This is a genomic window from Mycolicibacterium arseniciresistens (genome assembly GCF_030519285.1).
Taxonomy (GTDB): Bacteria; Actinomycetota; Actinomycetes; order Mycobacteriales; family Mycobacteriaceae; genus Mycobacterium; species Mycobacterium arseniciresistens.
This window is the reverse complement of the sequence record NZ_JAUMSQ010000007.1, coordinates 55,334-108,490: the sequence shown is the minus strand read 5'-3', so window position 1 is coordinate 108,490 and position 53,157 is coordinate 55,334. Positions and strand designations below refer to the sequence as shown.

The following is a 53,157-nucleotide window of genomic DNA, read 5'->3' as shown; positions in this document are numbered from 1 at the left end:
CGCAGGCTCCACACCGGCAACGCCACGCTGATCGACTCCCATTAGGTCGCAGTAATACGGAGCGCGATAGTAGGTAATGTGCAAGTGTGGTCGGGGCCGATGACGACGAAGCTGGCGGTTCTCGTGCGCGCCGTCCTGCTCGGCGCGTGCGGCGAGGGCCGAAACGGAGTGGCAACTATTCAGCCTCTTCTCCATTTGCGAGCACATCAGCAAGCAGTCCCATACACAGATGAGGAACACGCGAGTGCGAAAGTTGGGAATGATCGTTGCCGCCGCGACGGCACTATTGATGGTGGGGGTTGCAGTACCGGCGACGGCCTCGGCCGCCAACAAATGCCCGCATATGTTTGGGATGCCACAACGGCTGGTAGACGCGGGAGGAGCAGTTGTCCAGGAGTGGACGGTGACCGATCTGCGTCAGAGTTCCGATCCCGCGCCCGGTTACCCCCTAGCAGGACGCCTGTGGGAAGCGACGGCTTCGGTGCAAGCGGTATCCGGGTCGGTTACACCAATCATCCCGAACATCCGCGCGATATCTGCGTCTCGCACCGATTACCCAGTGCTGTGGCAACTTTCGAGTCCCGCAGGCATTTCGGGCGCGACCCTCGCTCCGGGCCAGACGTCGACGGGCAAGGTGTTTTTCGACGTTACCGGCGATGACCCGATGGCGGTCGTCTACACGACCGGCGGCCCCAAGCCGGCGATGATGTGGTGCTGCAACGGTGACATGATGATGCCGATGGACGACATGATGGGCATGGACATGCCGATGTCGATGGACATGGGCGACTGCCCGCACTGCGCGAACATGCAGTCGTAATAGGCACCACGATCACCTGCGCCGCCGGCACGGCGAACTCGTCGACGATGATTGATAATCCCAAACACGAGACTTCACAAGCAGGTCCAGGGCGAAGTCAATACGTCTACGTCAACTGCTGGTTCACCTCGAGGCCGATCAGCGCTATCACAATCAACGGGATTAGGATTCGCCCTGAAACGCGCATATTCACCCAGTCGCCGGTGAATCGGCCGACCGCCGCCCAGATGACGATTGCGAGGGCGCCGAGCAACCGCGGCGGGCCTGTCGGGTTGTACCGCATCGCCCCGCGTAGCTGTCCGTGGAGGGTCAGATACACCGATCGGGTCCCGCCGCATAGCGGATCCATCACTCCGACGTAGTGCAGCGGCCGGGGTGCATATCGTTGAGCTGCTCCGACGGCGCCGCGACTGGGCCGGTCGGCACCTGGCGTCCGGCCGTATCCAGCACGATCGCACGTTCGCCGATAGTGACCGGCTCATTGAACAGCAGCGTGATCAGCTGCGGCGACGAGGCGACCGCGGTTTGGGCCGCCGGTTCGGTGAACAGCAGCGTCGGGTGCGCCGACGCCAGTCCCGCTGCCGGGCCCATCAACATCGCAACGACGACGAATCCGGTTGTCAGCCAGCGAATCACACGGTTCACAACATGTAAGCAACCCGGTCATCGATGGGCACCATCGCGCACTCTCCTCACAGGTATTTGCATAGTACTGTCGAGGTGCGTAGGAGCTATGACGATCTGAACAGAGGTCACCAAAGGGGTGCGGCGCTCGGGGGTCTTTACCGATTCTTCATCGAAAGTGGAGCCGACCCTTAGACCTGGGTCCCACGCTGGTAACGCACGACTGAGGTGACTGCAAGCAGCGCATGAGGTGGCTGCGGTCCCGCGATAGGCGGAAGATCTGTCCGCCGTGAGGATGACGACAGAAGGAGATCGCGTGCACACGAAGCGTTTCGTTGTTATCGCTGCGGCTGCTGTGGCTGCCACGCTGACCATTGCCGCGTGTAGCGGCAGCTCGGAAAATGATCACGATATGGCGTCCATGACGACCTCGACCGCGGCGCCGTCCCCGTCGGCACCGGCCGGTGGCGACGCACAGGGCCAAGCGCACAACGACGCCGACGTGACATTCGCGCAGGGCATGATCCCGCACCACCAGCAGGCGATCGAGATGAGCGACATGCTGCTGGCCAAGCAGGGCATCGACCAACGTGTGGTGTCCTTGGCCGACGTGATCAAAGCCGCCCAGGGCCCGGAAATCCAGAAGATGCAGGGCTGGCTTACCGATTGGGGCGTGCAGACCACAACAAGCCCACCAACGGGCATGCCCAACATGCCGAACACGCCCGGCCATGACATGGGAGATATGGGCGGCAGCGGCATGATGTCGGAACAGGACATGGCCGCGCTGCAGAACGCCCAGGGCGTCGAGGCCAGCCGGCTCTTTCTCACACAGATGACCCAGCATCACAAGGGTGCGATCACGATGGCGCAGACCGAGGTGAAGAGCGGTCAGTTCCCGCCTGCGGTGGAGATGGCACGTTCGATCATCTCGTCACAGCAGCAGGAGATCGACGAGATGCAACAGATGTTGAGTTCGCTGTAGGTCGGCAGCGAAGGCGGACGTAAGCGGGCTTTTCCCTTCTCCCCGTGCCGGTATCGCGGCTCCTGCCGGCACGGGGGCTCTCGGTGCTTTCGAGGCGAATGGCTGGCGCTGCAACGCCGAACGATTCGCGGGCTCCCGCCTTCAGGCGAGCGTGACAGCGAGAACGACAACCGCCAAAAAGGTGTCTAGCACCGCGCAGAACAAAGCCATTGAGCTTGCGACCACCCGTTCGGTGCGGTGGTGGTTGATGTCCCAGGCGGTGTGCGCGAGCAGTCCGGCACCGACCAACAGTCCGGCCCATGTCGCGTCGACATGGACGGCGGCAATGGCGGCGGCGGCGAAAACAGCCAGTGCCGCAGCCTGCAGCGGTGCACCCCATAGGGGACGCAACGCACCTCGGATCAGGCCGTATCCCAATAGCACTCCGGAAACTCCGACCATTGCCCATGACGACCAAGACGGGCCAATGCCTGGAACAAGGAAGCCGATGGTGATCACGATGACGCTGACGAAGAACATCGGCCAGGCGGCCACGCGCCGTTGGAGGGCCGCCGCCCCGAGGTAGACGAAAGCCGATGCGGTGACGACCGGCGCGACGTCGGTGTGGTCGGCAGGACCGGACCCGAAGGCAACGAACGTGGCGAACATGATGGCAGCCACAATGGGCCAGATGTTGGCGAACCAGGTGTGTGCCCATACGGGCTTTGTGATTGCGGGCATATCCATACCCTCAGGGGGTATCTGGGGTGGCGTCAATGCCATAGATCCCACAGATTAGGACATGGTGGATTGGGCTTGCGCGATCACTCGTGATGAACAGGGCACCGATCGTCTCGCCCCGACGATCGGTGCTCGATCAACGTCATCGCGAACGGTGTCACTAGCTTTCGCGGGTGACAGCGTTAGAGACGCCGTCCCGGCGTCGAAAAACTCATTCCCAAACACGCATGGGTCGGAGTCCTACCCACCCGTCAATCCGATACAGATAGGCCAGCCGCCGAATCCGACGGCCCAGGTGTGCGCTTGCCGGGCGCTGAGGGCGTCGGCAGCAAGATGGTGAACGTCGTCCCAGCCCCGGCACCGTCGCTGCTGGCGCTGATCTGGCCGCCGTGGGCCTCGACGAGCGCCTTGGCGATCGCCAGGCCCAATCCGGAGCCGCCGCGGTCGCGGGTGCGTGCCGCCTCGGCCCGGTAGAACCGCTCGAATACGTGCGGCAGATGGTCGCCGGCAATGCCCTCGCCCGTATCGGTGACGTGCAACACGAGATTGCGGCCAAGCGGTTCGGCGTGCACGTCGACGCGGCCGTGTGGCGGTGTGTGCCGCAACGCGTTGTCGAGCAGGTTCGACAACACCTGGGCCAGGCGTTGCGCGTCGCCCCAGACCGGCGGCAAGCCGGGCGCCACACGCATTGACAACGACACCTGTTTGGCGCGGTAGCGTTCGGTGACGGCAGCGACTGTCTTGGCGATCAGGTCGGTGACGTCGATGTCGGCGAATGCCATTGACGCCGAACTCTCTTCGGCCTGCGCCAATGCGGTGACGTCTTCGGCGAAACGTACCAGGCGCCGGGTCTGGTCGCGCAACATCGCGATGGTCTCCGGGCTGAGTGTCCGGACTCCATCTTCGACGGCTTCCAGGTAGGCCTCGAGCACCGATACCGGCGTGCGGATCTCGTGGGCAAGGTCGCCGAACAGTCGGCGGCGGGTCGCATCTACCGCCCCAAGCCGGGCGGCCATCTGGTTAAACGCCTGCGCCAGCGAGTCGAAGTCATCGCCCAATTTCGGTGGGGAGACCCGGATGTCGTAACGCCCCTGTGCTACTGCGGAGGCGGCCGATGCCACCTCGCCGACGGAGCGCTGCAGTCGGCGGCTGACATATAGACTGACTGCGAAAGCCGTGAGTGCCGCGACCGCGACCGCGCCGCCCACCGATATCGCGGTGGCGTATGTGTACGCCTCTTCAGCGTGGAATTGCTCGGCGGACCCGGCTGAAACGCCGGCCCGGTGCAGGTGTTCTCGAAACAGCGGCGGCCCGACGATGGCGGCGACGATCCAGGTGGTGAGCGCACCGGCTAGCAAGACCAGGGTTTGAGCGATCAGCAGCCGCATGCCGATACCGGGCCGGCCTCTGGTCAGGGGGCGCTTCACTGGCTCGTGCCCATGCGGTATCCGACGCCGCGCACGGTGATGACGTAGCGCGGGGCGACGGGATCGTCGCCGAGTTTGCGCCGCAGATGCCCGACGTGCACATCGACGAGGTGGTCGTTGCCGATCCACGGCTCACCGCGAACGGTCTCGAGCAGCTGACGGCGGCTCAGTACCACGCCTGGCCTGGCAGAGAGGGCTGTGAGGATGTCGAATTCGGTGCGGGTCAACAGGATTGGTTCGTCGTCGAGGAACACTTCGCGGGCTGCGACGTCGATGCGCAGCGGCCCGAAGCATCGCGGCGGGGCCACGTCGTTGCCGCGTGCGACATCGGCGCCGGGTACGGCACGCGGACGGCGCAGCATCGCGCGGATGCGTGCGACCAGTTCGCGCGGGCTGAACGGTTTGGTGACGTAATCGTCGGCGCCGACGGTAAGCCCGACGATGGTGTCCATTTCGGTGTCGCGGGCGGTGAGCATCACCACGTAGGCATCGGAGAAGGTGCGCAACTGCCGGCACACCTCGAGCCCGTCCATACCCGGTAATCCCAGATCGAGTACCACGACGTCGGGGTCGAGCTCGCGGGCCAGCGTGACGGCATCGGGCCCGTTGCCGGCGATGCGGGTGGTGAACTGCTCGCGCGCCAGATAGCTGGCCACGACCTCGGCGAGCGCTGTTTCATCATCGACCACCAGGGCCCGATAACCGCGCGCTGCATCACCGGAGGGCGCTGACGTGTTGTCCATGTCGTTCATGGTGCCTGGTGACGGCGGGGACTCGGCGGCGCGCTGCGATCTTCAACGAATCTTCACACGACCCATATCGGTTCGCCGGGCTGCAGCGCTCATCGTGGTGTTCGAAGGAGACAGATATGAGTGTGGGATGGGCGCCCGCTGTCCTTGGAAGCGGCGTGGATTGGCGGTCATGGCTGCTGCTGATCATCGCGCTGCTGGTGTGTTGGGGGCTTGTTATCGCCGCGGCGGCGGCGTTGTTCGGCAATCATTTCGGTGGACGCAGCCACCGCAACAGCTCACCGCGGACGGGTCGACACAATGGGTGAGGTAGCTGGGCGGCAGTGGAGCCGGCGCAGCTTTCTTACCGCCACCGCCGCGGCGGGCATGACGTTGGCCGCATGTGGGCGCGGCAGCAGCGCCGTCGCGCCGCGCAATGCGATCACCGACGCCGAGGCGCGCCGCCCGCACAGCGGGCGCACGGTGTCGGCCACCTTGACCGCGGATCGCGCGCGCGTGGACTTGGGCGGCACGATCGCCGACACGGTGTCCTATAACGGCACAGTGCCCGGCCCGCTGGTGCGGGCTTCGGTGGGCGACGAGCTGGCCGTGACGGTCCGTAACCGGCTGGGCCGCACGACGTCGGTGCACTGGCACGGCATCGCGCTGCGTAACGACATGGACGGCGCATCACCGGCCACACCCAACATCAACGCCGGCGGCGACTTCACCTACCGGTTTTCGGTTCCGCATCCCGGTACCTATTGGGCCCATCCCCACACCGGTCTGGATGCCGATACCGGGCTGTATTTCCCGGTGATCGTCGACGATCCGGCCGATCCGGGCGACTACGACGCGGAGTGGGTAGTGATGCTGGACGACTGGACCGACGGCGTCGGGTCCAGCCCGGCTCAGATCTATGACGGTCTGCGCAACGCGTCGGCGCCTGGCCATGACATGCCGGGTATGCACGGCATGCCGGGGATGCCGGGGATGCCGGGCATGGGCAGTGTTCCGGGTGTCGGCGGGCTTGGCAGAAGCCAATTGCTCGGCGGGGACGCTGGCGATGTGAGCTACCCCTACTACATTGTCAACGGCCGTATTCCCGCGGTGCCCAGTACTTTTCGGGTCAAGCCAGGGCAGCGTGTACGGATCCGGCTGATCAACGCCGCATCAGATACGGCGTTTCGGGTCGCGTTGGCCGGCCACAAGCTGACGGTGACCCACACCGACGGGTTCCCCGTGGTGCCGACCGACGTCGACGCGCTGCTGATCGGGATGGGGGAGCGCTACGACGTGGTGATCACCGCCGGCGACGGGGTGTTCCCGTTGGTGGCGGCGGCCGAAGGCAAGACCGCATCGGCGCGCGCACTGTTGATCTGCGGTTCGGGTGCACCGCCGGCGGCCGACTACGCGCCACCAGAGCTGCAAGGGCGGGTCGGCACCGTCGCGACATTTGCGGCCGCACCCGGCGCGGCGCTACCTTCGGCGCCCGCCGACGTGGAGCTGCCGGCCCAGTTGGCCGGCTCGATGATGAAGTACGACTGGACGATCAACGGATCGCCGTTCGCCGGCAGTCGCCCGCTGGCGGTGCGTGAGGGCCAACGGGTGACGTTGTCGTTCAACAACATGTCGATGATGTGGCATCCCATGCATCTGCATGGCCACACCTTCGAGGTGCTCACCGGTGACGGGCGTCCCGGTGCCCGCAAGGACACGCTGATCGTGTTGCCCATGCGGCGGCTGGCCGTGACGTTTGTCGCCGACAACCCGGGGGAGTGGATGCTGCACTGCCACAACACCCATCATCAGGAGGCGGGCATGATGACCAGCCTCAATTGCACCAGCTGATCCGGCTGCTCGGCACGGCCGAAGTTCACCACTCGATGAGCCGGGTGACGTAGGGCGTCATACCGCTGGTGCGCACCGGGGAAATCTTGACCACCGAGCCGGTGTAGGGCGCTTCGATCATCTGCCCGTTACCTAGGTACATCGCCTCGTGCTGGCTGGCGGTGGGGCCGTAGAAGATCAGATCGCCACGGCGCATTTGCGACGACGGAATTTTGCGGCCGGAGTTGTATTGAGTTCCCGAGTAGTGCTCGAGCTTGATGCCGACGCCGGCGAAGGCGTAGAGGATCAGCCCCGAGCAGTCGAACCCGACGGTGTTGGCCCCTTGATCGATGCCGCGGGAGGGCCCGTTGGCGTTGCCGCCGCCCCATGAGTAGGGCACCCCAAGCTGAGACATGGCCCGGCGAATGACCAATTCGGTGGCCTGTTGGCCGTACACCCGCGGGATGCGCCCATTGGTGAAGCCGGGATCGGCTCGAGCGGCGGCTTGCGGCAGAATTCCCAACCTGGTGCACCGCGTTGACGATGGCAAGGGGGTCGCCTGCCACATTGGCGCTGGGCACCATCGGCAGCGTGGTGTCCCACTGGCTCGTGTGGGCTGGCGCCTGGGCCGCCAGCGGGCTTGGGGAATCCCACCGGTCCGGTGTGGCCGGCGCGTCCCCAGCGCGGGCGGTCGGGCTTGCCGCTTCGGGTGAGACGCGGGCGGCATCCAGGCGGGCCTGGGCGGCATCACGGTCAGCGACGAGCCGATCAACTTCAGCTTGTTGGGCGCCGAATTGACGTTGCGCATCGGTCAGTGCGGCCACCGCGGCTTCCTGACTGCGCGCAGCGTCGACAGCGGCTTGGTCGGCGCGCTGCTGCGCGGCGCGCGCCGCCGACGCACGATTGGCCTGTTCGGTGCGGGCGCGTTGCAACTCGCTCAACGCATTTCGGTAGCTCAGCGCCAGAGTCTGATCGGCACTCGCGGTCGAGATGATGTCCTCGGGGCTGGATGCTGACAGATACGCGCCCGGGGGCCCGTTGACGTAGGTGGCCGCCGCGAATTCATCGAAGCGCCGTTGGGCGGCGGCGATCGCCGCGGTGTAGTCGGTCAGCCGTTGCTCGCTGGCTTGCACCTCACGGCGTGCGGACTCGGCGGCGTCGCGTGCCTGCGCGACTTCGACAAGCGCCTTGTTAACGCCCTCCTGCTGAATCTGAATCTGTGCGCCGACGTCGGCCAACCGCTGATTGGCCTGAGCCAAATCGGCGATCAGTGCTGTGATCTCGGCTCTGCCCGGATGGGAGCCGGAGTTATGGGATGCATACGCGGGGGCGCCAATATGGCCGAGCAGGACCGTGGTCGCGGCCACCGCGACGATGATGCGGCTGACGTGTCGGCGTGCGGGCCTCATTGAAGATCTCCCTCAGCGGTGTGCGCGGGCGCGTCACCGTCGGCAGGTCGTGGATCAGAGCTCCCGTGGCGCAGTTACGGACCGAGCCAGTAAGTAGTTGTCCAGTACGTACTTGCACCGTACATCACAGCAGCCTCACGAGAAACACGAGCCACAATCTCATTGTGATAACGGTTTTGGCAGTGGACGCTAGCTCGGCGATCCGCAACCGCGTGTAACGCAGGCGCCGGGAACTACGGCTCTCGGTAACGTCCGATCGGTTAATTCATCTGTGGCGAAGCGGTGACAGTGTCTGTGGGGCAGAATGATTCAGCCTCAGGCGGCGCGGACAGAGTCTCAATCAACAGATCTTGCCGGCCATGCTTCAACGCTCATTGCAGGCGGGTGGTCAGGCGCCGACGTGGGCGCAACGCCGGAGCTGCGGCTTGCGGCGGCGTACGTACCAGGTACGTAGAATCCGATCATCGGACGACGTGTGGTGAAAGGGAGGGCTACGTGCGCCGCATCCTTCAAGGTCTGCTGGTAGCAACGGTCGCGGTAACGGCACCCTTGGCCGGCCCACCGCTTGCCGAATCGAGAGCAGCCGCAACAGCGAGCACGCAGAACAGCGTCGCGGCGGTACGTCCCGGCCCGGGAGAGGTTGTGGGCGTGGGGCATCCGGTGATGGTGGTGTTCGACCGACGGGTTGACAACCGTGCCTCAGCCGAGCGCATGATGAACGTCACCACAGCGCGACCCATGACCGGGCGTTTTACCTGGATCAACGACGCTGCCGTGGAATGGCGCCCGGACGAATTCTGGCCGGCTCACTCGACGGTCACCCTGAGCGTTGGTGGCATGAAGACCGAGTTCTCGACGGGGGCCGCCGTCGTTAGCGTAGCCGACATTTCGGCTCACACTTTTACGGTGAGCATCGACGACCAGGTGGTGCGCGAGATGCCCGCATCGATGGGAAAGTCCGGATTCGACACACCCGTCGGCACGTTCAACGTACTGGAGAAGCAACGCGAAGTGGTCTTCGATTCGCGCACCATCGGCATTCCGCTAGACGATCCTGAGGGCTATCTCATCAACGGCGAATACGCCGTGCGGGTGACCTGGGGCGGCGTGTATATCCATTCGGCGCCGTGGTCGGTGGGATCACAAGGCTCAGCCAATGTCAGCCACGGCTGCATCAACCTCAGTCCCGACAATGCTGCGTGGTATTTCGACACCGTCGGGGTCGGCGATCCAGTGATTGTGCGGGCGTAGCCGGACGCGGAGACCCACAGCCGTCGCGTCAAAGCTCGGACGGAGCTAACGATCGGGGTACGCTCCGCACTAACACTGCTGGAGGGTGAATCGGTGCGGGTGCGAGGTTTTGGGGAGCTGGAAGCCGTCGTCATCGATCGCGTCTGGAACCGCGATCCCGACTCGGTGACGGTGCGTGAGATCTTCGAGGAACTCTCCGCTGAGCGGCACATCGCCTACACCACCGTGATGTCGACGATGGATAACCTGCACCGCAAAGGGTGGCTCGAACGCGAACGCGACGGCCGGGCGTATCGCTATTGGGCCACCATGACCCGAGAAGAACACACCGCGCGGCTCATGCGCGACGCGCTCGACGGTGGCGGGCGTTCGGAATTGGTGCTCAGCTATTTCATCGAGCAGATCGGGCCCAAGGAATCCGAGCGGTTGCGAGAGGCCTTGCGGCGGCTGGCCAGACGGTCGACCAAGGCGAACAAGCGGTGAGTATCGCCGCCTATCTGGTGCTCTACAGCGTCGCTGTAGTCGCGGTCGGGCCCCCGCTGTTGCGCAGGCTTACCCGTGCTGGACATGCGCCACGATGCGGAGTGGCCGCCTGGCTGATCGCCATTGTCAGCGTGGTGCTCACCTGGATAACCGCATCCGTCCTCATACTGCTCGACACGGTCACCCACTCAGGCCAGCGTGACTCGTTCGTCGAGTCCTGTTTCCAACTGCTGTGCGACCTGGCCGCCGGTGAATTCGGCAGCGCACCACAACTCGTGCTGTTCGCGGGAGCCCTCGCCGTCGTGTCTGTCAGCGCCCTCACTGGCCTGCGGCTGGCGTGCGTCGTGCGGCGGCTGCGCACGAACGCTCACGGGCATGCCCAAGCAATTCGACTCGTGGGCCGCCCCACCTCCGAACGCGATGTATTCGTCGTCGACGCCGCCGAGCGCACCGCGTATTGCGTGGCCGGCAAACCATCGGCGATTGTCGTGACCAGTGCCGCCGTCGCAGCACTCGACGAACAGGAATTGGCCGCCGTGCTGGCCCATGAACGGGGCTCACCTCAGCGGTCATCACCCCAAAGTGGTGACAGCGCTGCGTGGCCTAGGGGTGGTCTTTCCCCGTCTGACCCTGATGACCGCCGGTGCCGCCGAGGTGTCACGGCTACTGGAAATGTGCGCCGACGACGCTGCTGTTCGTCGATACGGGCATCGGGCACTGTTGACCGGTCTGATGGCACTGGCGGGTGCGGCACCTGCTGGTGCACTCGGCGCCGCTGACGTCGCGGTGCTGAGCCGCGCGGAACGCCTTGCGCTGCCGCCCGGCCCCACGCACTCGGATCCGCGCCCAGGCCGCACTCACCAGTACTGCGCTCATCATTGGCTTCGCTCCGCTGGCGACTGTCGTCCTCGGCGTATCAGGTTTCCTGATGTGTGCCAGCTAGACCACCGACATACTCAGTCGGCGGTATCCGTCCAGACCGGTTGCCCCGCAATCGAATCTAACAGCAAGCTTTCATCAGCCCACGAGGGCGTCGCGCATGCCCGCCCCGGCGCGGCCAGATGCGGCGGCCGCCGCATCGAAATCACTACGCATGGCGCATCGTCGCGAAAACGGTTGTCGTTCTGTAAAGAATCGTTGAAGACTCGCCGCGGCACGCGTCAAACACTTCTACTGAACTACGTAGTAGCGCAGTATTAATTCGTGGACAAGTGCAGCGCTGCGCTCGGCAAGCAGGTGTTCGGCCCCCTTTCTGTCGACGTTGGGCGCCGTGAGGTCCTCCTTGCTGACGAACTGATCAGGCTGACCCGAACTCAATTCGACATCCTGGCTGCGCTTGCTCAACGGGGAAGCCGGGTGACCAGCCGCCAGGAACTACTCGACACCGTCTGGGGACCAAGCTGGGCGGGTTGCGCTGATGTGGTCGATATGCACATCGGTCACTGCGAAGGAAGTTGGGAGACGATCCTGCCCGGCCCCTGCTTGTGTTGAGCGTCCGGGGCATCGGCTACCGGTTATGCGAGTGACCTTCAGGAAGAACTGCCACAAGCGTGTTGCGACCGGACTTCGCGACAACTAAGCCTCGCGGATTGTCGGCGTGCGGCCCCACGCCAGATATGTCACTCGCAGCGGTGTGAGCTCGACCTGCAAGTCTGGCACCAGCTCAGCGAGTATTGTCCACGGTCGGTCGACGCCATTGAACGTTGTGACAAACCGCGCCATCAACCGACGGCTGCTGAGGTTTAACGGAAATGGCCTGCGCGGTACCACCTTTGCCCCCAGTACCGCAATGTGGCCACCGGGTTTGAGCTGACCAAGCATATTCTCCAGCGCGCGACGCGAACGGGTGATGTCGTGGACGAGGCAGAACAGCGCCGCGTCCGCTTCGACACCCGCACGGGCGTCCTCGACGGCACCCTGCATCAGGTCGATATTCGACCAACCACGTCGCTGCGCCCGCTCGCGCGCCAGCTCAAGCATGTCCGGGCTCAATTCGAAACCGATGATCCGCCCGCTCTGGCCGATCTGCTGTTCGATTCGGTCGAAGCTCAGGCCGGTTCCGCAGCCGACGTCGATCACGACATCCCCTGGCTGCAGATCGAGGTTGTCGATGGCGCGTGCGCGATGGCGCGGCAACCCCTCAACGCGACCGCCGATCGAGATGAATTGATCGTATGTTCGCGCTAGCCGGCGATACTTTTCGCGGGCACGATCTGGGTCAGGCGGCGGTGACTGCGCCACCGCTTGATCGTATGCCCGGTACTCGGGCCGCAAGCTCGCTTGCACAACGGCGGCTGCGAACCGCGGCGGGTTGGCACGCAATCATCGCGAGGCCGTCAGGCCGGAAAGTGTGAGCTTGACGAGCCGAAGGACCGCGGCTTTGGACGGTAGTGCGCTGGCGGCGGTAAGGGCGTGCAGGCAATAGGTGGCCAGTTCTGCCGGCGCAATGTCGCCGCGGAGCTCGCCAGCCTCAGCCGCTTCGGCTACGAGGTCGCGGACCATCGTGTGAAGGTGCTGCTGGGCTTTGGTGACGTGCGCGCCCCGGTGCAGCAGGGCAGCAATCTCGGTGTCGTGGTGGCGATTCGACTCGTAGGCGATCAGGGCGTAGGTCCGCAACACTGCTTCGAGGCGCTCGCGAGGTCCGTCGGCCTGGTCGCGGGCGTGTGCGAGCTGTTCGAGATGGCGCCCAACGTGACGTTCATGCCATGCCCGCAGGACGGCTTCGACGTCGGGGAAGTACTTGTACAACGTGGCACGTCCGATGCCGGCCTTCTCGGCGATCTGCGACATCGTGACCGACAACAGCCCGTGCTCGGCAATCAGTTCAGCCGTCGCGTCAATCGCTGCTTCCTGAACGGCTTGGCGGTGCGTCTCGATCGTGTCGGTCCAAATCTTCGGCACCGAGTCATTGTATACACCCTGACGGGATCGCTACACTATGACGGGTATAATACATACTGTCTTGAAAATCCACGGCTCCGATAGGACCCTGATGCTGACCGCCGAAGCCACCGTTGCGACGAGCCGCGCCAGCCGCTATCTGACCCAGCTGTGCCGGCATGCCGACCAGATGCGCCGGATCGGTCATCGGACATCTCGGAACGGGGACGAGCAGATGCCCGCTGTCCTGGAGCGCGTCGAATACTCCAGCACCGCGGGCACGGTGCGCTTCGCCGATGGGATGTTGCACGTACGGGCAAGCCGGGACACTCTCACGTTGCGGATCGAAGCCGCCGACGAAGACAGCTTGCGGCGGCTGCAGAACGGCATCGGTCGCCGGTTGCGCACGATCGGGCGACGGGACAAGTTGGCGCTGACGTGGGGCAGGCCGGACATGCAGCCGGACCGCACGAGATCGGCGCCCACGACAAGGACCCGACACCGCAACCGGCGAGGCGAAAGAGTCCGTGGCGTGGCCGGCTCGGCGCTATCGCCCTCATAGCCGCGGGCGCATTGATCGTTGCCCTGCATCTTGGCCTGGGCGGCGCCGCACTTGCCGCGTCCGCCTGGACCGGTTGGATCGGCAACGCCGTGCTTGTCGGCATTGTCGGCGCCGCCGTCGTTGTGGGCGCCCATGTCATCGCCGGGCGTTTCGCATACCGCAGCGGCAAGGCCGTTCACGCTCGCTGGAAGCTGCGGCGTCCATCACCACGTACCTCGGCCGAGGACACGAACGGGGAGCACACATGAGTGCGCTCGATGTGCCCGGCGCTCAGCTCTACTACGAGACCCGCGGCAACGGCCCGCTATTCGTCATAGTCCCCGGGGCCAGCGGGGTGTCCGACAGCTTCCGAAAGGTGGCCACCCACCTTGCAGACCACTACACCGTCATGCTGTATGACCGGCGCGGATTCTCGCGAAGCCAGCTCGACGGTCCCCAGGATTATGCGAACCGCTTGCACACCGATGCCGACGACGTACGGCGACTCATCCAGCACCTCACCGATGCGCCGGCCACGGTATTCGGAGCCAGCTCAGGGGCAATCGTGGCCCTGGATGTTCTGACACGTCACCCGGCGGTCGTGAGCACCGTCGTGCCGTTCGAACCACCCGTGGTGCTGCAACTGAGCGACGGCCAGAAATGGGTGGAGTTCTTCCACGAGGTATATGGACCTGTACCGGCAGGCGGGCATCGAAGCCGCAACGGACAAGTTCAGAACGCACACCTTTCCCAAGGCTGACCGGACGGTCATGGCGCGCGCCCCCAGGCACGACGCAAACGCCTCCTACTGGTTTGAGCATGAGCTGCGCCAGTACCCACCGGTGCAGCTTGATCTCGATGCGCTGACCGTCATGCCGGGCGGATCGTGTTGGCCGTCGGGCGGGAAGCACGCGGCTATCCCGCGCACGAAGCGACGGTGGCGTTAGCGAGAAAGCTCGGGCGTGAAGTCGTCGAACTATCCGGCGGTCACGTCGGCTGCATCGCCCAACCCGCGCAGTTCGCAGCGGAGTTGATACAAGCGCTGTCCGGCACACCAAGCGGTTGAGGAAGCTCCTGGCGTACAAGAGAACTCACGTGCGCCGACTGACAACTAGTCGCGTGTCGGCACGACCTGTCCGGGCGGAGTGAAGGCGGCCAACAGGCTGGTGGTGATCAACGCCGCAACATCGGTGGATTTGAGGCGGCCCGCATTGACCTCGTCGGCGGCACCATGGACGGTGCTGTGAATGCAACGCGACCATCCACCCGACTATGGGCAGCAGTTGTCGCGCTTGCTCTTGCCGCGGTTTCGCGACTGTGCACCAAGGGCGCACATGAGAGCGCATTTGGCGATCGCATGAACGGCGGGGTGTCGTGCAAAGCGGACCAAGCGGCCCTGCGGTGGCTTCGAATCTGTCTGCATCCAGGACCTCCTCTGAGCCTAGACAGCACGATGCGCGGGCACGGTCAGGACCGCACGAGCCGCGCGATGGCGTCGCTGGCCTCTTTGAGCTTCACGCCAGCGTCATCGCCGCCGGCCTGTGCGGCGTCGGAGACACAGTGCTTGAGGTGATCATCGAGTAGGCCGAGGGCCACCGCTTGCAGTGCGCGGTTGATGGCACTGACTTGAGTGAGAATGTCGATGCAATACTGCTCGTCCTCGACCATCCGCTGCACACCGCGGACCTGCCCTTCGATGCGCCTGAGCCGATCCAGGTAGCGGTCCTTGCCGATGCTATAGCCGTGCTTTGTCGACGTGGCGGTCGCGTCAGATTTTGTCGTCAACCGCGTCATCCTTCCTAACGGTGGCCGGGGCGAGACAGCCGAGGGCAGTTCGCCGTCGTCGTCTCTCCGATGCACTGTATGAAGAATCATTGTTCCGCTGAGTCCGGTGGCGGCGTTATGCAATCGCGTATTTCGCTGGGTCTGCGTCGAACTTGGGGACGCAGCCAGCGCAACACAACCAGTAGGTTCGCCCGTTGTAATTGCGTACCAATCCCTTTGCTTCGGCCTTGGCTCTAACGACAAAGCGTCCCAGCATGACTGGGCACTCGGCCGTGTCGACGCCCGGGCTCGCCGCGTCGTGGTCGTGATCGTGGTCTGTCATAGCAATGGTCCTTTCAACATTCGTGATAGCTGGCCGTACGTCACTGTGGTGTGCACATGACAACCGCTTTCAGTGATACCCCTACTGGGTATTACCGCAGAGATGCTATACCCCCATGGGGTATATGTGCAATGGCCTGGAGGTGGCTTCGCGGGAGCGTCGGACGCGGCACAGAGCGGGGCAAGTAGGGGCCGGCTAGCGCCGGGTGGGGCCCACCCCTGCGTCGAGCGCCGCCAACAGATCCTGATGTACCCTAGGGGGGTATTGTACAGAGGCGTTGTTCCTTGCCCCGGCAGACATAGAGAGGGACGCCATGAGCACTGTCACACTCACCGTTACCGGAATGACCTGCGGACATTGCGCCGCCTCGGTGCGTGAAGAGGTCAGCAGCATCGATGGCGTTACGGGTGTCGACGTCGATGTGTCCAGCGGAAGGCTCACCATCGACAGCGTCCGCGAGCTGGACGCCCAAGTCATCAGGAACGCCGTTGAAGAGGCCGGCTATCAGCTGGCCGGCTGAGAACACATCCGGCGCGTGATCGCCGACATTCACAACCGCGGATTCGTGCACATCCCACAGCTGCTCGCCCCACCGGAGGTGCCGGACGCGTTTTTCTCATCTTGCTGGTGGGTCGTAGAACCAGACGGCCGTGCTGGAAATTCGGGGCACAGCCACTTCCCGTATCACGGTGTGGGGGGTTGCCGATGTCTTAGATGTGCAGAGCGAGGTCGGAACCACAATGCATGACCCCTTCATCTGCCGTGCTTACTTCGTCGACGGCAATTTGGCTGACACGCTCGTTCTCTTCGAGCACGATCACTAAACCGCCGTTATCTGTCCGGCCTCAGACCGCACGCTCGGGGCTCGTGAAGTCGAGCTTCCGGGGAGTTGGGTGCCCCATCCATCACACGCCACCAAGTAGCAGGCATCACGCATTGTATCGACGCGCTTCCCAACCGCGACGAGTGGGATGTGATGTCATTTCATCGAGGCTTGGACGGGCCGTGTCATCATCGGACGGATGGCACCGAGAGTAGCGAAGAAGACCGACAGCAGGCTGGCTGCTCGTCTCGCAGCAATCGCCTCACTCGGCGCAGCGGTTATCCACTTCGCCGTCGTGCCGACACACTGGCAAGCGTGGATGCCATCGGGGCTGTTTTTCCTCTCAATGGCGCTGTTTCAACTGATTTGGGCGCGAGTGGTGCTGGCTGGACCGGCTACAGCAGTGCTCGCCGCTGGAATCGCGGCCAATGTGGGTGCCGCAGCGCTTTGGGTGCTCTCTCGGACCGCAGGAGCGCCGTTCGGTCCAAACGCCGGAGAGCCCGAGTTGATCCAAGCCGCCGGCCTATGCGCACTGCTGCTCGAGATCTACGTCGTGATGGGCGCTGGCTGGGTCTGGTACCGCGGCCGACAACCAGAGGCAATATCAGCCGTTTCGAACGCGATTGTGCTCCTCGGCGCCAGCGCGGTGATCGCTGCCGCGGCGACGGCGGGAGTGGCTTCAAGCGTGCTGAACGACGACCACCACTCGTCGGCTGGCGCAGAACAGGACTTCCACCCGCCGATTAACGCTAATCAAGGCAGCCATCCAGAACCCGTCGCCCCCCCGAATACCGATCTGACTCCGCCGTCCACTGCACCGGCGGACGTCGAGTCTCCGACTCCTGCCGCGGATCCTTCACACGGTACCGACGGAGATCACCACAGCGAGTGACACCACCGCCCGATCGCGCGCGGTATCACAGCATCGAGTGTGGCTGTGCGGACGGCTGATTCACATGTGGTTGGCATGGCGATGTCTGCTCGAACCGTGGCCGTCGTCGAGCATGCGGTCTGCCAGCGGCACCATGATGTGGTGGTAGGCCGCGTCGATGGGTAGCACCGTCATGCCGGGGTGCTGGGATTGCCATTTGCGGGCGGCGTCGGCGGTGGCGAAGAAGTGCTGCGGATTACACACGGTGGCGCGGACTTTGGTGGGGTCGATCTGGCTGGGGTCGACGATGGACACCACTGCCGTCGATGGTTCCAGCGCGGTGACACCGGCATCTGGATCAACAGTGAGCCGAATGACCGTTCCGGTTGCCGGACAGGGTGATTCGACGTGCGCTGTTTGTCCGATCAGGGCGGGGAAGACGAGGGTGTCGGGGGCGCACCAGGTGTAGAACTGCTTGCCGTTCACGGTGAATTTGTGGGGGGTGGGGTTGGCGGTGAGGCCTTGACCAAGCCGTATTCGGTGTACTCGCGCACCGCCTTGATGGGGATGTCGGTGCGGCGCGACAGGTCACCCACGATCAGGACGTCCGGTGTTGGAGGATGCGTGGGCGTGCAGCGCATCCCGAACACGTTGCGGTGTCGGGAGGTCCAGTCGGCAGGCTTCCCCGACCGGTGGGGCGTCCCCGCGCATCACGTCGATGCCGTCGATGAGAACCGTCGGTGACGAATAGGCACCGATGCGGTCCCGGATCGGCGCCTCGATGCCGAGGTCGGCCAGGCACTCGATGATCACTTTTTTGGCCGCGGCTGCGTTAGGGCATCCCGGCGCGGTGAGCAACTCAATTCTCATGGTCGGTCCTCAACGGTGCGGTTGTGGCGGCCGCGGTTTCGATGGCGTGCAGGATCGGACAGTCACGCTGCCCTCGTGGTTGACGACAGGTGTCGACAAGCTGGGCGAGCGCATCACGCATCGCGGTGAGTTCATCGATGCGGCGCTGCATCTCGGCGATCCTGGCGCGCGCCATCGCCTCGGCGTCTTCGCAGCCCTCTGGCCCGCCCTGGGCAAGATGTAACAGCTCCTCGATGTCGTCGAGCGTGAAGCCGAGTTGTTGGGCCCGCTTGACGAACCGCACCACCCGCACCGCATCTGGGCCGTATTGCCGGTACCCCGATCCGGTGCGTTCAGGTGCGGCCAGTAAGCCCCGGCGTTCGTAGTAGCGCAGTGTCTGGGTATTCACCCGGGCCTGCGCAGCGACCTCACTGGTTCTCACCTCACCAGCATGAACCCTGTACCCGAGTATCGGGTCAAGCGGCTACATGCACAGTAGGGGCCGGGTTGCGGTGGTGGCAGCACTTGCACACGAGCATGTCGTGGAACGGATGGGTGGTTGGTGGCTCAGCTGTCAATCAAGGAAAGTTCGCGGCCGTAAGACTTTCCAGAGAATGGGTTTTGGCGGTTTCATTGTCGACGTCGCCCTACGTAAACAGGTGACTCAGAGTCCGGTGCCATGGCGCGAAGCCAAGCCTGCACGATTTCGTCGAGGAGCTCGGACTCAGATTGGCTAAAGCCGATCAGCGGTTCCGCAAGTGGCCGCGTCAGCTGGTGGACGACGATTGGTCCGGCCAGTAGTTGAAAGGCCAAGATTGGATGCATCCGACGCATGCGGCCGGCCTCCATCTGACGGCTCAGGTATTCGATTACATCGGGCAGGCCCCGCGCCATGGTGTGGCGCATGGCCTCGGCGGTGTCCGGATTACCCTGGGCCAGTTCGAAAACCATGCGCAACAGCATCCCGACTCGTCCGTGCACGGCCTCGCCGACGGCGTGGGCGATCGCGGGCATCACCTCTTCTGGCCGTCCATCTGGCATCGCGTCAATGATGTCAGCGACCGGGTCCCACGGAGAAAACTCCCGCACCAACGCGTCGAACAAAGCGGATTTGCCGGGGAACAACCGGTAGACCGTGGCACGAGAGACCCGCGCGGTCGCGGCAAGATCGTCCATCGACAGGTTCGCCAACCCCTGGCGGCCGACTTGATCGAGTGCGGCATCCAGTATCCGCTGCCGTGCGGTGGGTTCCGGGGACAAGCCTGCCTCGTTCAGGAGCGCCTGACGACTACCGAATAAGCGGTACAGGGTGCGCACCGCGACGCCCGCCGCGTCCGCCAATTCGTCCATTGTCGGCGTGCGGCCATCCGCGCCGAGTCGTCGAGCGGCGCCCAGCACCTGACGACGTGACATGTCCACAGGCATGGCGCTATATTAGATGAGACATCTCGTCTCATGTCATGACACATGCGGGGTTTCGATGAAGCGCAATGGTCTGCGGTGGTATCAGCTGGTCTACCGGTTTCTGTACCGGGTGGGTTTGGTGATCTGGCAGCGAGGCGCCCCTCCCGCCGAGCTGATCGCGCTGGTGGAAGGGCCGTCGGCGCTACCCGCTGGCCGCGCGTTGGAGTTGGGCTGCGGCACGGGCACCGACACCGTCTATCTCGCCACACATGTCACCGCCGTCGATATGGTGCCCAAGGCACTGGGCACCGCCCGCCGCAAGGCCTCGGGAGCTGGCGTAGCGCCGCGCTTCATCGAGGGCGACGTCACCCGCCTCTCGGATCTCGGCCTCGGTGACGGCTACGACCTGCTGCTGGATTTCGGCTGCTTCCACACCCTGCCCGCCGACCGCCGACCTCCTTATGTCGCGAGCCTGTCGAGCGCCGCTGCGCCGGGAGCCACACTGCTGCTTTACGGCTTCAAGCGGCCACCCAAGGCCGCGCCGATACGTGGCGGCGTGACGGCCGAGGAGGTCCAGAAGCGCTTTTGCCCGGCCGGCTGGGATGTCGTCAGTGCCGAACGCGCCGCGGTGGAGATACCCGCTGTCCGCGGTGCGGCCGACCGATTCGAACTGTGGTGCTATCACCTCACGCGTAAGCGCTGAATGGAGTAGTCAGATGGCAGCCCGGCACGCAATAGATCGCGCAGTGATCGCTACCGACCTGGCGCGCGCGCAAAGTGAGTTCCATCGTCTACTCGCGCGGGCGGAGCGACACGGGGCCTGGGATCAACGCACAAACGGGACACACTGGACCAACGAACAGCTGTTGTTCCACATGGTATTTGGCTACATGGTCGTGCAGCGGCTGCTCATCCTAGTCAAGATTATGAGCCGGCTGCCCGATCGGATCAGTCGCGGCTTTGCAGCAGCGCTGAACGCGGCCTCCCGGCCGTTTCACGTCATCAACTACTACGGCTCCTGCGCCGCCGCGCGCGTCTACAACCGGCGCCGAATGGGCGCAAAGATGGACCGAGTAGCCGCCGCGTTGAAGCGAAAACTAAGCCGAGAATCCGATGAGATGCTCCACCGAGGCATGCCTTTCCCGACGCGCTGGGACCCCTTCTTCAAGGACTACATGACGCTCGAAGACATTTACTGCTACCCCGGTCAGCACTTCGACTTCCACAAACGACAACTCGCAATTGGCTCGTGCGACTAATCGCTGGGACGGGCGCATTTGCAAGCAGCAGATACTCGAAGACTTAACGCTGCTCCACGAATATTGGCACCGCTGCTCGACGACGTTCGTTCGACGCCTATACGGCGATCCTGTCCACCGACGAGCGATTTCACAAGAGAAAGGGTTACCTGTCAGGCGCACCAAGAATAGGAACGCTGATTCATCTGATGCAATATGCAGACATTACTCATGGATAATAGAGACTATCCATGCGTCGGTAGTGCCAGATGCGCTGTGCTGTTGGGTCTTTCATCGCCCACCGACGCTGACTACGCGTGAGTTACGTCTGGGACAGCGTCACGTGACGGAACGTTGCCAACGGTTTGGCCCGCGCCCCTCAGCGATTTGTATGTCGCTAAGGAGTGGACGGCGGACTTCTGAAGAAATGACACGAGTTTGAGACAAAACGAAGATGACACGACGTGAGACAACTGGTATCGCCGCGGGTCAGACGGCAGCCTTATGACATCGGATATGGGAACCTACAATCTGGCCTCTCTGCCAGGGATTCCCGGGCACTGTCGGCACGCGGTATCCCTACGTCGATGCGACTCGTGCGGGACCGGCGCGCCTTCGGCGTGATCGATTGGCGCGGGGGTTAGCAGTTGGTCGGTCCTCCTGCTGGCTGCAATGTCACCGACCTCGTCCGCGAATAAGCTCTGACGACGAGGGAACAGAGCCATCCGATCAGGGATTTCGTCTCTCGTGGAATAACTTTCGCAGCTGAGGAGATCGCTGATGACCTTGATTGGCATGGTCGGTGTAGGAGACATGGGCTCGGAGATGGTTCCCCATCTGGTGGCCGAAGGACATCAGGTGTGGGCATTCGACCCCGACCCCGAACGGTTGAAGGCCGCCGTGGGGGACGGAGCGAGGGCCGCCGTGTCGCCGGCTGATGCGGCCCGGCGTTCGGAGGTGACGTTGAGCTTGGTCATGTCCGAGGACATTCCCGCCGCCCACTTCGGCGCGGACGGCATCTTGGCGGGTCTACGCCCTGACGCGGTTCTCGTCCTGTGTTCGACGACGACCCCGACCCTGCTGGACGAGGTCCGAAATGGGGCTGGCGCGGACAGACACGTGGTTGACGCGCCGATCGTCGGCGGCGTGAAATACGCCAGGGAGAGGTCGGTGACGTTTCTCGTCGGGGGCGAGCCGGCGGCGGTAGCGCGGGCAGAGCGGGTGCTCGTCTCCCTGGGCAACGTGGAGCGGGTGGGTCCGGCCGGTGCGGGCGTGAAGTACAAGCTGATCACCAACACCTTCGTCATGGCCGCCGAAGTCGGTCTGCGCGAGGCGCTCGACCTGACCGACATCCTGGGCGGTGACTACGAGACTGCGCTGCGCCTGTTCGGCGTGGGGCCGATGGCCGCAGTCGTGAAACGCGCCCTGGACGAATCGAACCCACGGCCGTTGCGCGCCTCCGCGCAGGACTTCGATGCCCTGCTATCGGTGGTTGATGATGCCGCGCTGCTGCCGATTTCGGCCGCTGGCCGGGACCGCCTGTGGGCGGCGGTCGAGGCGGAGCCCGGCCACGAGCCGATGTTCGTCGAACTCACCCGCCGGACTACGGCGCTCGACGGGTACCGTTCAGGAAAGCTGGCTGTCACACCCCGGTGAGTACACCGATCCGTCTGAACGGCGCCGGCCGACTGCCGCGGCGATTAGAGTCACCCGGGCAATCAGAGCAACGTGTCCGCGGCGATCACCGAGGCGGAGATCGCCGAGGGGAATACTGCGGTCTCTAGGGCTGAGTCGTTCGTCGGACCAGATTTGTTCGTACGGAGGAGAATCGACGAGATCGGCAAGCTCTGGAGTGAATCGTCGAGCAGCGCCGCGCGGCAATGAGTTGATGTGTCGCAGTTGGACGTCGAACTCGAGAACCTACAGCGGGGTGCGCCTCAGGCCGTCGCGTCGATCGCGCTGATCGTGATCTCGAAGGAGCCCTGCTGTTTGTCGAGGATGTAGACCGATACCTGGCTGATGCGGGAAGGATCCAGAGTCTGCGGCGCGTCGGGTGCCGGGTCGAGGCGCATGCCGACCGGCTGGAAGCCCTCAATGGGCAGGTCGTAGATCCACTGGACATCGGCCTCGGTGGGAAAACGCTGAACGTAGGACCAGGGTTGTCCTTCAGCGCCCACCTTCAACAGATACGTCTTACCGTCGCCAAGGGCGTGCACGCGGCGTGCCGGGCGTTTCGGACCCACGCCGATCTGAGTGGCGGCCGACGACACTGTCCGAGTGATTTACCCCAGCAGGGTGCGCCTATGCGTCACCCAAACTCGGCCGGTAGTCCGCCACTTCGGCCTCAGCAGCGAGCAACGCACCCAATTCGCCCTCCTGCTGGGCGACAAACACACCGATAACCTGCCGGCACACCTCCGGCACGCTGACCCCGCGCATATCAGCAATACGTTTCAACCCGAGCAGCATTGACGTCGACACGTGAAACTGCACGGCGAATTGACCGCAAGAACCATCCTCGGGCGGTAACCCCGGACCAATGACCACCGGATGATCTGACCCGAATTCGTCAACATCAGCACGGCGAGCCCTCTCGACGGCCCACCACTAGCGCCGCCAGCAACGCCCTCGTCCGGGTCGCGGAACTCCTCATGGCTGAACAAACCCATTGCGCCCACGCTAGACCTTGCAGAATGCCGAAGCCGCCGACTGCGTGGCCGACGCGGACACCAGGACCTGAGTGGGACCCGCCACGAAGACAACCCGTTCACACTCCCAGAACTGCCGATACGCGCCCACCTCCCTTGGGGCTCCAAATCTCCAATTTGAACTGAAAGTTTGCTGTATAGCCGCGTATCCCTTACCAATCAGGGGAGACCGTGCCACTAAAGTTCGCCGCCGCCGCCGCCGCCGCCGTCGTAGCCGTCGTCGCCGCCCTCGCGGCCGTCGCCGCTTCATGTGTAGCTTTTGCCGCACCCGCGGTTGCCGACCTATCGGATGCGGACTCTCGGTACCTGGCCACCCTGCAATCCCTCCATGGACTTGCGGCAGCGATGTGCATCCCTGCGCTTCGCTGCGGCATCGACGTCACCCCAAGGTCAGATGGACGGCCGACCGAGACCTACTTGCCGGGCCGTGCATGTCTCGCTCGGTCGGCCTCTCAGGTGGGGAAATCGGCGCTGCGAGAGAGTGTTTCGTTCGCCCGGATGTCAGCCAAATTCTTCTCCAGTGTATCGATGACGGCGTCGTATCCGCTGTTGCCCAGGACCAGCCGACGGGGCGGTGGGTCCTGAGCCATCGCCGCGATCACCGCACGGGCACCGCGGCGCGGATCGCCGGGCTGCACACCGTCCATCCCGACGAAGGTGGCACGGACCTCTTCGAGCATCTCGTGGTAGTCCGGGATCGGCTCATCGACGGGTTCGTTGGCGAATCCGGTGTAGGCGTTCGTGCGGAACGCTCCCGGTTCGACGGTCAACACGGAGATGCCGTGTGGAGCGACCTCGTCGCGCAGCGCATCGGTGATGGCTTCGATGGCGAACTTCGTCGCACTGTAGTAGCCGAATCCGGGCGCTGATACGAGCCCGGCGACCGAGGACACGTTGACGATCCACCCGTTTCCGCGGGCGCGCATCCCCGGCAGCACTGCACGCGTCAAGGACAGCACTGCGAAGAAGTTCAGCTCGAACATCGCCCGCAACGAGGACTCGTCCATTCCTTCGATCGATCCGTACCAGCCGCGGCCGGCGTTGTTGACCAGCACGTCGATACCACCAAAGTGCTCCTCGGCGGTGTGAACCGCACGCTGCACCTGCGCCGCGTCGGTGAGTTCCAGCTGCACGACGAGAACGCGGTCGCCGTACTGCTCGGCCCACGTCGCCAGCTCCTGCGGGCGCCGTGAGGTGAGGACCACACGGTCGCCGGCCTCGAGTGCCGCCTCGGCGAACGCCATTCCGAAGTTGCCGGGGGTGCCTCCGGTGATGAACCAACGCCGCGTCATGGCTCGATCACCACCCGGCTGATCAGCGCGCCGTCGAGGGTGAAGCGGTAGTGCAGGTCGGCGACCCCGCCCGGGAAGTCGCCCTCCAGGTGCTGTCCGACGTCGACAGTCGTAACGGTCTGCCGTTCGAGCACTGTCGCACCGGTGAACGAGGTGGTGTAGGCGAACTCTGCGGCCGCGTTGGCCACCCAGGCCCCGATCTCGTCATGTCCCTTGAAGTCGTGGCCTTCGTCGGTCACCACGGCATCGGTGCTGAGGGTGGCCAGCGTTCGATCCACCACGCGGGCATCGAGCGCGGTCATGAACGTCTTTATGGTGTCCGGGAGTGCATCCCAGTCTGTGGTGTTGGTCATGACCCCATGGTGAAAGTTGCCCTAAGGGGAAGGTCAACCCCTGGTGCGACTCGCGTCGTGATGTTGACCTTGCCCCAGGGGGAGACTTGAGGATGGCCGTGTCCCATCACGTGGGCGATGCAAACGCAGAGGAGGTCGCCATGGGCGCACAGGTCTCGATCGGAGACTTCGCAGTGATGACGAGTCTGAGTAGGAAGGCGCTACGCCACTACCACGACATCGGCATTCTCGAACCCGCCCACATCGATCCGTACACCGGCTACCGGTTCTACGACACCAGCCAGGTCGATCACGCCCACATCATCCGCCGGTTCCGATCGCTGGGCATGTCCATTCCCGACATCAAGGCGCTACTGAGCACCGACGACGCCGGCGCCCGTACCGACATCATCACCACCCATCTCGAACAGATGGAGGCTCAGCTGCAGCAGACCCGTGACACCGTGGGTGCGCTGCGCGAACTGCTCTCCCCGGTGCGTACTCCCGCCTCTGTGGAGGTGCGGCGTGAACCCGCGCTCGCCGTCTGGTCCATCGGCGCCGAGATCGAGGTTTCCGAGATCGACAGCTGGTTCGCAGCGACGCTGAGGAAACTACGTGATGCAGTTGCCGGGGCAGCTGGCGCGCTGTCCGTGGTTGCGCCGGGTGGCCTCTACGATCGAGCGCTGTTCCTCGAATCACGCGGCAGAGCAACGCTCTTCGTCCCAGCGCCGCACACCGCGGACATCCCTGACGGCATCCGCGCCGAGGTGTTACCCACGGCCGATTTCGCGGTGCTCACCCACCCCGGCGATCACGAAGGCATCGACCGCAGTTATGCGGCTGTTGGGAAATATGCAAACGAGCATCTGATCAGCCACCAGGGGCCGATCCGTGAGCACTACCTCGGCGGCACGCCCTCCGACCCAACAGCGTTCACCGCGACGGAGATTTGTTGGCCGATCTTCAGCACCACCCCGCCGCCAGAATGAAACACAGTTCTCAGCCCGCTTGTCTTGCGGCGATCACGCAAGTGGGAGTTCTGCCCCGTGGACATCGACCGGAATCGCTTTACGCGTTTCAAGGTGACACCCAACCGTTGTCCGACCCCACCGCCCAACTAGCAGGGAATGGGAATGCCTGTGAACATGTCCCTGCCGGTGCACTCGGCCGCCGCTCCCGGCGGAATGTTCGGGCCCTCCCAGACGCTGCTGCCCTCGACGGTGATCTTCGAATCCGAGTACCGATAAGTGACGGGGTCCAGCGGGCCGACCCAAACCTTGTGCGCCACGTTGCCCATGCCCGATTTGACGTACTGCCACGTGTGACAGACGTTCATGTCCCACTGGTACATGGCCCCGGGCCCAGGCGGGTTGTGCATGGACATCCCCGGGCACCACTGGTGTGGCTGCGAGGGAATGGCCAGGGCGACTCCACTTCCCATACTCAGGCCTGCAGCCGCGAGACCTACTGACGTCAGCGCAGCGGCGCCCATCTGTGCGATTCGCATGATCGTGTTCCTCTTCCTCCACGCACCGCTTCGGTGACGGCGCCATCCCGTGAAGTACACCGCGGCGGAATATCTACCGATCCCAAGAGACCACGGCCGCGGCAGTCACGCGCCGATTTCACACAAACGAGGCCTCGACCGGCGACACGGGCTGGACCTCAGGGCGTGGCGTCGATTGCGGTGACGGTGAGTTCGAAGGGACCCTGCTGTTTGTCGAGAAGGTAGACCTGCCCCGACATCAACACCGACTCGCGGCACTCGTCTCGCGGCCGCGCATGGGCATACCGTCGATGACGGCATAGATTCTCCGGAGATCGGGCACGTCGTCGACGCGCAGTTTTTCGGTGCCATCCTTGCCGATCAACGCCACCGCGAAGGCGTTGTCACCGACCCCATACTGGTCGGCCAGCCGTCGAGACTCCTCGGCAGTGATGACCTGACTGTCCAGCGTGCTCGTGCCCTCGGTCACCACGAGGCCGATCACCATGTCGCGGTCGGCGAACTCACATCGACTGGCCTCGATGCGGGCCAGTGTCTCGAGGAGCCGGGGGTCGCCTTCCGTGGGCGCGAACAGGAGTAGGGGCCGACGTTCCCAGAGGTAGTCGTCGAGTCCGACGGCCCCGGCAGTAGCCGACCCGAGAGCACTGCCTGACAGCAGAACCGCAAGGACGAGCGCCAACCGCACGCCACTGCGCTTCACCGACATAGTGATGTTGACTCTACGGATCAACGACGAATTCGACTCCGGCGGTGATGGCGGGCCGGTGGCGCAGGATCCGGTAGTGAGCCAGCCTGCCGAGGCCCTTCGTGGTCAGCAGGCGCGCGCCCGGCCACATCGCCGCGAGTCGCTGACTGGCCGCATACGGGGCATCTGGGTCGTCTGGATCGTGGATGACGAGCAGCGGCGGAAAGCCCGCGCGGCGGCCGACGTGTTCCATGTTGGTCTCGTGCAGTGGCATACCGATCCGCTTCTCCAGACGGCGCTGAAGCCCGGCACGAATCCGGCGGCCGAAATTGTGCCGCGCCGCGAACAGGTCCAGATACAGGGGAAAATCGCCCATCGGCGAGAGAAGAACCAATCGCCCGACACTGGCGCCCTCGGCGGCCGCGCACACCGTGGCGTTCCCGCCGAGCGAGTGCGCCACCACCGCGTGGGCCTGCCCGTGGGTCTCGATCATGGCCTTGATCGCCTCAGCACACTCGACCGACGTCGTCCGCCCCGGAGCGAGCTCGCCCGGGTCGGACTCGTTGTGACTGGGCAGGTCGAACGCGATGACGCGGTATCCGGCTGCCACCAGCGGCTTGACGAACATCGCCAGATGTGGCCGTCGACCGCCCCAGCCGTGCACCAGATAGACCGGCGGTCCCTCGCCCCACTCCTCACCGACCACCCGGTGCCCATCCCAGTACGCGTAGAGCGCCTTGCCCGGCGGCACACCCGGCGGCAACCGCAGAGCCGAGTCCATGACCGGCGGGGTGCACCACAACTCCACAGCCCAACGGGAGCCCAAGCGGGGTGCGAGCCACTCGAGCAGGCGGAACCGCCTGCGGACGTCGTCGGCGACAGGCGGAAGAATCTCGGAGCCGACGACATCGAGTGGGGGTATCTCACCTGCCGGAACCAACTCCGACGCTCGGTCAGACTCTCGTTCTGTCATGGCCGGCGATCAGGTCATGTGGTGGCACGCGGCGACCTTAGCAGCGTCGAATCGGCGGCCGAGGCTCATCCACCTCGCCTGCATCGATCAGCGCGGACCTGGTGCCGATGACCGATCCGGAACGTCATCGACTTCCCGGTTGGGCGCAGCGCGGACGGGGCACTCGCACCCCAGGCATTCCGCCGGGACGAGCCCGGCGGCGCTACGAGGAGGAACGTCGGACATGACGATGCCCAGTGACGCCGCGGACGCGGTCGAGAACGTCGGACCCAACGAAGCTCCGCGCGACCACGAAGGGGTCGACACCGATCACGAGGCCTACGTCGACGAAGACAACGCGCCCCATCCCGGCGACGCCAACGAGGCCGGCTGACGTCGGGGACGGGCGTGTCTCCCCCTCGCGGGATCAGCGGTTCGAACTACCAATCCGGAGTGGACATCCTCGGTGTCAGTTCGTACCCTTGCCCGCGAGACCAGGGCCAAGAAAGTCAACCGAAGGATCGTGACAATCCGCGTGATCGGGGTGTGCCACTCCCTTCGACGAACGGTGTGCGGTGCCGTGACCGCGGTCGTGATCGTGGCCATGTCGGTGGGCGGCGTCAATGCGGACCCGGCGGATGATGCGTTGGCCAAGCTCAACGACCTGTCCCAGCAGGCACTGCAAACGCGCAAGGCCGTCACGGCGGCCCAACGTGATGCCGACGCCAAATCGGCCGAGCAGGCAGCGGCCGTCGACCGCCACCGCGCCGACCTGGCGGCCCTTGAGGTCGCGAACACCCAACTGAAGCCCCTTCAAGCCGCTGCCGACCGGATCGCGGCGATGAACTACATGAGTGGGCGTGACGGCCAGATGGCGGCGGTCCTGTCCGCGACCTCGCCCCAACAGCTGATCGACCAGTTGTCGCTGCAACGCACGGTCGGCTCGACCATCGCCGATCAGATGAAGGCCTTCCAGTCGGCCCGTGGGCGCGCGGCCAACGCCGCCCGGACGTCGGAGAGATCGGCTGCCGACGCCACTTCCGCGGCGGAAAAGGCCGCCGCGGTGCGCAAAGAGCTGCAGGCCAAGTTGAGCGAATTGCTGCGTCAGATCGCCGCCGCGGAGGCGCAGTATGCGGCGCTGACACCGCAGCAGCGAGCGATCATCGACAGCGCGCCTCCACCGCCGATTGCCCCCATCCCGCCGATTGCCCCCATCCCGCCGATCGTCGCGCCACCCGGCGTGCCTCCCGGCGACGTGGCTCCACCCCCTGCCACTGCCGTCCCAGAGGTCCCGGAGGCCCTGCCCGTCGGCGTCGCGTCAGAAGCCGGGTTGCAGCCGAACACCATCGTGGCCGCCAGGGCCGTGAGTCAGCAGTTTCCCCAGATCGCCGACATCGACGGGGTTCGGTCGGACTCGAAGCCGTGGCATCCCAACGGGCTGGCGATCGACATCATGATCCCCAACCCCGAGAGCCCCGAGGGCGTCGCGCTCGGCGACCAGATACTCGCCTTCGCGATGAGCAACGCGGGCCGGTTCGGGTTACAAGACGTGATCTGGCGCGACACGTATTACACGCCGGCCGGTCCGCAGGCATCGGGTTACGGCCACAACGACCACGTGCACATCACCACGACGCCACGCGGCTAGCCATCACGGGTGCAGATTCCACTGGCCGCAGTCCTGCGCCAGTACGTCGTTGACGTCGACCCGGATGCCGCCGACCACCGGTCCCGGATTCGAGGCGGTGTCGATGATGCGCTGGTAGAGGACCGCGCCGGGGTAGATCTGACCGTTCGACCAGGACCGGGTCTGCCACGCCCACACTTTGCCGGGTGACTTCGATCTTCCGATCACACCGTCGGCCGCCGCCCACTGGCACGGTCGGATGCCGGCGTAGATCCCGGTGCGCAGCTCTCCGATCACCGAATTGATTCCGCGAAACCACGGCAGCGCCAGCCTGTTCCACGTCTCACGGTCGATGTCGTCGTCGACGCTGAAGAAGATCGGGGCGCTCCGGCCGCCACCCGCGGCGGTGTGCAGCTGCCACGCGGTGCGCGCGTCGGCGACGCCTCCGGCGTACCCGCGGGTGAAGTCCGACGGCGCTGTCCCGCCGGGCTTGCCGTACTGGTAGTTGCTGACGATGACCAGTCCGGCGGCGTTCAGCGACTGTGCATAGGGCAGGGTGATCGGCTTGGCGCCGAACGACGAGCCCGGCCGCGAGGTCGAGACGTAGTTGATCACCCCGGCGTGGCCGGCGGCCCGGATGTCCCGGGCCGGGATCTGACGCATCGCGTAGTCGATCAGCGTCGGAGCGGCGGCCGCCGCCGTCGGTGCGCCGGCACCGGTTGCCGCACCGAGTCCGGCCAGCGCCGACGCCGCGGCGGCGTAGCGCAGTGCGTCACGCCGGGAGATCGACACGGGGCGATGTTACCAATGTGACAGCTGTGATCTGAGCTCATCATCGGCGCGGCGGCCAGTTCGTTGCCCCGAGGGGACCCGCGGAGCCGACGGATCAATCCGCAGCAGCATGTGAAGACCACACGACGGGGAGTCCGACCTAGGTGCCGTAAAGATGGAGGGCACGTGCGGTCTCGGTGGCCACGTAACCGCTCAGTTCGGCAATCGGTGGACCGCCGCGCTGATGGATCACATTCGCGAGGACGATCACGTAGGTGTCAGACCCCGGATCCATCCACAACGTGACTCCGGTGAACCCGGTGTGGCCGAAGCTACCGATGGGAAAGACGGCGCCGCGTGGTCTGGAGTGGGCAGTGTCGATGTCCCAGCCGAAGCCGCGCAGATCATGTCCCGGTATTGCCGGGTAGTGCGCAGCCAGCAGCTGATCTCTTGTGGTGAAGACCGTTTCGGTGGCCTCGTTCGCCGCCTGTACCTGGCCGGCATGGTGCCCGGGTTGCTGCGGAGTCGTCATCATCTGCACGCTCGCCTGCCTCAGCGGAAAGGTGCTCGGGCGGTTGGCGAGCCGGTCGAGAAGCGCCTGCGCGTAAAGGCCCACATCGTGCACCGTCGTGAACACTCCGGCGCTCCCGGCCACCCCGCCCATGCGGCGTGCCGTCGGGTCGTGCACGGTCCCGCGAAGCGGGTGACCGTAATCGGGGTTGATTCCCGGAGTGTCCTCGTCGAGAGCTGTCGGTGCGATGCGCCCCAGCAAGTCGGTGCTCCACGCATCCGCCGGGCAACTCCCCACCGTCGGTCCCCGGGGATCCAGGGCGATCGCCGTTCCCCGGATCCGGTGTGGGCCGCACGCTTTGGTGGCCGGGAGGTAGTAGGTGTCTGACATCCCCAGTGGTCCGAACACGTTGTGCTCGATGTAGACATCTTCGGGCTCGCCGGTGATCTTCTCCAGCAGCGCGCCCAGGATGATGAAGTTGATGTCGGAGTAGTGGAAGCGTTCTCCGGGAGTGAAGACCACCCACGCGGCGAGCGCACGGCGAACGCCCTCCGCCTTGTCGGCCTTGTCCAGACCCCACGGACCGTCCAGGCTCAGGTCCCCCGCTATGCCCGAGGTATGGGTGAGCAACATGCGCAGAGTGACCTGCGCGCGGCGCGGATCGTCGGCCGGGTTGAAGTCGGGAAGGTACGCCTGCACCGGTTCGTCGATCCGAACCCGGCCTTCTTCGTGGAGCTGCATGATGGCGGTCGAGGTCGCGAGGCTCTTCGTCAACGAGGCCAGGTCGAAGATGGTGTCCTCGGTCATCGGCTCCGCCGGGGCGGGTGACCCGTCCAGCCCCGGTTCGCCGGCAAGCTTGCGCGAGCCGAAGGCCTGGCGGAAGACGATCTTGCCTTCGTGCCCGACCTGAACGACGGCGCCGGGTAGCCGCCGCGCCGCGACGGCGTCTTCGATGAGCCGGGAGACGGGGGAGAAGTCTCCGGTCGGAGTCACTTCAGCGACGGCGGGTGCCGGCGACGGGGTAGTCGGAGCGGTCGTCCTCGGTGTGCCGGTGTCGAGCGGTGGAGACGCAGTATGTCCGCATGCCGGGGCCGCAGCGAAAGTGCACACCACGGTTCCAACCGCGAAGAGCCGGGCAAGGCGCGACCGTGACACCGTCACCCGGTCGACGGTAGCCGGGCGCAGTGCCGACAGCACGAGATCGACCGCGATTGCTTGGCGGCGAGCTTTACCCCGCAGGGGTCACGTCGCTGCCGGAACCCTTGACCGAGGCCTTGGCGCGCTTCTCGGCTCGCACCGCCCGCTTGCCGCGCACATACCCGGTCGCCGAGACCGCAGCCGCCAGCAGCGCGGTCTCGCCGCCGACGAACGGGTGGAATCCGACGCCGGCGCCGCCACGGCCCTTCACCGGGATGTCGGCGACTTCGGTGACCTTCCAGCCCTTCTCGGAGATCGACAGGATGGCCTCGCCGTTCTCGCACGTGAGCGGCAGCGCGGCGATCACCTCGTCGCCATCCGCGGCCAGCTTCACTCCGGCCACGCCGTTGCCGGCAGCGCCCTGGGGATTGACCGCGGCGGGATCGATCCGCAGCACCTTTCCGCGTCGCGTCACCAACGCCAGATGCGATCCGGGTGCGAGGATCCCTGACTGCACCAGCCCGGTGATGTCCGGTGCCACCGGGATGTCGCGGATCTTGAACGGCAGACCGTTTCCGTTGGTGAACTTCACCCGACCGTCGGTCCACACCGCCCAGCCCAGACCCGAGGTGAGGAGCTCTCCGTGCCTGTCGGAGAACACGCCGCGGTCATCGAGTCGCCAGGCGGTGTTGACCTTTCGCTCACGGGCGCCGTCCTCGTCGGATCCCGACACCGTCGGTGTGGCGTCGACGTCGAGCACGGTGCGACGGTCGAATTCAGGCCCCTTGAACAGTTTCGCCGTTTCCACCAACTCCTGGTCGATCACCACCCGCCGCGCATCGGGATTCGACACCAGTTCGGTGAGTTCGACGAACTCGGCGTCCAGCTTCTCCGCTTCGGCCTGCAGCTCGATGACGTCGAGCTTCGTCAGCCGGCGCAGCTGCAGCGCCAGAACGTAATCGGCCTGTTCGGTGTCGATCGCGAACCGCTGCTGCAGTCCCTGCCGGGCCTCGTCGACGGTGTCGGAGCTACGAATGATCGCGACGGCGGTATCTATGTCGAGATGGATCTTCATCAGGCCCGCGACCAGGTGCCGGCGCGCGGTGACCTTCTCCAGCCGGTACTGGCTGCGGTGCAGCACCACCGAATCGCGCAACGACAGGAACGCCGCAATCAGCTCACGCACCGACCACCAGCGCGGCACCCGGTTCTCGTCGAGTGCGACCAGACTGGCAGCGAACGAGCCTTCCAGCGGCGTCAGGGCGAGCAGCTGTTCACGGATCTGCTCGGCGCTGTGACCGCGCTTGGCGGTGACCACGATCCGTAGGCCGTTGCGCCGGTCGGTCAAGTCCGACATGTCGGCCACGCCGGACAGCTCGCCGGACTCGACCAGCGCCCGGATCCGTTCCTGCACGGTCTGGCTCGCCACGCCCGGTGGTAGCTCGGTGACGATGACGTTCTTGCCGTCCACCGACACCGTGCCGCGCACAGTGAACAAGCCACGGCCGGTGGTGATGTACTCCCGCAGCCCGTTGGCGCCGACCACGCTGGCGCCGCAGCCCCAGTCGGGGCCGGGAATGAGTTTGACCAACCTGTCGTCGGTCATGTTCGGGGTCTTCAGCAGCGCTCGGCAGGCCGCCATGATCTCCCGCGGATTGTGGGCGGGCACCTTGGTGGCCCAGCCCTCGGCGATGCCGACGGCACCGTTGCACAGCAGCACCGGCCACTGCGCCGGCAACACCGTCGGCTCGATCCATTCGCCATCGAACGTGGAGACCATCGGCACCGCGTGGTCTGCGAGTTCGGCGGTCAGTGCCGCGCCCGGCGCCGACAACCGCATCTCGGTGTAGCGGTCCGCCGCGGGGATGTCGCCCTGGATGCGCGGAAAGGCACCCTGCCCGTCGATGACCTTCACGCGCTGGAACTCGGCGGCCATCAGCGCCGCGGCCCCGTACATCGAGGCACCGCCATGTGGGTGCAGATTGCCGGTGACGGCCGAGCACACCTTGGAGGACTTCTGCGGCTTGTTCCCGGGCAGCAGTCTGGAGTCGTACATCTGATACAGCAGACGGCGCTGCCCCGGCTTGAGACCGTCGAAGGCGGACGGGATCGCGCGGTCACTGACGCTGTAGAGCGCGAAGGTCAGCTGGTAGTGGTTCCAGTAGTCGTCGGCGCTCTGGTCGAGCACCAGGTCGGGATTCTGCTCGATGATGGCGGTCACGTTGTACTCCTACTCGAGGTCCAGAGCAGCGGTGTCAATGCGCGAGGCCACATCGGCCATCCACGTGCGCCGGCCCTCTGGCGGTCCGCCGAACAGAGTGTGGTGCAGCTTCGGGTCGCCGTCGTCGAGGTGCACCCGGATCACGGTGCGCCGCTGCGGATCCAGCACGGTGTTCCAGAAGTCGTCGGCGTCCATCTCGCCGAGCCCCTTGTTCCGCTGGACCTCCACCTTGCGTTTGGAGGTGGCCTTCATCTGTGCGACGGCGGCGTCGCGTTCGGATTCGTCCTGGCAGTAGATCCGCTGCTGGCCGTCCTTGACGACGAACAGCGGTGGCAATGTCACGTAGATCATCCCGGCCTTGACGAGTGGGCGGTAGAAGTCCAGGAACATCGAGATGAGGCTCGAGTTGATGTTGCCGCCGTCGGGATCGGCGTCCGAGGCGAACAAGATGCGGTCGTAGCGGCACGATTCCGGATCGCAGTTGTCACGCACCCCGCAGCCCAGGATCCGCTCGATGGAGTCGAACTCGTCCTTGACCCTGGCCTTGCTCAGGGTGAAGCCATAGACGTTGGGCGGCTTGCCCTTCAGCGGAAAGGCCGCCTGGAAGGTGGCGTCGCGCGCCGCCTTGATGGTGCCCAGTGCCGAGTCGCCCTCGCACAGGAACAACTCGGCTCCGGACCCGCGTCCGGTCTCCCGGCTGGGTAGGAGCTTCGGCGGCAGCGACAGATTGGTTCCGAGGCCCTTGGCCTTCGACGCCGCCCGGGACCGGGCCTTGGCGCCTTCGGCGCTGCGCCGAGCGCGGGCCGCCTCGAGCGCCATTTTGCTCCACAACGCCACCGCGTCGCCGTTGCCGGGGTTGGCCGCCCAGATGGTCACGCTGCGTGCCACATCCGGAACCATCGCGACGTTCAGCGACCGCGACGACACCGCGGTCTTGGCCTGCGAGTCCCATGACACATCGGGCGCGCGGGTGTCCACGGCCAGTGCGGTCACCGCGGCGAAGTCCTGGGCCTCCGGGCCGTCCTCGCCTTTGGCCAGGCCCAGATCGCGCATGCGCGACGCGCGGTCGGCGAGTGCTTCGGACAGCCCCTTCACCGCGGCGTTCAGGTGCGAGCCACCGCCGGGCGTTCGGACGGTGTTGCAGAACGCGGCGACGGTGGCCGGCTCGGCGGGCCCGGCCGTCATAGACCAGCGGAAGGGAGTCGCGCCGCGCCCGGTGGTGTACTCGCCGCGGCCCTCCACCGCCGCGCGCACGCCGGGAACGGGCGTGCCTGCGGCGGTGCACATGAGATCCAGGAGAGTGTCGGTGCCCCACGGGCCGGTGAACGGTTCGGTCAGCTCGGGCCGGACTTCCTCGCCGGGCCAGCCCTCGTCGGTGACGGTCAGGTGCACTCCCGGCGACATCCGGGCGGCGGCGTGCGCCCGCAGCAGCACCTCGTTGATGTCCACGCTCGAGTCCGGCACCACGGCAGGGTCGAACAGGATGCGCACCGTGGTCCCGTGCGCGTCGGGCTTGCGGTTGGCGGAGCCGCGCAACTTCTGGGTGTCGGCACGGGTGAACGGGGCGTCCGGGTCGAACTCCTTGCCCTCGAACACGCCGGGATAGCCGCCGCCGAAGCTCTGCAGGTAGGTCTTGCCGGCACGGCGGACCGTCACGTCGGTTCGCGCGGAGATGAACACCGCGGCCGCGGCGCCGATTCCGTTCAGGCCCGCGCCGGTGCTCGTGGCGTCGGTGTGCGCGGAGAACTTGCCACCCGCCCGTGCGGTTCCGAGTGTCTTGACGATCCCGTTCTTCCCGTTCACGGGGTCGGAGTCGACGGGCAGACCGCGGCCGTCGTCGGCGACGCTGACGGAACCGTCGGCATGCAGGGTGATGGTGACGTGTGCCCCACCGTGGCTGGGTTCGGCGACCTCTTCGATCGCGTTGTCCACCAACTCGCGCAGCGCAGTGTTGAGCACGTCGAGCCCGAGATTCACCGCGGGCCGCAGGCGCGTGTGCTGGACATCGTCGAGCTCGGTGATGTCGGCGGCGGTGTAACTCACTGCTCGTTCCTTCCATCGGCCACGGGTGTGCCGCAGGAATCGTAAACGGCCGGTCGGACAACTCCGTGCAGCCGCGGCGGTGTGGGAGCGACGCCCTCGCGGGGCGCCGCCACGGTGTCCGCCGGGTACACGCGTCAGGACAGGCAGTGCCTGTTGTAGTTCGCCTTCGCGCGGCCGGCATCTCTCAGCCACTCTTGTCGAGCCTTCTCGTCGCCCTGCTGCTTTGCCACCCTGGCCGCGATCATGCTGCTTTCGAACGCCTCCGAGATGGCATGGCAGTTCGGACTCTCGACCGGCCTCGCACTGGCGCTACCCGCGGTGAGCACGGCAGCCGGCGTCGCGAACGTCGCCGACAGCAGTGCGGCTGCGATCGCCTTCTTGAGCACGGGGTTTTTCTTCATCACAGTTCTCCTTTGCTGGTCGCTCGCCGGATGCTCCGGCGACTTGTTGACGGGACCAACGATGGAACCGGCGCTTTCGGGGGGTGTTCGTGAACTATGTGACCGGCAGGTCAGCGCCCATTTCGGGGCCTGCTCGCAGCTTCGCTACGCCCCGCGGAGCACGACGTCGAGGAAGTCGCGGGGAACCGGGGGCCATGCGGGATTCGGCCCCCGGCTGCCCAGGTCGTCGCGAAGATCGGCCACCGACGCGATCACCTGCGGCCCCCCGTCGAGCAGGTATCGAACCATCTCGAGCTCTGCACATCGAGCGGCGATGCCTGCCAGTGTCTGCTTGGCCTCTTCGGATCGTCCGGCGGCAGCCATGGCGGCGACCAGCAGCCGGCGGGCCCGCAGCAAGGCGCGGGGTCGGCCTGCGGGCTCAAGCTTCTCCACCCACGCCTGGGCGCGGTGGCACGCGAGGTCAGGTTGATCGCCGAGCAGCCGGAGAATCTCGGTCTCGTCACGAAGCTGGGCGGTGACTTCACCCGATCCGCCGTCCGGCAGCGGGTCCTTCTCGTCGGCCCCGCTCCGGCCCTCGCCGCCGGGTAGCTGCAGCCGCGTCCGTTCGTTCTCCACGTGAGCGCGTAACCGAATGAGGCCGAAGCTTGCCGCGACCTGATCCGCTTCGTCCAGGCGACCGGCTGCGTCAGCGCGGTTGCCGCACGCCGCGTCGATGCGCGCTCGAATGATGTAAAGGGGAACCAGGAAATCCACCGGGCCGACGACAGGCCCGTGCCGGCGGCAATCGTCGAGCAGACGTTCGGCCTCGGCCACCTCACCGCGTTCGTACATCAACTCGGCAAGCAGAGCGCTGACGTAGCGTGCGGCATGCGAACTCAGTGCTCCGGACTGTTCGGCCAACAGCCGTCCCTTACGGAAGTGAAGCTCGGCTTCGTCGAGATCGAGCAGCTCGTGAGCTGCGGTACCACTCAGGCCGTGCCCGTAGATCTCGGCGAAGGGGACAGGGGTCCGCTGCTGGTAGGGCCGACCCCAGTCCTGCCACCGGCGGGCGGCGGCGAAATCGAATCGCTCGATCTCGACGAAGGACATGACGTTGACGGCCGTGCCGACGAGAAAGGGCGGCAGCGACTCCGGACGTGCCAGGCATTCCGAAACGAGTTCCTCAGCGCTCGCGGAGCGGTCCGCCCAGCTGTCCAGCACTCCACGAAGAACGTCCGCCTCCACCCGCATGTCGTGAACCTCGGACTCCGGCAGGGAACGCCGTTCAACCGCCGATTCGAACGCGTCGAGCGCCGCATAAGCCGATGCCGGACGGTGTAGCGAGTCCGCCCATCCGAGCGTGAGCTGGAGTCTGGGACTGAGTGCGGCGGTGTGGGACGGAAGATTCGACACCAGCGCTTGGAACGTTGACATCTGCGTGTGTTGCAGCACGTCGGTGCCGTGCAGTTCGATCAGCTCGACGGCACGCTCATCCTCACCGGCCGCGACCGCATGGTGAATGGCCTCACGCAGCAATCCGCGGTCGGCGAACCAGCGGGACGCAACTGCGTGGAGCCGAACGATGCGTTCAGGTTGATCTCGCTGCAGCCGGCGCTCCAGGAATTCGGCGAACAGCTGGTGGTAGCGGAACCACTCCCGGTCATCGTCGAGTCGGCGGAGGAACAGGTCGCGGTTTTCGGCCGCCTCGAGCAGCGCCTGGCCGTTGCCGACGCCCGCTAAGGCGGACGCCAAGTCACCGCTGACTCGCTCGGTGATCGAGGTGGCCAACAGGAAGTCGAGCATCTCCGGTTCGAGCGAGTCGAGCACGTTTTCGGCCAGGTACTCGCCGATCGCGTGATGGCGCCCCGACATTCGGCTGATCAACGCGGTGGGGTCGTCCCGCCCGCGTAGCGACAGCGACGCTAGCTGCAGCGCCGCGACCCATCCGTCGGTCGTCTCTTCGAGCCTGGCCACATCCCTCTCGTCGAGCGCCAACCCGCATTGGTCCACCAGGAACGCGCGTGCCTCGGCGATGGTGAAACGCAGGGTGGCCGCGTCGATTTCGATCAACTCGTCACGCACACGCATCCGGCTCATCGGCAGCCCTGCTCGAATGCGAGTGGTGACCAAGACCTGCAGCTGTTCGCCACCGTGGAGAAGCAGATACTCCAGCGCCCCGATCGTCGCGACGTCGGTGACGCGATGCCAGTCGTCGACGACGACGCATATCCGTCTGCCGCCCCCGTCGATCTCGGCGATCAGCGACGTGAGCACGAAGTGCTCTGCCTCGACTCCCCGGAGCGCGAGTGCCTGCCGTAGTTCTTCCGGGAGCGTCGGCAGCACGATGCGGACCGCATCGATCAGGTGCGCCAAGAACCACACGACGTCGTTGTCGTCCCCGTCGATCGTCAGCCATGCGACAGGGACGCCCTCAGCGACCAGAACCTCGCGCCACTGCGAGGCCAGCGTGGTCTTGCCGAACCCTGCGCCGCCGTGAATCACCAGGAGCCGTCGACCACCGCGGTCGCGCAACGTGTCGATGAGACGGGTGCGCTCCACGAGTCGACGCGAAGACGAAGGTGGGCGATACCGGGTCACCGCGGCGGGCGGCGCCGTATGCGTCGGGCGCACCGCTTTGTCGGCGCCTGTCTCGGAGGCAGGTGGCGTCCCGGCCGGTGCCGGACCCGCATCATCGAAGTCGCCCCGGAGGATCCGCTGGTGCACCTGGCGCAGCGCGCCGCCGGGATCGACGCCCAGCTCCTCGGCGAGCCGGTCACGCATCACGCGGTAGGTCTCGAGTGCGTCGGCCTGCCTTCCGCAGCGGTACTGGGCGAGCATCAGTTGCCCGGCCACGCGCTCGTCGAGCGGATGACTCAGGGACATCGCCGTGAGCTGGGACAGGAGCTCACCGTGGCGACCGGCGCGCAGGCCCGCATCATTGCCGTCCAGCACGACGGAGACCCGTTCGGCGTCCAGCGACCTACGGACCTCGTTCGTCCAGATGGTGTCCAGTGCAGCGAACGGCTCACCACGCCACAGTTGTAGTGCCGCGCAGAATCGACGGTCGGCTTCGACGGGGTCCGCTGTCGCGCGCGCAGCAGAAGCCAGCTGACGGAAGCGGTGCAAGTCGATCGACGCCGGATCGGCCTTCAGCACATAGCCGCCCGGCTCGCGGGCTATCCTGACATCGCCACCGGCCGTGATGATCCGCCTGAGCCGGGACAGGTAGCCCGCCAACGCATTTCGAGCTCGGTGCGGCAGGTCATCGGCCCAGATCCGGTGGATGAGCTGATCTGCAGGAGTGGGACGGTTGACATCAACCAACAGCGCCGCCAACACACACCGTTGGCGCATCGTGCCGATGTCGAGGCGCTCCCCGTCTGACCACGCCTCGACATCGCCAAGCAACCGGAATTCCGTTGCCACGTAAAACAGCCTTCACCAGGACGTCCCGGATGTCCTCCGAACCGATCGCCTCGGAGAAGAATTTGTGGACGGAATCCGCCGCCGGTCAGATCTTGCCGCCCGGGAACATCGTCTTGACGGCCGCAGTGATGTTCGCGCGCGCCGCGGCCTCGCTGGTGGGATCGAGGGAGCCGATGGCCATCACGTAGCGGCGTTCGGGTCCGATCGCGCCGGTGGACACGTGCAACTGGTTGGCGCCGTTCCAGCAGCAGAACCAGCCCTGCTTGACCGCGACCGGCTCGGCGTAGAGCCCTTCGGGGATGCCGAACCGTTGCGGATACCCGTCGTTCCCTGTCGGCGTCGATTGCGCGAGGTTGCTGATGATGATGTTCGCCTGTTCGGGCGGGAGCCCGCCGGTGCCGTCCAGGAGCATGTCGTAGTAACGGACCAGATCGCTTGCAGTGCTGGTGGTCACGTCCCAGTGCCCGTTGTAGGGCGCCGTCGTGCCCGACAATCCGTACCGCGCCTTGACGCGGGCGATGACGGCGTTCCCGCCGCTGCGATCCCAGAAGTTCTGGGCGGCGCTGTCGTCGGAGGCGCGCAGCATCGTGTCGAGCGACGTGCGGTCGGCATCGGAGAGCTTCGTCTTGCCCTCGGACTCCTGCAGCAGCAGGTCGTCGGCGATGAACAGCTTCACGACCGATGCGATTGGGAAGGGCCTGTTGTCTCCGTTCGAGACGATCTGACCGGTGTTGCGGTCCATGACAACGGTCTCGATGTCGGCGCCGGATGCGGCCGCGTCGGCGGTGGCCTGACGAACGCGGGCGTCGAGGCCGTCGAATGAGGCCGTCGGTTGCGCAGGTGGCGCCTCGGGCAGCGCCGGGAGAGGGGCCTGCGGCGCGACCACCGGCGCCTGCGGAGTGTTCTCCGCGGCCGGCGGCGAACCCCACACCTGGGCCTCGCAGCCGGTGACGAGCAGCGCCGCCACACCAACGATCGCCAATCTCGTCATCGCCCGTACAGGCAGTCGCTGACGCATCAATCTCCTCCGAGCCGATCCAGACCCAAGGGGTATCCCCTGCGCCCACCTGTTAATCAGGCTAATCGAATCGGCTCAGTTCGACGCGGCCTGCAGTATGACGACGCCGCTGACGACGAGGGTGATGCCGGTGAGTCGCAGGGCTGTGATGGGGTCGCCGTAGATCAGGATGCCGAGTGTGACGGCGCCGGTGGCTCCGACGCCGGTGAACACGGCGTAAGCGGTGCCGACCGGTATGTCGCGCATGGCGAGGGTGAGCGGGTAGACGGCCGCGACGGCGAGTGCCAGGCACAGCAGTGTGGGGAGCGGTCTGGTGAAACCCTCGGTCGGTTTGATGCTCTGTGACCACGCCACTTCCGCCAGCGCAGCGGTCATCAGCCAGCCCCAGGCAGTCATCGGGGTCCCCGCGGTGTGAGTGACTCGGCGAGCTGCTGGACCGCGCGGTTCGCCGAGTCCTGGTCGGGTGTGAGCGTCTGCAGTCGCAGTTCGTGAATGTCGGTGATGCCGCAGTACTCGAGCCACCACCGTAGGTATGTCGACTGGTGATCCACGCCGAAGGCCGGGGTCAGGCCTGGTGCGTAGACCCGGCTGGTGTAGATCGTCACTGCGCGCCTGCCGCCGAGCAGGCCGCGGTAGCCGGTCGCCGGATCGAAGGTGAAGGCGACGCCGGGTTGTGTGACGGTGTCGATGAAGAGCTTGAGTGACCATGGGATGGCGCCGTTCCACATCGGCACCGCGAAGACCAGTGTGTCGGCGAGTTGCACGCGCGCCGCCACGTCCAGCACCTCCGCCCAGTCGCCGGCCGCTTCTTCCGGGACCGGCTGTCGTGCGATCACCGCCATCTTCGCATCGACCCGCCGCTGGCCGAACGGGGCGAGGTCGGAGAACGTGTTGAGGCGGTCCACCTCGACGTCGGCACGTCTCATGCGACAGGCCTCGAGGAACCGGTTGGCCAGACGTAGTGAACAAGAGTCTTCGCCGCGGGGGGAGGCGTTGATCAGCAGCACTCGGTTCATCCCACTCCTTCAATGTGCGGAACTGTGTTCCGTGAGTGCAACGCGCGGGTCCGGAACGGTATTCCGCAATAGGATGGCGGCATGCCACAAAGTGGTTCGACGGGGTGGCAGCCTCAGCGTGAACTCGCGGCACGCAACGAAGCGAGCGTGCTCGACGCCGCGCGTGCACTGCTGAGCGGGCCCGACACCGGCGACGTCGACATGCGCGTGATCGCCCGGCGCGCCGGCGTGGGCGTCGGAACGCTGTACCGAAGGTTCGGTGACAAGGCCGGACTACTGGCCGCCGTCGTCGGCGACGATGAGCGGACCCTGCAGGAAGCGATCCTGTCCGGGCCTCCGCCTCTCGGCCCCGGCGCCCCGGCCGGCGACCGGATCACCGCGTTCCTCGACGAGCTGGTGTCGCTGACCGAGCGCAACCTCGGCGCGCTCCTGGTAACCGACGCGATCCCGCCGGGGCGGCTGAAGCTGGGCGCCTATCAGGGGTGGCGGCTGCACATCGTCACGCTTCTGCGGGTAGCTCGGACCGACCTCGACGCGGCGAACGCCGGCTGGCACGCCGACATGCTGCTGGCGTCGGTGGACCCGCAGCTCTACGCATATCAGCGCCGCGATCTGAAGATGAGCAAGCGACGCATCGCGACGAATGCCAAAGGGCTTGCAGCTGCAGTCATCCGGACATGAGCCTCAGACCATGGGAGGGTTGAGCGTCGCGAAACCTTCCTGCCGGTAGTAGGGGAAGTAGGGATACGGCGCGTCGACCGCGCTGGCCCGGTCGAGCCGCCCGACCTGCTCGGCGGTCAGTCGCCATCCGGCTGCCCCGAGGTTCTGAACCAATTGGGCCTCGACGCGGGCGCCGATGAGGACCGACGACACCGTCGGCCGGCCGAGCAGCCAGTTGAGCGCGACCTGCGCGACCGTGTGCTCGGACTCCGCGGCGACGATCTCCAGTGCGTCGACGATCGTGAACAATCGCTCGTCGTCGACGGGCGGTCCCGCGTCAGCGGTGGTGTGGAGGCGACTGCGCTCCGGTAGCGGTGCGCCTCGACGGATCTTGCCGGTCAGCCGCCCCCACCCGAGCGGACTCCACACCAGTGCGCCGACGCCCTCCTCCCGAGCCAGCGGCATCAACTCCCACTCATAGTCGCGGCCGGCGAGCGAGTAGTAGACCTGGTGTGCCACGTACCGCGGGCGATGGCCGGAATCCGCCTGCGCGAGCGACTTCATAAGTTGCCATCCCGCGAAGTTCGATGCTCCGACGTAGCGGATCTTGCCCTGGGTGACGAGCGTCTCCAGTGTCTGCAGCACCTCGTCGATCGGCGTGAAGGCGTCATACCCGTGCAACTGGAACAGGTCGATGCGATCGGTGTTCAGGCGGTGCAGCGCGGCCTCGACCGCCCGCAGCAGCCGAGGTCGGGAGGTGCCCCAGTCACCCGGCGAGGTGGGCAGCGCAGCCTTGGTCGAGATCACGACCTCGTCGCGGATTCCGCGCAGCGCCGCTCCCAGCACCTCCTCCGATGCGCCGTCGGAATACACGTCGGCAGTGTCGAACAGGGTGACTCCGGCGTCGAGGCATCGCTTGACGATGTGCCGGGCCGCCTCGACGTCGGTGTCGCCCCAGGCGCCGAAGAACTCACCGACTCCGCCGAAGGTGGCGGCGCCGAAGCCGATCTCGGACACCACCAGGCCGGAATCGCCCACTCGTCGATACTCCATGTCACTCCTTAACAAGAAGATGTTCTCTTTAACTGACATTGTCGGCAACACGCCTTATCAGGAACACATTCCCGTTAGCATGGGCAGTATGACCGGGATGTCACGGCCGGGTGGTCGGAGTGCCGCGGTACGGACGGCGGTCCTGGGCGCGACAACCGACCTGCTGGTCGAGGTCGGTCTGGATGCCGTCGAGCTCACTGTCGTCGCCGATCGTGCAGGCGTCGGGCGGTCGACCGTCTACCGGCGGTGGGGATCGGTCGCCGCGTTGATGGCCGACCTCCTGGCCGATATGGCCGAGACGTCGGTCCCGCGCGCGGACACCGGGTCGCTTCGCGGCGATCTCCGCGCCAACGCGGCACTCGTCCGTCGCACCCTGTCGTCCGGTCGTCAGGGACGGTTGTTCAAGGCGATCATTGCCGCCGCCACCTACGACGACCGCACCGCGGAGGCGCTGTCGGAGTTCTATGCCCGCCGGATCGCCGAATGGTCGACCTGTGTCGACGACGCAGCAGCCAGGGGGGAGGCACCCCTTGGTACCGACTCCGCGGCGGTGATCCGGCAGGTGTCAGCGCCGCTCTACTACCAATTCTTGACCAGCACCCGACGTCTCACCGAGCGCGACGCGATCCGTGCCGCGGACGCGGCGCTGGCCGCCGTGGCCGCCGGTGTCTTCGCCTCGACAGTGAAACCCGCCGCAGCCCGGCCAAAGGCGCACCGCAGCCGGTCTCGATCTGGCTCCTGACCGCTGAGCGTGTCGATGAGCCGGCGCGTTTGTTTCCGGATAAAAGTAGGTACCTGATTGCAAAGGAACCAGGGGTGAGGTGCGTATGACCAAGGACAGTCCGGGCATCGGGCGCAGGCTGCGGCAGGGAGCGGAACAAGCCGTCAAAGCGACCGTCGACGTAGTCAACAGCACCATCGGATCCGCCGCGAAGCGGGCCGGTCGCGCAACGTCGAAGGGTGGCGGCGCGTCGACCGCTGAGAAACCGAAGCCGCCGAGCACGGCGAGCAAGGCCAAGGCTGCCGCGTCACAGGCTCGGAAGGCCGCGCCCCCGACGAAGTCCGCCGCACACACGGCGAAGAAGGCGCCGACGACCCCAGCCGCGAGGCCGGCGAATGTCGTTCCCGCGAAGAAGGCTGCCTCACCGCCGGCCAAGAAGTCATCACCCAAGAAGGCCCCGGCGGCGAAGAAGGCAGCGCCCAAGCCCGCCACGTCGTCGACACCCACCCCGGCGAAGGTCACGCCGGCGAAGAAGGCAGCAGCGAAGCGCGCGCCCACTCCGGCCAAGAAGGCAACACCGCAGGCATCGGCGGGGGCGGCGACGCCGGCCAAAAAGGTGGCGACGCCGGCCAAGAAAGTAGCGACGCCGGCCAAGAAGGTGGCCAAGAAGACGGCGAAGGCGACCGGCACTGCGCCGGCGAAGAAAGCGGCCAAACGGATCACGTGATCCGCGACCTGCTCCTCTCGACGCTCACACCGTCAGACGGAGTTTCGTGCACACCTCGACGACGTCGGCCCGGTCGGCCGCTGCCAGACCGCGAATGGGCAGCGGGAGGCTGTGTGGTGGAGCCAGGCCAAGGTGCTCTGCGACAGCGGCGGTGACTCGGAGGCTGCCGTGCCTGGCGAAGAGATCCCACAGGGGCGCAAGACGTTCCGACTGGCTGGTGGCGCCCGCATGGTCGCCGGCCTGCGCTGCGCGCGTGATGTCCAGTGCCAGGCGGGGCAGCGTTCCGCCGATGACCGAGTACCAGGAGTCGCAGCCCGCGTTGAGCCCGGTGGCCCCGAACGCATCCCCCGACACTCCGAGTGCTGTTCCCGCCGGCAACAGGTCGCGCAATCGCGCAACGCGGATGGCCGCTCGAGCCGGGTCAGCGGGGACTCCGGGGATCTTGAGCGATGCGACGTGGGGGAGGGCGGCGATCGCCTGATACAGGTCGTCGGTGAAGGCGAAGTGCGTCGTGGCGGGATTGTCGTAGACGACAAGCGGCACAGCGAGTTCGCGCGTCACGTCCTCGTACAGCCCGTACACGTCGTCCGCGGTGAGGGCCTGGTAGGAGAGCGGGGCGAGCAACACGCCCGAGGCTCCTGCCTCTTGTGCGTCCTCGACGAGCTCGAGAACGTGCTCGGTCCGGAGCGCGCCCACCCCGATGATCACCGGAACATCGGCGGCGTGCTCGACAGCGAGGCGGGCGACACGTGCGCGTTCCCCGCGAGTCAGGTACGCATACGAGCCCGTTGACCCGAGTGCGGTGATGGAATCGACTCGCGCCGTGGCGAGGCGGGCAACCAGATTCGTGAACGCCGCTTCGTCAACCGCACCGTCTCGCAGCGGAGTCAGCGGGAAGGCGCTGAGGCCAGTGAACACGGTGGTCTCCTCACCGGAGCGGAGTCAGGCCGGCCGCTACGCATCGCCGGCGGGCGGCGCGAGGCGGTCACGCAGCTGCGGCCAGTTCGACGCCGCCCAGTGTGCTTCCACCGGTGCGATCCGGCGACGCAGACCGTGATGCAATCCGGTGCCGCGCTCGCTGAGGAACACCCGAACCTTGCGCCGGTCGAACTGGTCGACTTCGCGGTAGGCCAGGGCCTGCGTGACCAGTCGATCCACCACTCTGGTCAGGGTGGGTCCGGCGGTCAGCGTCTGCGCCTGCAGCTCGGCCATCGTGAGCCCGGCCGAGGCGGCCAGAGCGTCCATCGCCAGCCAGTGGTCGATGCCGAGGCCCGATTCCTGCAACTCGTCATCCAGTTGGGCGGTCAATGCGCGCGCGGCACGGAGCAGCGTGGCCGTCATCGACGTCGCCGCGTCGTGCTCGGGCAGCGTCCTTGCCATCAACAACTCCTCCGGCCTTGCCCATTGGACCTGGCACGCGCGATACTTTCAGATGGAAATGATGATAGCCGATCCGACGACGGTGTGGCAGAGGACGTACTGATCATGAGCTCGCGCACCAGCCGTGATGCCGGTGAGCTGTGGCGAGTGGCCATGGTGGTGCCCCTGCAAGGCCCCGGCGGCGTCTTCGGGCCGTCGTGTGAGGCGGTGAGCCGGTTGGCTGTCCACGATCTGAACGCCGACGGGGGGATATTGGGCCGAGAGGTGCAGATCGAGGTGGTCGACGGCGGTGTCGCTCCGGATCTGGTCGCTCGGCGGATCGACCGACTCGTGACGGCGGGCGAGGTTCACGCGGTCAGCGGGTGGCACATCTCCTCGGTGCGCAACGCACTTGCGCCGGTGGTCGCCGGGCGGGTGCCCTACGCGTACCCCGCACTGTACGAAGGCGGCGAACGGCGCCGCGACATCTACTGCTGCGGTGAGACACCCGACCGCCAGATCGCTCCGGCGCTGCGCTGGTTGCGCGACAACGCCGGCGCACGACGCTGGTTCATCGTGGGTGACGACTATGTCTGGCCGCGGTCGTCGCTCGCTGCGGTGCGCGGGTACGCCCGCGATCTCGACCTCGACATCGTGGGCCGGCGCTTCGTCGATCTGGGCCGGGCGGAGATGTCCGGTGTCGTGAAGGCCGCCATGGCGTCGGGGTGCGACGCGGTGTTGATGCTTCTGGTCGGTCAGGATGCGGTGGAGTTCAACCGCGCGTGCGCCGAGCTCGGCGCAGCCGATCACTTCATCCGCTTCAGCCCCCTGATGGACGAGACCATGCTGCTCGCAAGCGGTGCGGACGCCAACCGAGGGCTCTTCGTCGCCGCGTCGTTCTTCCGTTCGATGGTCGGCGCCAACGCGATGGATCTGCTCGGGCACTACCGCCAGATGCACGGACCGCAGGCTCCGCCACTGAGTGGAATCGCCGAATCCTGTTACGAGGGAATGCAATTGCTGTCACAGTTGATACACCGGTCGGGCGAGTTGACCGACATCGCCTCCAGCGATCTCGTGTCGTATGACAGTCCGCGGGGGACCGTGCACTATCACGCCGACGCCACCGTGCAGCCGATACATCTGGCTGTCGCCGACGGCTATGACTTCGACGTGCTCACCACACTGACGCAACCCTGAGGCCGGCGCGCATCACATCGCCGTTGACAGTGTGCTGTCCGTCACTTAGTTTCAAATGGAGATATTTCATCTGGAACTGAAGGAGGTGACATCGTGAGCAGTGTCGGGTTGCTGTACGTCGGCGCGGTACTTCTCATCAACGGCTTGATGCTCCTGGGGCGTATACCGCCACGGTCGGCAGCTGTGTTCAACCTGTTCGTCGGCGCACTCCAGTGCGTGATCCCTACGGCAATGTTGTTGCAAGCGAACGGCGATGCTGCCACCACGTTGTCCGCCTCGGGTCTCTACCTGTTCGGCTTCACGTATCTCTACGTCGGCATCGTCAATCTCGCCGGCCTCGAACCGCAGGGCGTCGGCTGGTTCAGCCTCTTCGTCGCGCTGGCCGCTGTGGCGTATGCGGTTCTGTCGTTCAGCTCGCATGACCCGGTGTTCGGAGTCATCTGGCTCTCCTGGGCGGCGCTGTGGACCCTGTTCTTCCTGGTTCTCGGTCTGGGTCGTGAAGACCTCAGCCGTTTCACCGGCTGGTCGGTGACGCTGCTGAGCATTCCGACGTGCTCGATCCCGGCGTTCCTGATGCTCACCGGTCACTACCGCAGTTCAGCCCTGACAGCCGTCGCCACGGCGGTGCTGTTGGCGGCCTTGCTGGTGGTCGCACGGCTACTCAGCTCGCCGGGCAGGGTGTCCGGGGTCAGGGCCCGGCCGGTCTACAACTGATCCACCTGATTTGTTCTGCTGCAACTTATTTCATCCAAACCGATCAATCGAGGAGCTCAACATGCGTCATGGTGACATCTCATCCAGTCCGGACACGGTCGGCGTAGCCGTCGTCAACTACAAGATGCCCCGGCTGCACACCAGGGAGGAGGTACTCGACAACGCCCGCAAGATCGCGGACATGGTGGTCGGGATGAAGTCCGGCCTGCCGGGTATGGATCTCGTGGTCTTCCCCGAGTACTCGACTCAGGGGATCATGTACGACCCCGAGGAGATGTACGCCACCGCGGCGTCGATCCCCGGAGACGAGACCGACATCTTCGCTGCAGCGTGCCGTGAGGCCAAGACGTGGGGCGTCTTCTCCATCACCGGTGAGCGCCACGAGGATCATCCGAACAAGCCGCCGTACAACACCCTCGTGCTCATCGACGACACCGGTGAGATCGTGCAGAAGTACCGGAAGATCCTGCCCTGGTGCCCGATCGAGGGCTGGTATCCGGGCGACACCACCTATGTTTCGCAGGGCCCGAAGGGGATGAAGATCTCGCTGATCATCTGCGACGACGGCAACTACCCCGAGATCTGGCGGGACTGCGCGATGAAGGGCGCCGAACTGATCGTGCGGTGCCAGGGCTACATGTATCCCGCCAAGGATCAGCAGGTCCTCATGGCCAAAGCGATGGCGTGGGCGAACAACACCTACGTCGCCGTGGCGAATGCCGCGGGATTTGACGGGGTGTACTCCTACTTCGGACACTCCGCGATCATCGGGTTCGACGGCCGCACCCTCGGCGAGACGGGCGAGGAAGAGTATGGGATTCAGTTCGCGCAGCTCTCGCTGTCGGCCATCCGCGACGCCCGCCAGAACGATCAGTCCCAGAACCACCTCTTCAAGCTGCTGCATCGGGGCTACTCGGGCGTGCACGCGGCCGGCGACGGCGACAAGGGCGTCGCCGACTGCCCGTTCGAGTTCTACAAGCTGTGGGTGACCGACGCGCAGAAAGCGCAGGAAGTCGTCGAGTCGATCACGCGAGACACCGTGGGTGTCGCGGACTGTCGAGTGGGCAATCTCCCCGTCGAGCAGACCGTCGAGGCGTAAGAGAATCGACGTGCCGTACCTCACCGACATGTATCACGACCAGAACGCGACAACGCAGCGCACCAACAACGTCGCCGTGAAGTCGTCGGCCGTGTTCGACCACGATGCCTTCGTCGCCCGACTGGGGCAACGGATAATCGGTCAACCGGAAGCGGTGAGTGCCGCTGCCCGGGCGCTGTCGATCGCACATGCCGGTGTCGCTGATCCCGGTCGGCCGTTGGCGAGCGTATTGCTCGCCGGGCCGACCGGGGTCGGCAAGACAGAACTTGTTCGCCAGATCGCCGCCGAGATCCGCACGGGGCCAGACGATCTCTGCCGAATCGACATGGCGGCCCTGGCCCAGGAGCACTACGCGGCGTCTTTCTCCGGCGCCCCACCGGGATACGCGGGCAGTAAGGAGTCCTTCACCCTGTTCGACAAGAACAAGATCGAGGGTGACCCGTACACACCGGGCATCGTGCTCTTCGACGAAGTCGAGAAGGCCGACCGCACGGTGATCCGCGCCCTGCTGCACGTACTCGACAGCGGAGAGCTCCGGCTCGCCAACGGCCGCGACCGGATCTCCTTCCGCAACAGCTACGTCTTCATGACGTCGAATCTGGGATCCAAGGACGTCGCAACGGCACAGCGAACATCCCGATGGTCGCCGAGATGGCGACGACTCCGGGCATTCGCGGCGTCGCCAACCGATCCGGTCGCGCGTGCACACGGTCTGGTGAGCGCCGCCGTAGAGGAGTTCTTCGACCCGGAGTTCCTCAACCGGATCGATGAGACGGTCGTCATGGCGCCCTTCGACGCATCGACGGCCCGGAAGGTCACCGTTCGTGAAGTGGGCCTCTTCAGCGCGCGACTTGCCCGTGAACATGTCGAACTCCGCGTCGACGACACGGTGATGGAGTTTCTGCAGGACTGCGGGTTCGATCCGATCTACGGTGCCCGCGGGTTACGCAGGACCATCCGGAGCCATCTGGTCGCCCCAGTAGCCGAATGCGTATTACGCGCTCGCACAACGCCGACCACGCCCATCGTGGTCGGGGCAACTGTGATCGACGATGCCGTCGCGGTGCGTTTGCTCGACGAGAAGTGACCTGATTCGGGCATCGGTCTGGGTGCGCGAAAAGCACACGGGAGAATGGTCCTGATCACTGTGCCGCCGCTGATGCCTGGAGGTTGTGCCGATGTCCACACCGGATCCGCAAGCGTTCGCCGAGGAGTGGGTGCTTGCGTGGAATGCGCACGACGTCGAGGCGGTGCTGGCGCATTTTCACGACGATGTGCTGTTCACCTCTCCGATCGCCGCGCGAGTGGTGCCGGGAAGCGGGGGTGTGGTCCGCGGGAAGCAGGCTTTGCGCGAATACTGGACGACGGCGCTGGCGGGCATGGCGGACCTGCACTTCGAGATCCTCGGTGTGTATCGCGGGGAATCGTTGCTGGTGATCAACTACCGCAATCAGCGCGGCGGACTCGTCAACGAAGTCCTGGTCTTCGACGGCGCGTTGGTGCGTGAAGGGCACGGCACCTACCTCGACTGAGCTCTCGACGACCGGGCGGGAGCCGTGGCTCCTAATCGACGTCGACGAGGGACATGTGCCGGCAGCGGATGAATCCGAGAACAATTGCCAGCTTCGCCTCCAAGGCCGGCGTGGAGAACGCGGATAACGACTCGAGTGACACGCATGTGCTGATCAGCGATGCGATTACCGGCATCGTGCTCTGCAACACCTCGGTGCTCGGTGATTCCATGGCGGCAGCGGGAAGGCTGTGCACCCGGTCAACGGTTCCGCCGAACACACGTTGGAGCGCCAGCGCCGTTCTCGCGAGCGCCCCCACCGACGGATCGGCAGAATGGGCAGCCGGAAAATGATCGAACGGTTGGAGAAGACGAACAATCCCCGGCTGACCGGACACATTGAGCTCATATGTCTCGTCAAGCTGAATGCAACTCACAGCACCGATGTTATTGATGACCCGGATGAGCACTTCTGGGCAGAATGTCGTTAGAAGCGCTATACGGGTGCGCATCGCGCTTTCACGTCGAAGAATCAGATCGCGGCTCAGGTCGAGCACGTATTCGGTTACACGCCAGTACTCTTCGCGTTCGTTGTCCATTCGCGCGCGCTGCTCCTGACCTAGCGGAATTCATCGTCTCGACTGCGTTGACCGAGCCTACCGAATTGCGTGCGCTATATGCACAGGGGGCGGATTTCGCTGTCGCTAGACGGGCGGTAGGACAGAAATTCCGCATGCGGATCGGCACGCAATGGATTCACGCAGATGAGGATGAAGTCAGTTCCGCGTTGGTCACGGCCAGAACGGCGGACGGCCCGTGCCGCTGATCATGAGGTCCCCGGCGGCGGTGTGCTCGACCAGTCGTGCGGTGGCGTCACGATCGCCGACGCACAGCACGACCGCTCCACCGGCCTTGATCTGAGCCGGTGCGTCGAGCACGGTGCCCTGCCAGTGGTAGTGACCGTCGAACGGGTTGAGATGTCCGGTGGCACGGATGCGGACGGGATGGCGCTTCTCGCCGACCACGAGACTGGCCGGCCCGTCGTAGACGCCGTCGTCGGATCCGATGGTCACAGGAAGTGGCACCTCGCCCACATGCGGCGGGCGATCGGACCCATCAGGCCGACCTCGTCGAGGAATGCGGCCAGCGGCTCGAACCCGGCCCGCAGTGTCGCGTGGAACTGTGGGTTGGCGCGGGCTTGGCGTTGCGCCTCGCCCCCGTCGAGGCCGATCCGGTCGTAGAGGGCGCGGCGGGTGAAATGGCCGAAGTAGAGCGAGGCTCCGAGGCCGTGCAGATTGGAGATGGCCAGGCGCGTCGCGCGTGACAGCTCGCCGACGTCGCGGCGGATGCCGTCGCGGGCGAACTGGATGTGCCGGGCTTCCTCGGTGACGTGGATGCGCATCACGCGTTGAACCAGCGGCTGGATTTCGTCGGCGTCGTCGAGGATTTGGCGTTGCACCGCGTCGAAGAGCTCCTCACCGACCAGGGCGCCGATCCA

The 53,157-nt window shown here is 65.6% G+C and carries 60 protein-coding genes and 2 pseudogenes (1 of these 62 running past the window's edge); 26 read left to right on the top strand and 36 right to left on the bottom strand.

The window, feature by feature from the left end:
- A partial coding sequence (locus Q2100_RS02450) for a hypothetical protein (protein ID WP_302912731.1) occupies positions 1-330 on the bottom strand: 330 nt, incomplete at its 3' end.
- Between Q2100_RS02450 and Q2100_RS02445 the strand changes: the two genes are divergently transcribed.
- Positions 230-820, top strand: coding sequence for a DUF1942 domain-containing protein (locus tag Q2100_RS02445; protein WP_302912720.1), 591 nt, complete (start codon positions 230-232; stop codon positions 818-820). The two genes, Q2100_RS02450 and Q2100_RS02445, sit on opposite strands and share 101 nt — an antisense overlap.
- A 106-nt stretch (positions 821-926) precedes the next feature.
- Here Q2100_RS02445 and Q2100_RS31810 read toward each other — a convergent pair whose 3' ends face one another.
- Both Q2100_RS31810 and Q2100_RS02440 read right to left on the bottom strand, forming a co-directional pair.
- On the bottom strand, positions 927-1,169 hold the full coding sequence (locus tag Q2100_RS31810) for a DUF2752 domain-containing protein (protein ID WP_407667565.1): 243 nt from the start codon (positions 1,167-1,169) through the stop codon (positions 927-929).
- Positions 1,169-1,456, bottom strand: coding sequence for a copper resistance protein CopC (locus Q2100_RS02440; RefSeq protein WP_302912719.1), 288 nt, complete (start codon positions 1,454-1,456; stop codon positions 1,169-1,171). The genes Q2100_RS31810 and Q2100_RS02440 overlap by 1 nt, the downstream gene beginning before the upstream one ends.
- Before the next feature lie 304 nt (positions 1,457-1,760).
- Here Q2100_RS02440 and Q2100_RS02435 point away from each other — a divergent pair, with 304 nt between their 5' ends.
- On the top strand, positions 1,761-2,429 hold the full coding sequence (locus tag Q2100_RS02435) for a DUF305 domain-containing protein (RefSeq protein ID WP_302912718.1): 669 nt from the start codon (positions 1,761-1,763) through the stop codon (positions 2,427-2,429).
- Positions 2,430-2,570: 141 nt separating this feature from the next.
- Here the strand turns inward: Q2100_RS02435 and Q2100_RS02430 are convergent, their stop codons facing one another.
- The 3 genes from Q2100_RS02430 to Q2100_RS02420 form a co-directional block, all read right to left on the bottom strand.
- Positions 2,571-3,149 carry a hypothetical protein gene (locus tag Q2100_RS02430; protein ID WP_302912717.1) on the bottom strand — a complete coding sequence of 193 codons (579 nt, stop codon included), beginning with the start codon at positions 3,147-3,149 and terminating at the stop codon, positions 2,571-2,573.
- Between the two features lie 251 nt (positions 3,150-3,400).
- Complete coding sequence (locus Q2100_RS02425; RefSeq protein WP_302912716.1) at positions 3,401-4,537, bottom strand: sensor histidine kinase; 1,137 nt, start codon at positions 4,535-4,537, stop codon at positions 3,401-3,403.
- A 35-nt stretch (positions 4,538-4,572) separates the two neighbouring features.
- Positions 4,573-5,328, bottom strand: coding sequence for a response regulator (locus Q2100_RS02420; RefSeq protein WP_302912715.1), 756 nt, complete (start codon positions 5,326-5,328; stop codon positions 4,573-4,575).
- Between the two features lie 297 nt (positions 5,329-5,625).
- Here Q2100_RS02420 and Q2100_RS02415 point away from each other — a divergent pair, with 297 nt between their 5' ends.
- On the top strand, positions 5,626-7,155 hold the full coding sequence (locus Q2100_RS02415) for a multicopper oxidase family protein (RefSeq protein ID WP_302912714.1): 1,530 nt from the start codon (positions 5,626-5,628) through the stop codon (positions 7,153-7,155).
- Between the two features lie 25 nt (positions 7,156-7,180).
- On the opposite strand, the pseudogene ripA reads toward Q2100_RS02415, so the two are convergent.
- Positions 7,181-8,543 (bottom strand): annotated as a pseudogene (gene ripA / locus Q2100_RS02410) (NlpC/P60 family peptidoglycan endopeptidase RipA).
- A 495-nt stretch (positions 8,544-9,038) separates the two neighbouring features.
- Here ripA and Q2100_RS02405 point away from each other — a divergent pair.
- The 4 genes and pseudogenes from Q2100_RS02405 (at position 9,039) to Q2100_RS02390 (ending at position 11,768) form a co-directional block, all read left to right on the top strand.
- On the top strand, positions 9,039-9,794 hold the full coding sequence (locus Q2100_RS02405; protein ID WP_407667564.1) for a L,D-transpeptidase: 756 nt from the start codon (positions 9,039-9,041) through the stop codon (positions 9,792-9,794).
- Positions 9,795-9,887: 93 nt separating this feature from the next.
- Positions 9,888-10,277, top strand: coding sequence for a BlaI/MecI/CopY family transcriptional regulator (locus Q2100_RS02400; RefSeq protein ID WP_302912713.1), 390 nt, complete (start codon positions 9,888-9,890; stop codon positions 10,275-10,277).
- Positions 10,274-11,220 (top strand): annotated as a pseudogene (locus Q2100_RS02395) (M56 family metallopeptidase). The gene Q2100_RS02400 and the pseudogene Q2100_RS02395 overlap by 4 nt, the downstream one beginning before the upstream one ends.
- Before the next feature lie 260 nt (positions 11,221-11,480).
- On the top strand, positions 11,481-11,768 hold the full coding sequence (locus Q2100_RS02390) for a winged helix-turn-helix domain-containing protein (RefSeq protein ID WP_302912712.1): 288 nt from the start codon (positions 11,481-11,483) through the stop codon (positions 11,766-11,768).
- Positions 11,769-11,852: 84 nt separating this feature from the next.
- Here the strand turns inward: Q2100_RS02390 and Q2100_RS02385 are convergent, their stop codons facing one another.
- Positions 11,853-12,518: a class I SAM-dependent methyltransferase gene (locus Q2100_RS02385; protein WP_302912711.1), complete on the bottom strand. Its 666-nt coding sequence runs from the start codon at positions 12,516-12,518 to the stop codon at positions 11,853-11,855.
- 81 nt (positions 12,519-12,599) lie between these two features.
- Positions 12,600-13,178: a TetR/AcrR family transcriptional regulator gene (locus tag Q2100_RS02380; RefSeq protein WP_302912710.1), complete on the bottom strand. Its 579-nt coding sequence runs from the start codon at positions 13,176-13,178 to the stop codon at positions 12,600-12,602.
- A gap of 91 nt (positions 13,179-13,269) precedes the next feature.
- Between Q2100_RS02380 and Q2100_RS02375 the strand changes: the two genes are divergently transcribed.
- The 3 genes from Q2100_RS02375 to Q2100_RS02365 are packed head-to-tail and all read left to right on the top strand — an operon-like array spanning position 13,270 to position 14,458.
- Positions 13,270-13,719 (top strand): DUF2218 domain-containing protein, encoded by a 450-nt coding sequence (locus tag Q2100_RS02375; protein ID WP_302912709.1) that lies wholly within the window; start codon positions 13,270-13,272, stop codon positions 13,717-13,719.
- Between the two features lie 11 nt (positions 13,720-13,730).
- The gene (locus Q2100_RS02370) at positions 13,731-13,967 is read left to right on the top strand and encodes a hypothetical protein (protein WP_302912708.1); all 237 of its coding nucleotides are present in this window, start codon (positions 13,731-13,733) and stop codon (positions 13,965-13,967) included.
- Positions 13,964-14,458, top strand: coding sequence for an alpha/beta fold hydrolase (locus Q2100_RS02365; RefSeq protein WP_302912707.1), 495 nt, complete (start codon positions 13,964-13,966; stop codon positions 14,456-14,458). Before Q2100_RS02370 ends, Q2100_RS02365 begins: the two co-directional genes overlap by 4 nt.
- 707 nt (positions 14,459-15,165) lie before the next feature.
- On the opposite strand, the gene Q2100_RS02360 is transcribed toward Q2100_RS02365, so the two are convergent.
- Positions 15,166-15,492: a metal-sensitive transcriptional regulator gene (locus Q2100_RS02360; protein WP_302912706.1), complete on the bottom strand. Its 327-nt coding sequence runs from the start codon at positions 15,490-15,492 to the stop codon at positions 15,166-15,168.
- A gap of 626 nt (positions 15,493-16,118) precedes the next feature.
- On the opposite strand from Q2100_RS02360, the gene Q2100_RS02350 reads away from it, so the two are divergent.
- Entirely contained in the window at positions 16,119-16,325 is a 207-nt protein-coding gene (locus Q2100_RS02350) for a heavy-metal-associated domain-containing protein (protein ID WP_302912704.1), read from the top strand.
- A 502-nt stretch (positions 16,326-16,827) separates the two neighbouring features.
- Positions 16,828-17,520, top strand: coding sequence for a hypothetical protein (locus tag Q2100_RS02345; protein WP_302912703.1), 693 nt, complete (start codon positions 16,828-16,830; stop codon positions 17,518-17,520).
- Positions 17,521-17,580: 60 nt separating this feature from the next.
- Here Q2100_RS02345 and merB read toward each other — a convergent pair whose 3' ends face one another.
- The 4 genes from merB to Q2100_RS02325 form a co-directional block, all read right to left on the bottom strand.
- Positions 17,581-18,036 (bottom strand): organomercurial lyase, encoded by a 456-nt coding sequence (gene merB / locus Q2100_RS02340; RefSeq protein WP_302912728.1) that lies wholly within the window; start codon positions 18,034-18,036, stop codon positions 17,581-17,583.
- A 51-nt stretch (positions 18,037-18,087) separates the two neighbouring features.
- Entirely contained in the window at positions 18,088-18,369 is a 282-nt protein-coding gene (locus tag Q2100_RS02335; protein WP_302912702.1) for a thioredoxin domain-containing protein, read from the bottom strand.
- A complete protein-coding gene (locus Q2100_RS02330; protein WP_302912701.1) occupies positions 18,359-18,790 on the bottom strand; it encodes a MerR family transcriptional regulator in 432 nt (143 codons plus the stop codon). Before Q2100_RS02330 ends, Q2100_RS02335 begins: the two co-directional genes overlap by 11 nt.
- Positions 18,791-18,978: 188 nt before the next feature.
- The gene (locus Q2100_RS02325; protein WP_302912700.1) at positions 18,979-19,773 is read right to left on the bottom strand and encodes a TetR/AcrR family transcriptional regulator; all 795 of its coding nucleotides are present in this window, start codon (positions 19,771-19,773) and stop codon (positions 18,979-18,981) included.
- A 13-nt stretch (positions 19,774-19,786) separates the two neighbouring features.
- Here Q2100_RS02325 and Q2100_RS02320 point away from each other — a divergent pair, with 13 nt between their 5' ends.
- The 3 genes from Q2100_RS02320 to Q2100_RS02310 all read left to right on the top strand — a co-directional run bounded on the left by Q2100_RS02320 (position 19,787) and on the right by Q2100_RS02310 (position 22,646).
- Entirely contained in the window at positions 19,787-20,455 is a 669-nt protein-coding gene (locus Q2100_RS02320; protein WP_302912699.1) for a class I SAM-dependent methyltransferase, read from the top strand.
- A gap of 13 nt (positions 20,456-20,468) precedes the next feature.
- Complete coding sequence (locus Q2100_RS02315) at positions 20,469-21,011, top strand: DinB family protein (RefSeq protein WP_302912698.1); 543 nt, start codon at positions 20,469-20,471, stop codon at positions 21,009-21,011.
- 759 nt (positions 21,012-21,770) lie between these two features.
- Positions 21,771-22,646 (top strand): NAD(P)-dependent oxidoreductase, encoded by an 876-nt coding sequence (locus Q2100_RS02310; RefSeq protein ID WP_302912697.1) that lies wholly within the window; start codon positions 21,771-21,773, stop codon positions 22,644-22,646.
- Positions 22,647-22,927: 281 nt separating this feature from the next.
- Here Q2100_RS02310 and Q2100_RS02305 read toward each other — a convergent pair whose 3' ends face one another.
- The 4 genes from Q2100_RS02305 to Q2100_RS02290 all read right to left on the bottom strand — a co-directional run bounded on the left by Q2100_RS02305 (position 22,928) and on the right by Q2100_RS02290 (position 25,343).
- A complete protein-coding gene (locus Q2100_RS02305; RefSeq protein WP_302912696.1) occupies positions 22,928-23,260 on the bottom strand; it encodes a CIA30 family protein in 333 nt (110 codons plus the stop codon).
- Between the two features lie 31 nt (positions 23,261-23,291).
- Complete coding sequence (locus Q2100_RS02300; RefSeq protein ID WP_302912695.1) at positions 23,292-23,537, bottom strand: hypothetical protein; 246 nt, start codon at positions 23,535-23,537, stop codon at positions 23,292-23,294.
- A gap of 613 nt (positions 23,538-24,150) precedes the next feature.
- The gene (locus Q2100_RS02295) at positions 24,151-24,990 is read right to left on the bottom strand and encodes an SDR family NAD(P)-dependent oxidoreductase (RefSeq protein WP_302912694.1); all 840 of its coding nucleotides are present in this window, start codon (positions 24,988-24,990) and stop codon (positions 24,151-24,153) included.
- Entirely contained in the window at positions 24,987-25,343 is a 357-nt protein-coding gene (locus Q2100_RS02290; protein ID WP_302912693.1) for a beta/alpha barrel domain-containing protein, read from the bottom strand. Before Q2100_RS02290 ends, Q2100_RS02295 begins: the two co-directional genes overlap by 4 nt.
- A 140-nt stretch (positions 25,344-25,483) precedes the next feature.
- Here Q2100_RS02290 and Q2100_RS02285 point away from each other — a divergent pair, with 140 nt between their 5' ends.
- On the top strand, positions 25,484-26,311 hold the full coding sequence (locus Q2100_RS02285) for a MerR family transcriptional regulator (protein ID WP_302912692.1): 828 nt from the start codon (positions 25,484-25,486) through the stop codon (positions 26,309-26,311).
- A 128-nt stretch (positions 26,312-26,439) separates the two neighbouring features.
- On the opposite strand, the gene Q2100_RS02280 is transcribed toward Q2100_RS02285, so the two are convergent.
- The 3 genes from Q2100_RS02280 to Q2100_RS02270 form a co-directional block, all read right to left on the bottom strand.
- Positions 26,440-26,700 carry a hypothetical protein gene (locus Q2100_RS02280; protein ID WP_302912691.1) on the bottom strand — a complete coding sequence of 87 codons (261 nt, stop codon included), beginning with the start codon at positions 26,698-26,700 and terminating at the stop codon, positions 26,440-26,442.
- Positions 26,701-27,067: 367 nt separating this feature from the next.
- Positions 27,068-27,535 carry a DUF4174 domain-containing protein gene (locus tag Q2100_RS02275; RefSeq protein ID WP_302912690.1) on the bottom strand — a complete coding sequence of 156 codons (468 nt, stop codon included), beginning with the start codon at positions 27,533-27,535 and terminating at the stop codon, positions 27,068-27,070.
- Between the two features lie 13 nt (positions 27,536-27,548).
- Entirely contained in the window at positions 27,549-28,487 is a 939-nt protein-coding gene (locus Q2100_RS02270; RefSeq protein ID WP_302912689.1) for an alpha/beta fold hydrolase, read from the bottom strand.
- Positions 28,488-28,710: 223 nt separating this feature from the next.
- Here Q2100_RS02270 and Q2100_RS02265 point away from each other — a divergent pair, with 223 nt between their 5' ends.
- Entirely contained in the window at positions 28,711-28,860 is a 150-nt protein-coding gene (locus Q2100_RS02265; RefSeq protein ID WP_302912688.1) for a hypothetical protein, read from the top strand.
- Positions 28,861-29,001: 141 nt separating this feature from the next.
- Entirely contained in the window at positions 29,002-30,114 is a 1,113-nt protein-coding gene (locus Q2100_RS02260; RefSeq protein ID WP_302912727.1) for a coiled-coil domain-containing protein, read from the top strand.
- A gap of 3 nt (positions 30,115-30,117) precedes the next feature.
- On the opposite strand, the gene Q2100_RS02255 is transcribed toward Q2100_RS02260, so the two are convergent.
- The 9 genes from Q2100_RS02255 to Q2100_RS02215 all read right to left on the bottom strand — a co-directional run bounded on the left by Q2100_RS02255 (position 30,118) and on the right by Q2100_RS02215 (position 42,616).
- Positions 30,118-30,885 (bottom strand): DUF1906 domain-containing protein, encoded by a 768-nt coding sequence (locus Q2100_RS02255; RefSeq protein ID WP_302912687.1) that lies wholly within the window; start codon positions 30,883-30,885, stop codon positions 30,118-30,120.
- A 139-nt stretch (positions 30,886-31,024) separates the two neighbouring features.
- Entirely contained in the window at positions 31,025-32,536 is a 1,512-nt protein-coding gene (locus Q2100_RS02250) for a serine hydrolase domain-containing protein (protein WP_302912726.1), read from the bottom strand.
- A gap of 67 nt (positions 32,537-32,603) precedes the next feature.
- Positions 32,604-34,733 carry a DNA gyrase subunit A gene (locus Q2100_RS02245; protein WP_302912686.1) on the bottom strand — a complete coding sequence of 710 codons (2,130 nt, stop codon included), beginning with the start codon at positions 34,731-34,733 and terminating at the stop codon, positions 32,604-32,606.
- A gap of 9 nt (positions 34,734-34,742) precedes the next feature.
- Positions 34,743-36,776 carry a toprim domain-containing protein gene (locus Q2100_RS02240; RefSeq protein WP_302912685.1) on the bottom strand — a complete coding sequence of 678 codons (2,034 nt, stop codon included), beginning with the start codon at positions 36,774-36,776 and terminating at the stop codon, positions 34,743-34,745.
- A 134-nt stretch (positions 36,777-36,910) separates the two neighbouring features.
- Entirely contained in the window at positions 36,911-37,177 is a 267-nt protein-coding gene (locus Q2100_RS02235; RefSeq protein ID WP_302912684.1) for a hypothetical protein, read from the bottom strand.
- A gap of 144 nt (positions 37,178-37,321) precedes the next feature.
- Entirely contained in the window at positions 37,322-40,582 is a 3,261-nt protein-coding gene (locus Q2100_RS02230; protein ID WP_302912683.1) for a BTAD domain-containing putative transcriptional regulator, read from the bottom strand.
- 85 nt (positions 40,583-40,667) lie between these two features.
- A complete protein-coding gene (locus Q2100_RS02225) occupies positions 40,668-41,600 on the bottom strand; it encodes a serine hydrolase (protein WP_302912682.1) in 933 nt (310 codons plus the stop codon).
- 75 nt (positions 41,601-41,675) lie between these two features.
- A complete protein-coding gene (locus Q2100_RS02220) occupies positions 41,676-41,996 on the bottom strand; it encodes a DMT family transporter (protein ID WP_264012632.1) in 321 nt (106 codons plus the stop codon).
- Positions 41,993-42,616, bottom strand: coding sequence for an FMN-dependent NADH-azoreductase (locus tag Q2100_RS02215; RefSeq protein WP_302912681.1), 624 nt, complete (start codon positions 42,614-42,616; stop codon positions 41,993-41,995). The genes Q2100_RS02220 and Q2100_RS02215 overlap by 4 nt, the downstream gene beginning before the upstream one ends.
- Before the next feature lie 147 nt (positions 42,617-42,763).
- Here Q2100_RS02215 and Q2100_RS02210 point away from each other — a divergent pair, with 147 nt between their 5' ends.
- Complete coding sequence (locus Q2100_RS02210; RefSeq protein ID WP_302912680.1) at positions 42,764-43,297, top strand: TetR/AcrR family transcriptional regulator; 534 nt, start codon at positions 42,764-42,766, stop codon at positions 43,295-43,297.
- A 3-nt stretch (positions 43,298-43,300) separates the two neighbouring features.
- On the opposite strand, the gene Q2100_RS02205 is transcribed toward Q2100_RS02210, so the two are convergent.
- Complete coding sequence (locus tag Q2100_RS02205) at positions 43,301-44,329, bottom strand: aldo/keto reductase (protein WP_302912679.1); 1,029 nt, start codon at positions 44,327-44,329, stop codon at positions 43,301-43,303.
- Positions 44,330-44,417: 88 nt separating this feature from the next.
- Here Q2100_RS02205 and Q2100_RS02200 point away from each other — a divergent pair, with 88 nt between their 5' ends.
- A complete protein-coding gene (locus tag Q2100_RS02200) occupies positions 44,418-45,071 on the top strand; it encodes a TetR/AcrR family transcriptional regulator (protein ID WP_302912678.1) in 654 nt (217 codons plus the stop codon).
- A gap of 85 nt (positions 45,072-45,156) precedes the next feature.
- Complete coding sequence (locus tag Q2100_RS02195; protein WP_302912677.1) at positions 45,157-45,777, top strand: hypothetical protein; 621 nt, start codon at positions 45,157-45,159, stop codon at positions 45,775-45,777.
- A gap of 24 nt (positions 45,778-45,801) precedes the next feature.
- Here the strand turns inward: Q2100_RS02195 and Q2100_RS02190 are convergent, their stop codons facing one another.
- Together Q2100_RS02190 and Q2100_RS02185 are read right to left on the bottom strand one after the other, a co-directional pair.
- Positions 45,802-46,695, bottom strand: coding sequence for a dihydrodipicolinate synthase family protein (locus Q2100_RS02190; protein WP_302912676.1), 894 nt, complete (start codon positions 46,693-46,695; stop codon positions 45,802-45,804).
- A gap of 36 nt (positions 46,696-46,731) precedes the next feature.
- On the bottom strand, positions 46,732-47,157 hold the full coding sequence (locus Q2100_RS02185; RefSeq protein ID WP_264012626.1) for a MarR family winged helix-turn-helix transcriptional regulator: 426 nt from the start codon (positions 47,155-47,157) through the stop codon (positions 46,732-46,734).
- A gap of 105 nt (positions 47,158-47,262) precedes the next feature.
- Between Q2100_RS02185 and Q2100_RS02180 the strand changes: the two genes are divergently transcribed.
- From Q2100_RS02180 to Q2100_RS02160, 5 genes are all read left to right on the top strand, one after another.
- Positions 47,263-48,336, top strand: a complete 1,074-nt coding sequence (locus Q2100_RS02180; RefSeq protein ID WP_302912675.1) for a substrate-binding domain-containing protein — start codon at positions 47,263-47,265, stop codon at positions 48,334-48,336.
- Between the two features lie 93 nt (positions 48,337-48,429).
- Positions 48,430-49,050 (top strand): AmiS/UreI family transporter, encoded by a 621-nt coding sequence (locus Q2100_RS02175; protein WP_302912674.1) that lies wholly within the window; start codon positions 48,430-48,432, stop codon positions 49,048-49,050.
- 61 nt (positions 49,051-49,111) lie between these two features.
- On the top strand, positions 49,112-50,149 hold the full coding sequence (locus tag Q2100_RS02170; RefSeq protein ID WP_302912673.1) for an aliphatic amidase: 1,038 nt from the start codon (positions 49,112-49,114) through the stop codon (positions 50,147-50,149).
- Positions 50,150-50,159: 10 nt separating this feature from the next.
- Positions 50,160-51,236 carry an AAA family ATPase gene (locus tag Q2100_RS02165; RefSeq protein ID WP_302912672.1) on the top strand — a complete coding sequence of 359 codons (1,077 nt, stop codon included), beginning with the start codon at positions 50,160-50,162 and terminating at the stop codon, positions 51,234-51,236.
- Between the two features lie 91 nt (positions 51,237-51,327).
- The gene (locus Q2100_RS02160) at positions 51,328-51,681 is read left to right on the top strand and encodes a nuclear transport factor 2 family protein (protein WP_302912671.1); all 354 of its coding nucleotides are present in this window, start codon (positions 51,328-51,330) and stop codon (positions 51,679-51,681) included.
- 31 nt (positions 51,682-51,712) lie between these two features.
- Here Q2100_RS02160 and Q2100_RS02155 read toward each other — a convergent pair whose 3' ends face one another.
- From Q2100_RS02155 to Q2100_RS02145, 3 genes are all read right to left on the bottom strand, one after another.
- Positions 51,713-52,258 (bottom strand): hypothetical protein, encoded by a 546-nt coding sequence (locus tag Q2100_RS02155; protein ID WP_302912670.1) that lies wholly within the window; start codon positions 52,256-52,258, stop codon positions 51,713-51,715.
- Positions 52,259-52,450: 192 nt separating this feature from the next.
- Positions 52,451-52,732: a DUF4873 domain-containing protein gene (locus Q2100_RS02150; RefSeq protein WP_264012617.1), complete on the bottom strand. Its 282-nt coding sequence runs from the start codon at positions 52,730-52,732 to the stop codon at positions 52,451-52,453.
- A protein-coding gene (locus Q2100_RS02145) for an AurF N-oxygenase family protein (protein WP_302912669.1) crosses the window boundary here: on the bottom strand, positions 52,729-53,157 show its final stretch. Its footprint extends 477 nt past the window's final position; 429 of the gene's 906 nt are visible here — the last part of the coding sequence; its start codon lies off the right edge, out of view; the stop codon is at positions 52,729-52,731. The genes Q2100_RS02150 and Q2100_RS02145 overlap by 4 nt, the downstream gene beginning before the upstream one ends.

Coding starts and splice junctions, on each gene's coding strand:
- Q2100_RS02215 (WP_302912681.1), bottom strand. CDS start 42,616: ATGAACCGAGTGCTGCTGATCAACGCCTCCCCCCGCGGCGAAGACTCT.
- Q2100_RS02220 (WP_264012632.1), bottom strand. CDS start 41,996: ATGACTGCCTGGGGCTGGCTGATGACCGCTGCGCTGGCGGAAGTGGCG.
- Q2100_RS02445 (WP_302912720.1), top strand. CDS start 230: ATGAGGAACACGCGAGTGCGAAAGTTGGGAATGATCGTTGCCGCCGCG.
- Q2100_RS02360 (WP_302912706.1), bottom strand. CDS start 15,492: ATGACGCGGTTGACGACAAAATCTGACGCGACCGCCACGTCGACAAAG.
- Q2100_RS02365 (WP_302912707.1), top strand. CDS start 13,964: ATGAGTGCGCTCGATGTGCCCGGCGCTCAGCTCTACTACGAGACCCGC.
- Q2100_RS02270 (WP_302912689.1), bottom strand. CDS start 28,487: ATGACAGAACGAGAGTCTGACCGAGCGTCGGAGTTGGTTCCGGCAGGT.
- Q2100_RS02335 (WP_302912702.1), bottom strand. CDS start 18,369: ATGAGAATTGAGTTGCTCACCGCGCCGGGATGCCCTAACGCAGCCGCG.
- Q2100_RS02420 (WP_302912715.1), bottom strand. CDS start 5,328: ATGAACGACATGGACAACACGTCAGCGCCCTCCGGTGATGCAGCGCGC.
- Q2100_RS02425 (WP_302912716.1), bottom strand. CDS start 4,537: ATGCGGCTGCTGATCGCTCAAACCCTGGTCTTGCTAGCCGGTGCGCTC.
- Q2100_RS02375 (WP_302912709.1), top strand. CDS start 13,270: ATGCTGACCGCCGAAGCCACCGTTGCGACGAGCCGCGCCAGCCGCTAT.
- Q2100_RS02180 (WP_302912675.1), top strand. CDS start 47,263: ATGAGCTCGCGCACCAGCCGTGATGCCGGTGAGCTGTGGCGAGTGGCC.
- Q2100_RS02325 (WP_302912700.1), bottom strand. CDS start 19,773: ATGCCTGTGGACATGTCACGTCGTCAGGTGCTGGGCGCCGCTCGACGA.
- Q2100_RS02295 (WP_302912694.1), bottom strand. CDS start 24,990: ATGACGCGGCGTTGGTTCATCACCGGAGGCACCCCCGGCAACTTCGGA.
- Q2100_RS02235 (WP_302912684.1), bottom strand. CDS start 37,177: ATGAAGAAAAACCCCGTGCTCAAGAAGGCGATCGCAGCCGCACTGCTG.
- Q2100_RS02310 (WP_302912697.1), top strand. CDS start 21,771: ATGACCTTGATTGGCATGGTCGGTGTAGGAGACATGGGCTCGGAGATG.
- Q2100_RS02350 (WP_302912704.1), top strand. CDS start 16,119: ATGAGCACTGTCACACTCACCGTTACCGGAATGACCTGCGGACATTGC.
- Q2100_RS02285 (WP_302912692.1), top strand. CDS start 25,484: ATGGGCGCACAGGTCTCGATCGGAGACTTCGCAGTGATGACGAGTCTG.
- Q2100_RS02320 (WP_302912699.1), top strand. CDS start 19,787: ATGAGACATCTCGTCTCATGTCATGACACATGCGGGGTTTCGATGAAG.
- Q2100_RS02185 (WP_264012626.1), bottom strand. CDS start 47,157: ATGGCAAGGACGCTGCCCGAGCACGACGCGGCGACGTCGATGACGGCC.
- Q2100_RS02290 (WP_302912693.1), bottom strand. CDS start 25,343: ATGACCAACACCACAGACTGGGATGCACTCCCGGACACCATAAAGACG.
- Q2100_RS02280 (WP_302912691.1), bottom strand. CDS start 26,700: ATGCACAACCCGCCTGGGCCCGGGGCCATGTACCAGTGGGACATGAAC.
- Q2100_RS02345 (WP_302912703.1), top strand. CDS start 16,828: ATGGCACCGAGAGTAGCGAAGAAGACCGACAGCAGGCTGGCTGCTCGT.
- Q2100_RS02275 (WP_302912690.1), bottom strand. CDS start 27,535: ATGTCGGTGAAGCGCAGTGGCGTGCGGTTGGCGCTCGTCCTTGCGGTT.
- Q2100_RS02160 (WP_302912671.1), top strand. CDS start 51,328: ATGTCCACACCGGATCCGCAAGCGTTCGCCGAGGAGTGGGTGCTTGCG.
- Q2100_RS02155 (WP_302912670.1), bottom strand. CDS start 52,258: ATGGACAACGAACGCGAAGAGTACTGGCGTGTAACCGAATACGTGCTC.
- Q2100_RS02415 (WP_302912714.1), top strand. CDS start 5,626: ATGGGTGAGGTAGCTGGGCGGCAGTGGAGCCGGCGCAGCTTTCTTACC.
- Q2100_RS02195 (WP_302912677.1), top strand. CDS start 45,157: ATGACCAAGGACAGTCCGGGCATCGGGCGCAGGCTGCGGCAGGGAGCG.
- Q2100_RS02205 (WP_302912679.1), bottom strand. CDS start 44,329: ATGGAGTATCGACGAGTGGGCGATTCCGGCCTGGTGGTGTCCGAGATC.
- Q2100_RS02265 (WP_302912688.1), top strand. CDS start 28,711: ATGACGATGCCCAGTGACGCCGCGGACGCGGTCGAGAACGTCGGACCC.
- Q2100_RS02225 (WP_302912682.1), bottom strand. CDS start 41,600: ATGCGTCAGCGACTGCCTGTACGGGCGATGACGAGATTGGCGATCGTT.
- Q2100_RS31810 (WP_407667565.1), bottom strand. CDS start 1,169: ATGGATCCGCTATGCGGCGGGACCCGATCGGTGTATCTGACCCTCCAC.
- Q2100_RS02315 (WP_302912698.1), top strand. CDS start 20,469: ATGGCAGCCCGGCACGCAATAGATCGCGCAGTGATCGCTACCGACCTG.
- Q2100_RS02430 (WP_302912717.1), bottom strand. CDS start 3,149: ATGCCCGCAATCACAAAGCCCGTATGGGCACACACCTGGTTCGCCAAC.
- Q2100_RS02200 (WP_302912678.1), top strand. CDS start 44,418: ATGACCGGGATGTCACGGCCGGGTGGTCGGAGTGCCGCGGTACGGACG.
- Q2100_RS02170 (WP_302912673.1), top strand. CDS start 49,112: ATGCGTCATGGTGACATCTCATCCAGTCCGGACACGGTCGGCGTAGCC.